At 71.1% G+C, this 55,468-nt stretch carries 57 protein-coding genes (1 of these 57 running past the window's edge); 37 read left to right on the forward strand and 20 right to left on the reverse strand.

From position 1 onward, the window contains the following. Positions 1-336, reverse strand: partial view of an enoyl-CoA hydratase-related protein gene (locus F0L68_RS08620; protein ID WP_149848951.1) — the 5' portion only. 471 nt of this gene lie to the left of the window's left edge; the window shows 336 of its 807 coding nt (coding positions 1-336); it begins with the start codon at positions 334-336; its stop codon lies off the left edge, out of view. An 84-nt stretch (positions 337-420) separates the two neighbouring features. Next, the gene (locus tag F0L68_RS08625) at positions 421-1,221 is read right to left on the reverse strand and encodes a PaaX family transcriptional regulator (RefSeq protein WP_149848952.1); all 801 of its coding nucleotides are present in this window, start codon (positions 1,219-1,221) and stop codon (positions 421-423) included. Between the two features lie 303 nt (positions 1,222-1,524). On the opposite strand from F0L68_RS08625, the gene F0L68_RS08630 reads away from it, so the two are divergent. Both F0L68_RS08630 and F0L68_RS08635 read left to right on the forward strand, forming a co-directional pair. Next, on the forward strand, positions 1,525-1,692 hold the full coding sequence (locus tag F0L68_RS08630; RefSeq protein ID WP_149848953.1) for a DUF3117 domain-containing protein: 168 nt from the start codon (positions 1,525-1,527) through the stop codon (positions 1,690-1,692). 189 nt (positions 1,693-1,881) lie between these two features. Then, a complete protein-coding gene (locus tag F0L68_RS08635) occupies positions 1,882-3,387 on the forward strand; it encodes a leucyl aminopeptidase family protein (RefSeq protein WP_149848954.1) in 1,506 nt (501 codons plus the stop codon). Between the two features lie 244 nt (positions 3,388-3,631). On the opposite strand, the gene F0L68_RS08640 is transcribed toward F0L68_RS08635, so the two are convergent. Beyond that, on the reverse strand, positions 3,632-4,540 hold the full coding sequence (locus F0L68_RS08640) for a LysR family transcriptional regulator (RefSeq protein ID WP_149848955.1): 909 nt from the start codon (positions 4,538-4,540) through the stop codon (positions 3,632-3,634). A gap of 63 nt (positions 4,541-4,603) precedes the next feature. Between F0L68_RS08640 and F0L68_RS08645 the strand changes: the two genes are divergently transcribed. Then, complete coding sequence (locus tag F0L68_RS08645) at positions 4,604-5,932, forward strand: MFS transporter (protein ID WP_223198608.1); 1,329 nt, start codon at positions 4,604-4,606, stop codon at positions 5,930-5,932. Positions 5,933-7,321: 1,389 nt separating this feature from the next. Here F0L68_RS08645 and glgA read toward each other — a convergent pair. Next, positions 7,322-8,470: a glycogen synthase gene (gene glgA / locus F0L68_RS08650; protein ID WP_149849013.1), complete on the reverse strand. Its 1,149-nt coding sequence runs from the start codon at positions 8,468-8,470 to the stop codon at positions 7,322-7,324. A 134-nt stretch (positions 8,471-8,604) separates the two neighbouring features. Here glgA and glgC point away from each other — a divergent pair, with 134 nt between their 5' ends. After that, complete coding sequence (glgC, locus tag F0L68_RS08655) at positions 8,605-9,819, forward strand: glucose-1-phosphate adenylyltransferase (RefSeq protein WP_149848956.1); 1,215 nt, start codon at positions 8,605-8,607, stop codon at positions 9,817-9,819. A gap of 166 nt (positions 9,820-9,985) precedes the next feature. Beyond that, positions 9,986-11,281 carry an alpha/beta hydrolase family protein gene (locus tag F0L68_RS08660; protein ID WP_223198609.1) on the forward strand — a complete coding sequence of 432 codons (1,296 nt, stop codon included), beginning with the start codon at positions 9,986-9,988 and terminating at the stop codon, positions 11,279-11,281. A gap of 74 nt (positions 11,282-11,355) precedes the next feature. On the opposite strand, the gene F0L68_RS08665 is transcribed toward F0L68_RS08660, so the two are convergent. Then, positions 11,356-12,006 carry an O-methyltransferase gene (locus F0L68_RS08665; protein WP_149848957.1) on the reverse strand — a complete coding sequence of 217 codons (651 nt, stop codon included), beginning with the start codon at positions 12,004-12,006 and terminating at the stop codon, positions 11,356-11,358. Between the two features lie 256 nt (positions 12,007-12,262). Here F0L68_RS08665 and sigE point away from each other — a divergent pair, with 256 nt between their 5' ends. The 3 genes from sigE (at position 12,263) to F0L68_RS08680 (ending at position 15,341) form a co-directional block, all read left to right on the forward strand. Further along, positions 12,263-12,886, forward strand: a complete 624-nt coding sequence (gene sigE, locus F0L68_RS08670) for an RNA polymerase sigma factor SigE (RefSeq protein ID WP_438672257.1) — start codon at positions 12,263-12,265, stop codon at positions 12,884-12,886. Beyond that, positions 12,883-13,608: a zf-HC2 domain-containing protein gene (locus tag F0L68_RS08675; RefSeq protein ID WP_149848959.1), complete on the forward strand. Its 726-nt coding sequence runs from the start codon at positions 12,883-12,885 to the stop codon at positions 13,606-13,608. The genes sigE and F0L68_RS08675 overlap by 4 nt, the downstream gene beginning before the upstream one ends. 89 nt (positions 13,609-13,697) lie before the next feature. Beyond that, positions 13,698-15,341, forward strand: coding sequence for a S1C family serine protease (locus F0L68_RS08680; protein ID WP_149848960.1), 1,644 nt, complete (start codon positions 13,698-13,700; stop codon positions 15,339-15,341). 108 nt (positions 15,342-15,449) lie between these two features. Here F0L68_RS08680 and F0L68_RS08685 read toward each other — a convergent pair whose 3' ends face one another. Then, entirely contained in the window at positions 15,450-16,595 is a 1,146-nt protein-coding gene (locus tag F0L68_RS08685; protein ID WP_149848961.1) for an Mrp/NBP35 family ATP-binding protein, read from the reverse strand. Between the two features lie 190 nt (positions 16,596-16,785). On the opposite strand from F0L68_RS08685, the gene F0L68_RS08690 reads away from it, so the two are divergent. Then, entirely contained in the window at positions 16,786-17,274 is a 489-nt protein-coding gene (locus tag F0L68_RS08690; RefSeq protein ID WP_149848962.1) for a MarR family winged helix-turn-helix transcriptional regulator, read from the forward strand. Continuing rightward, complete coding sequence (locus tag F0L68_RS08695) at positions 17,271-17,684, forward strand: NUDIX hydrolase (RefSeq protein ID WP_149848963.1); 414 nt, start codon at positions 17,271-17,273, stop codon at positions 17,682-17,684. Before F0L68_RS08690 ends, F0L68_RS08695 begins: the two co-directional genes overlap by 4 nt. Before the next feature lie 153 nt (positions 17,685-17,837). Here F0L68_RS08695 and F0L68_RS08700 read toward each other — a convergent pair whose 3' ends face one another. Together F0L68_RS08700 and F0L68_RS08705 are read right to left on the reverse strand one after the other, a co-directional pair. Beyond that, complete coding sequence (locus F0L68_RS08700) at positions 17,838-18,401, reverse strand: DUF1003 domain-containing protein (protein ID WP_149848964.1); 564 nt, start codon at positions 18,399-18,401, stop codon at positions 17,838-17,840. Then, positions 18,394-19,680, reverse strand: a complete 1,287-nt coding sequence (locus tag F0L68_RS08705) for a magnesium transporter MgtE N-terminal domain-containing protein (RefSeq protein WP_149848965.1) — start codon at positions 19,678-19,680, stop codon at positions 18,394-18,396. The genes F0L68_RS08700 and F0L68_RS08705 overlap by 8 nt, the downstream gene beginning before the upstream one ends. Positions 19,681-19,785: 105 nt before the next feature. On the opposite strand from F0L68_RS08705, the gene F0L68_RS08710 reads away from it, so the two are divergent. After that, complete coding sequence (locus F0L68_RS08710) at positions 19,786-20,679, forward strand: PhzF family phenazine biosynthesis protein (protein WP_149848966.1); 894 nt, start codon at positions 19,786-19,788, stop codon at positions 20,677-20,679. A gap of 27 nt (positions 20,680-20,706) precedes the next feature. On the opposite strand, the gene F0L68_RS08715 is transcribed toward F0L68_RS08710, so the two are convergent. Together F0L68_RS08715 and F0L68_RS43420 are read right to left on the reverse strand one after the other, a co-directional pair. Beyond that, entirely contained in the window at positions 20,707-21,039 is a 333-nt protein-coding gene (locus tag F0L68_RS08715; protein WP_223198610.1) for a hypothetical protein, read from the reverse strand. A 485-nt stretch (positions 21,040-21,524) separates the two neighbouring features. Then, positions 21,525-22,061 carry a DUF4190 domain-containing protein gene (locus F0L68_RS43420; protein WP_223198611.1) on the reverse strand — a complete coding sequence of 179 codons (537 nt, stop codon included), beginning with the start codon at positions 22,059-22,061 and terminating at the stop codon, positions 21,525-21,527. A gap of 192 nt (positions 22,062-22,253) precedes the next feature. Between F0L68_RS43420 and F0L68_RS08725 the strand changes: the two genes are divergently transcribed. The 9 genes from F0L68_RS08725 to F0L68_RS08765 all read left to right on the forward strand — a co-directional run bounded on the left by F0L68_RS08725 (position 22,254) and on the right by F0L68_RS08765 (position 31,548). Then, positions 22,254-23,456: an acyl-CoA dehydrogenase family protein gene (locus F0L68_RS08725; RefSeq protein ID WP_149848967.1), complete on the forward strand. Its 1,203-nt coding sequence runs from the start codon at positions 22,254-22,256 to the stop codon at positions 23,454-23,456. Between the two features lie 207 nt (positions 23,457-23,663). Continuing rightward, positions 23,664-24,191 (forward strand): YflT domain-containing protein, encoded by a 528-nt coding sequence (locus F0L68_RS08730; RefSeq protein WP_438672259.1) that lies wholly within the window; start codon positions 23,664-23,666, stop codon positions 24,189-24,191. Positions 24,192-24,428: 237 nt separating this feature from the next. Continuing rightward, positions 24,429-25,769: an ABC transporter substrate-binding protein gene (locus tag F0L68_RS08735; protein ID WP_149848968.1), complete on the forward strand. Its 1,341-nt coding sequence runs from the start codon at positions 24,429-24,431 to the stop codon at positions 25,767-25,769. A gap of 14 nt (positions 25,770-25,783) precedes the next feature. Beyond that, positions 25,784-26,731, forward strand: a complete 948-nt coding sequence (locus F0L68_RS08740) for a carbohydrate ABC transporter permease (protein WP_149849018.1) — start codon at positions 25,784-25,786, stop codon at positions 26,729-26,731. Continuing rightward, a complete protein-coding gene (locus F0L68_RS08745) occupies positions 26,731-27,576 on the forward strand; it encodes a carbohydrate ABC transporter permease (RefSeq protein WP_149848969.1) in 846 nt (281 codons plus the stop codon). The genes F0L68_RS08740 and F0L68_RS08745 overlap by 1 nt, the downstream gene beginning before the upstream one ends. A gap of 7 nt (positions 27,577-27,583) precedes the next feature. Beyond that, positions 27,584-28,768: an ABC transporter ATP-binding protein gene (locus F0L68_RS08750; protein ID WP_149848970.1), complete on the forward strand. Its 1,185-nt coding sequence runs from the start codon at positions 27,584-27,586 to the stop codon at positions 28,766-28,768. A gap of 272 nt (positions 28,769-29,040) precedes the next feature. Further along, positions 29,041-29,934: an SDR family NAD(P)-dependent oxidoreductase gene (locus F0L68_RS08755; protein WP_149848971.1), complete on the forward strand. Its 894-nt coding sequence runs from the start codon at positions 29,041-29,043 to the stop codon at positions 29,932-29,934. A gap of 227 nt (positions 29,935-30,161) precedes the next feature. Then, a complete protein-coding gene (locus F0L68_RS08760; protein WP_149848972.1) occupies positions 30,162-31,145 on the forward strand; it encodes a hypothetical protein in 984 nt (327 codons plus the stop codon). 10 nt (positions 31,146-31,155) lie between these two features. Continuing rightward, positions 31,156-31,548 (forward strand): NUDIX hydrolase, encoded by a 393-nt coding sequence (locus F0L68_RS08765; protein WP_149848973.1) that lies wholly within the window; start codon positions 31,156-31,158, stop codon positions 31,546-31,548. Positions 31,549-31,553: 5 nt separating this feature from the next. Here F0L68_RS08765 and F0L68_RS08770 read toward each other — a convergent pair whose 3' ends face one another. Together F0L68_RS08770 and F0L68_RS08775 are read right to left on the reverse strand one after the other, a co-directional pair. Then, on the reverse strand, positions 31,554-32,111 hold the full coding sequence (locus F0L68_RS08770) for a Uma2 family endonuclease (RefSeq protein ID WP_223198612.1): 558 nt from the start codon (positions 32,109-32,111) through the stop codon (positions 31,554-31,556). A 106-nt stretch (positions 32,112-32,217) separates the two neighbouring features. Further along, complete coding sequence (locus F0L68_RS08775; protein WP_149848974.1) at positions 32,218-33,129, reverse strand: LysR family transcriptional regulator; 912 nt, start codon at positions 33,127-33,129, stop codon at positions 32,218-32,220. Between the two features lie 93 nt (positions 33,130-33,222). On the opposite strand from F0L68_RS08775, the gene F0L68_RS08780 reads away from it, so the two are divergent. Continuing rightward, positions 33,223-34,590 (forward strand): MFS transporter, encoded by a 1,368-nt coding sequence (locus F0L68_RS08780; protein WP_149848975.1) that lies wholly within the window; start codon positions 33,223-33,225, stop codon positions 34,588-34,590. Here F0L68_RS08780 and F0L68_RS08785 read toward each other — a convergent pair. Beyond that, positions 34,565-35,404, reverse strand: a complete 840-nt coding sequence (locus F0L68_RS08785; RefSeq protein ID WP_149848976.1) for a ParB N-terminal domain-containing protein — start codon at positions 35,402-35,404, stop codon at positions 34,565-34,567. The genes F0L68_RS08780 and F0L68_RS08785 overlap by 26 nt on opposite strands. Further along, positions 35,394-36,071, reverse strand: coding sequence for a metallophosphoesterase family protein (locus tag F0L68_RS08790; protein ID WP_149848977.1), 678 nt, complete (start codon positions 36,069-36,071; stop codon positions 35,394-35,396). The genes F0L68_RS08785 and F0L68_RS08790 overlap by 11 nt, the downstream gene beginning before the upstream one ends. A 145-nt stretch (positions 36,072-36,216) precedes the next feature. Here F0L68_RS08790 and F0L68_RS08795 point away from each other — a divergent pair, with 145 nt between their 5' ends. From F0L68_RS08795 to F0L68_RS08810, 5 genes are all read left to right on the forward strand, one after another. Then, on the forward strand, positions 36,217-37,179 hold the full coding sequence (locus F0L68_RS08795; RefSeq protein ID WP_149848978.1) for a carbohydrate-binding protein: 963 nt from the start codon (positions 36,217-36,219) through the stop codon (positions 37,177-37,179). Between the two features lie 209 nt (positions 37,180-37,388). Then, positions 37,389-38,606 (forward strand): WXG100 family type VII secretion target, encoded by a 1,218-nt coding sequence (locus F0L68_RS08800; RefSeq protein WP_149848979.1) that lies wholly within the window; start codon positions 37,389-37,391, stop codon positions 38,604-38,606. Between the two features lie 8 nt (positions 38,607-38,614). Further along, positions 38,615-38,995, forward strand: a complete 381-nt coding sequence (locus tag F0L68_RS42240; protein ID WP_188316460.1) for a hypothetical protein — start codon at positions 38,615-38,617, stop codon at positions 38,993-38,995. Next, entirely contained in the window at positions 38,992-39,816 is an 825-nt protein-coding gene (locus F0L68_RS08805; protein WP_188316461.1) for an ESX secretion-associated protein EspG, read from the forward strand. Before F0L68_RS42240 ends, F0L68_RS08805 begins: the two co-directional genes overlap by 4 nt. A 169-nt stretch (positions 39,817-39,985) precedes the next feature. After that, a complete protein-coding gene (locus F0L68_RS08810; RefSeq protein ID WP_149848981.1) occupies positions 39,986-41,074 on the forward strand; it encodes a DUF2332 domain-containing protein in 1,089 nt (362 codons plus the stop codon). Positions 41,075-41,086: 12 nt separating this feature from the next. On the opposite strand, the gene F0L68_RS08815 is transcribed toward F0L68_RS08810, so the two are convergent. Next, entirely contained in the window at positions 41,087-41,308 is a 222-nt protein-coding gene (locus F0L68_RS08815) for a hypothetical protein (RefSeq protein ID WP_149848982.1), read from the reverse strand. Positions 41,309-41,421: 113 nt separating this feature from the next. On the opposite strand from F0L68_RS08815, the gene F0L68_RS08820 reads away from it, so the two are divergent. Together F0L68_RS08820 and F0L68_RS08825 are read left to right on the forward strand one after the other, a co-directional pair. Then, entirely contained in the window at positions 41,422-42,282 is an 861-nt protein-coding gene (locus F0L68_RS08820; RefSeq protein ID WP_149848983.1) for a helix-turn-helix domain-containing protein, read from the forward strand. A 2-nt stretch (positions 42,283-42,284) separates the two neighbouring features. Beyond that, positions 42,285-42,479 carry a DUF397 domain-containing protein gene (locus F0L68_RS08825; RefSeq protein WP_149848984.1) on the forward strand — a complete coding sequence of 65 codons (195 nt, stop codon included), beginning with the start codon at positions 42,285-42,287 and terminating at the stop codon, positions 42,477-42,479. Positions 42,480-42,590: 111 nt separating this feature from the next. Here the strand turns inward: F0L68_RS08825 and corA are convergent, their stop codons facing one another. Further along, a complete protein-coding gene (gene corA / locus F0L68_RS08830) occupies positions 42,591-43,670 on the reverse strand; it encodes a magnesium/cobalt transporter CorA (protein WP_149848985.1) in 1,080 nt (359 codons plus the stop codon). 308 nt (positions 43,671-43,978) lie between these two features. Here corA and F0L68_RS08835 point away from each other — a divergent pair, with 308 nt between their 5' ends. Together F0L68_RS08835 and F0L68_RS08840 are read left to right on the forward strand one after the other, a co-directional pair. Then, positions 43,979-44,482 (forward strand): MaoC family dehydratase, encoded by a 504-nt coding sequence (locus F0L68_RS08835; RefSeq protein ID WP_149848986.1) that lies wholly within the window; start codon positions 43,979-43,981, stop codon positions 44,480-44,482. A 2-nt stretch (positions 44,483-44,484) separates the two neighbouring features. Continuing rightward, positions 44,485-45,609 carry a DUF2332 domain-containing protein gene (locus F0L68_RS08840; protein ID WP_149848987.1) on the forward strand — a complete coding sequence of 375 codons (1,125 nt, stop codon included), beginning with the start codon at positions 44,485-44,487 and terminating at the stop codon, positions 45,607-45,609. Between the two features lie 128 nt (positions 45,610-45,737). On the opposite strand, the gene F0L68_RS08845 is transcribed toward F0L68_RS08840, so the two are convergent. Beyond that, complete coding sequence (locus F0L68_RS08845) at positions 45,738-46,163, reverse strand: NUDIX hydrolase (RefSeq protein ID WP_188316462.1); 426 nt, start codon at positions 46,161-46,163, stop codon at positions 45,738-45,740. Between the two features lie 142 nt (positions 46,164-46,305). Between F0L68_RS08845 and F0L68_RS42245 the strand changes: the two genes are divergently transcribed. The 6 genes from F0L68_RS42245 (at position 46,306) to F0L68_RS08870 (ending at position 49,976) form a co-directional block, all read left to right on the forward strand. After that, positions 46,306-46,464: a hypothetical protein gene (locus F0L68_RS42245; protein ID WP_188316463.1), complete on the forward strand. Its 159-nt coding sequence runs from the start codon at positions 46,306-46,308 to the stop codon at positions 46,462-46,464. Between the two features lie 23 nt (positions 46,465-46,487). Then, positions 46,488-47,048, forward strand: coding sequence for a PH domain-containing protein (locus F0L68_RS08850; protein WP_149848988.1), 561 nt, complete (start codon positions 46,488-46,490; stop codon positions 47,046-47,048). A 77-nt stretch (positions 47,049-47,125) separates the two neighbouring features. Further along, positions 47,126-47,986, forward strand: a complete 861-nt coding sequence (locus tag F0L68_RS08855) for a PHP domain-containing protein (protein ID WP_149848989.1) — start codon at positions 47,126-47,128, stop codon at positions 47,984-47,986. Positions 47,987-48,150: 164 nt separating this feature from the next. Beyond that, a complete protein-coding gene (locus F0L68_RS08860) occupies positions 48,151-48,771 on the forward strand; it encodes a MarC family protein (RefSeq protein ID WP_149848990.1) in 621 nt (206 codons plus the stop codon). Between the two features lie 61 nt (positions 48,772-48,832). Continuing rightward, on the forward strand, positions 48,833-49,639 hold the full coding sequence (locus tag F0L68_RS08865; protein WP_149849021.1) for a RecB family exonuclease: 807 nt from the start codon (positions 48,833-48,835) through the stop codon (positions 49,637-49,639). Between the two features lie 10 nt (positions 49,640-49,649). Beyond that, complete coding sequence (locus tag F0L68_RS08870; protein ID WP_223198613.1) at positions 49,650-49,976, forward strand: hypothetical protein; 327 nt, start codon at positions 49,650-49,652, stop codon at positions 49,974-49,976. 84 nt (positions 49,977-50,060) lie between these two features. Here the strand turns inward: F0L68_RS08870 and F0L68_RS08875 are convergent, their stop codons facing one another. From F0L68_RS08875 to F0L68_RS08885, 3 genes are all read right to left on the reverse strand, one after another. Further along, the gene (locus F0L68_RS08875; protein WP_149848991.1) at positions 50,061-50,975 is read right to left on the reverse strand and encodes an alpha/beta fold hydrolase; all 915 of its coding nucleotides are present in this window, start codon (positions 50,973-50,975) and stop codon (positions 50,061-50,063) included. A 144-nt stretch (positions 50,976-51,119) separates the two neighbouring features. After that, positions 51,120-52,472 (reverse strand): Rv3212 family protein, encoded by a 1,353-nt coding sequence (locus F0L68_RS08880; protein ID WP_149848992.1) that lies wholly within the window; start codon positions 52,470-52,472, stop codon positions 51,120-51,122. Positions 52,473-52,578: 106 nt separating this feature from the next. Continuing rightward, a complete protein-coding gene (locus F0L68_RS08885; protein WP_223198618.1) occupies positions 52,579-54,207 on the reverse strand; it encodes a DEAD/DEAH box helicase in 1,629 nt (542 codons plus the stop codon). A 538-nt stretch (positions 54,208-54,745) separates the two neighbouring features. Here F0L68_RS08885 and F0L68_RS08890 point away from each other — a divergent pair. Then, positions 54,746-55,423 carry a ferritin-like fold-containing protein gene (locus F0L68_RS08890; RefSeq protein WP_149848994.1) on the forward strand — a complete coding sequence of 226 codons (678 nt, stop codon included), beginning with the start codon at positions 54,746-54,748 and terminating at the stop codon, positions 55,421-55,423. The last annotated feature ends 45 nt before the right edge of the window (positions 55,424-55,468 follow it).

A 55,468-nucleotide genomic window follows, 5' to 3' on the forward strand; every position in this document is an offset into this window, starting at 1 on the left:
GACCGCGGCGATCACCGGCTTGGGCATCGTGGTGATCGCCCGCACCGTCGGGTTGTAGTGCTCGTCGACCGTCCTCAGCGGCGCGGGGTCGCCTGCCTGCAACAGCGCCACGTGCTCGCGCAGGTCCTGCCCGGCGCAGAACGCCTTGCCGGTCCCGGTCAGCACGACGGCCCGCACCGAGCTGTCCTCGGCCGCGTCCCGCAGCGCTGCGAGCAGGTCCTCCTTGAGCGCGACGGTCAGCGAGTTGTACGCGTCGGGACGGTTCAGCGTCAGCGTGCGGACGCCGTCGACGTCATCGATCAGCAACACGGCTTCGGACTCGTTCTCGGCGGACAAGGGATTCCCTCCGGTTCGTCGGTGCTGCTCACTCACTGCTGCCTACCCGATGTCGACCGCCCGATGCGGCGCATGAGATGCCGCTCACGCGGTCGACTCGGCGCGTCCGCCCCCGGTGAGGCAGGCGTCCACATACTCGTCGACGGCCGGCGCGAGGCGCGCCGTGTGCTCGTCGAAGAAGGCCGCGGCCGCGCGTCCCGGCCAGTCCTCAGGCAGCAGTTGGCGCGGCAGGCCGGGATCGCGGAACAGGAACTTCCGCCACGAGTGCAGCAGCCGCTGCGAGGCGCCGAACGCCTCGGCAGGCGCCGAACCGTCCACAGCGGACACCGCGGGCGCCCAGCTCGTCACGAACTCCGCGTAGTCGCCGCCGAGGGTCGCCAGGTCCCACGCCTTCGCCGCGAGCGCGGTGTCCGGGCCGTCGTGCTCGCCGTGGAACGTGCTCGCGGCCACCTCCTCGGCGGCCAGCAGGTCGGCCAGCTCCGGCGACGGCCTCGGCGCGACCCAGGTCACCGGGCCGAGCGAGCCGTAGCCGAGCAGTTGCAGCGAGGACGCCAGCCGCTCGCGCGAGTCGCGGCCGGGCAGCTCCTCGAGCACCACGACGTGCCAGCGGCCGTCCCAGGTGGACGGTCGGGTCCGGTAGATCCTGGCGGCGGCCTCGTCCAGCCGCCGCTCCGCGCGCGGGGTCAGCGCGTAGCCGGGGCCGTCCGGCAGGCGCACCGGCCGGAGCCAGCCCTGCCGGACCGTGCGGGACACCGCGGTGCGCACGGCGGGCGCGGCGAAGTCGAGTGGTTCGAGCAGCCGGACCAGGGCAGCGATCGTCGCGGCCCCACCTCGCGCACGGAGGTGCCCGCCGTAGACATCGAACAGCGCCGATCGAGCTCGCACGACGGTCGAGTCTGTCAGCACCGAGCCGAGTGGACCAGCGCGCGGGTCCTCCTTGACCCGGTCCGAGTGGATCAGGTGATCGGGTCACGACACGGTGACGGTGCGACGCGGTCGTGAAAGCCTTTGCCGGGCAGTGATCCTGGCTCTGATCAGCGGTGGAACAAGATCCAAATGGTGGTTCGGGAACGTCCGAAAGATCGGTTCGGTTTCGCGGCTGAGTCTGTATGGGGGAGAATGGCGTCGGAACCGGCGGCTCTGTGGGCGTGCCGGGCGGGGAAGATTTCTGACGGAGGGAGCACGCTCATGGCGGCCATGAAGCCCCGGACCGGCGACGGTCCCCTCGAGGTCACCAAGGAAGGGCGCGGCATTGTGATGCGCGTCCCGCTCGAGGGTGGTGGGCGCCTCGTCGTCGAGATGTCGGCGGAGGAGGCCAGCAACCTGGGCGATGCCCTGAAGGCTGCCGCCGGCTGAGCCTGCGCTGCGCGGGTCGACGTCCGTCAGCATGTCGAAGGCCCGGAACACCCGGCGAGGGACGGCCCCACGGGCTGCCCGAGCCACCCGCCCCGGTTTCCTGCGAAGCCGGGGCATCACTTCGTCGTTCGGCCCTTTCCCCGAGCGGCGATCACGTCAGCGCCCGCGTGGCGGTAGGAGGCCAGTCCAGTGCGCACCCCGGTGCCGACCGTACCCACCCCGACCATCGACGTGGAGGTGGTCGAGTCGGCGCGGCGTGGCGTGCCGAACGTTGTGTTGGCCACCCCGTCCAATGACGGCGGAGCGCCCGCGTTCGGCCCCGGCGGCGACCGGCTGTCCCAGGACTGGCTGCCCGTCGCCGGTGTGACCGGCAAGGCGGGCGAGGTCGCCGCGGTGCCCGGTGGGCGGACCTCCGACTGGGTGCTCGGCCTCGGTGACGGCGCGCCACGGGCCTGGCGGTCCGGCGGCGCGGCGCTCGTGCGAGCGGTCGACCAGCGCGCGAAGGCCGACCAGGCCGAGGGCCGCACCGTCCCGAAGGCGATCCAGCTGCTGCTGCCCGCCGATGCGGACGCGGAGCGCGTCGGTGCGCTGGTGCTCGGCGCCGCGCTCGGCGGCTACCGGTTCAAGGTGACCGGCGAGGAGCCCGCGCCGAGGGTTGGCACGCTGCGCCTGGTCGCGCCGGCCGGCGCCGACCTGGCCACGCTGACCGAGGCGGCGAAGCTCGCGCTGACGTCGGCCGCGGCCACCGCGCTGTCCCGCGACCTGGCGAACACGCCGTCCGACGTGAAGGATCCGGAGTGGCTGGCCGGCACGGCGGCCCGGCTCGCGGACCGGCTCGCCGGGCTCACCGCGACCGTGCGGGACGAGCGTTGGCTCGCGGAACAGGGCTTCGGCGGGGTGCTCGCCGTCGGCGGCGGTTCGGTGCGTCCCCCGCGCTTCCTCGAACTGAGCTGGAAGCCGCGCGGCGCGAGCGGCCAGCACCTGGTGTTCGTCGGCAAGGGCATCACCTTCGACACGGGCGGCATCTCGATCAAGCCCGCCGACGGCATGCACCTGATGCGCACCGACATGTCGGGCGGCGCGGCCGTGATCGCCGCGCTGCTGGCCGTCGCCGAGCGCAAGCTGCCGGTGCGGGTGACCGGGCTGGTGCCGTGCGCGGAGAACCACGTGTCCGGCACGGCCTACCGGCCTGGCGATGTGGTGCGGCACTACGGCGGGACGACCACCGAGGTCACCAACACCGACGCCGAGGGCAGGATGGTGCTCGCCGACGCGCTGGCGTACGCGGTGCGCAGGCTCAAGCCGAGCGTGCTGGTCGACGTCGCGACGCTGACCGGCGCGATGAAGGTGTCCCTCGGGCTGCGCACCGGCGGCCTGTTCGCGACCGAGGACGAGCTCGCCGAGCGGATCACCGCGGCGGGCGCGCGGGTCGGTGAGGCGTGGTGGCGGATGCCGCTGCTGGACGCCCACGCCGAGGACGTGCGCGGCGACCTGGCCGATGTCCGCCAGTGCCCGCCGGGCCCCGGCGGCATCACGGCCGCGCTGTTCCTGCGCGAGTTCACCGGCGACCTGCCGTGGGCGCACCTGGACATCGCGGGCCCGGCCCGGTCGGAGAAGGTCTACGACGAGGTTGTGCCGGGAGCCACCGGTTTCGCGGCGCGGACTCTGGTGGAGCTCGTCGCCTCGTACGCCTGAGCCGTCCACTTGTCGGCGACTCGGTTCGCCTACGACCTGGTTCGCCTACGACCTGGTTCGCCCGCGACCCGGTTTCTCCACAACCTGGTCGGTTGTCCACACGCCGCCGTGCTTCGGCCCCGTCGCCGGTGATCGCCGATAGACTGGCCAAGGGCACGGCCCCCGGTGGTGGGTGGGGTATGTCCTTGGGGCGTGGTGTTTCGCGGTTTGGCTGGGTTCGCGGCCTTGTGCGGCTGAGCCGGGTCTAGGTGCGAGTCGTGCGCGCGTAGTCGCGGAACGCGCGCACGGCCGGAGCCAGCGGGTGACCGGCCGCCCACACCAGGCCGATGGTGCGGGCGGCTCTTGGGGTGAGCGGCAGTTCGACCACGCCGGGCAGTGTCGAGGGCTCCGCCGCCGGGAGCATCGCGACGCCGAGCCCGGCGGCGACCAGCCCGCGCACGGTCTCCGTCTCCTGCCCCTCGAAGGTCATCCTCGGCGTGAACCCCGCCTTCGCGCACAGCTCGTCGGTGATCTGCCGCAGCCCGTAGCCCCGTTCGATACCGACGAACTCCTCCTCGGCCAGCTCGGCGATCCGCACCCGCCGCCGCCCGGCCAGCCGGTGCGCCGCCGGCACGACCAACAGCAGTTCCTGCTGCCGCAACGGAACGTGCCGCAGGCCTGGCTCGCCGACCGGCAGTGGCGCGACCAACGCCAGGTCGACACCGCCGGAATCCAGCTGCGCCAACACATCCCGGTTGGACGACTGCACCAGCCGGAACCGAACCGACGGGTGCAGCTCGCGGAATCCCCGCACCAACTCCGGCACCAGCGACCGGCCGAGCAGGTGCAGGAACCCCAGCACCACGTGCCCGTGCTCCGGGTCGCTCTCCTCCACCGCCCGCCGGCAGCCGGCCTCGAGCGGGCCAAGCGACCTGGCGGCCGCGTCGGCGAGCTGCTGCCCCGCCCTGGTCAGCCGCACGCCCCTGCCGGACCTGACGACCAGCGGCGTGCCGAGTTCGGCACCCAGCGCGGCCAGCCACCGGCTCACCGTCGGCTGCGGCATGCCGAGCAGCTCGGCGACCCTGGTGACGTGCTGCTCGGTGGCCAGCGCCCGCAGCATCGCGAGCTTCGGGGCGACGGCGGTGACCAGGCGCTGCGACCTTTCATCCAACATTGTATGAATGGTGCCACTTTCCCGTATTGGACGTATTGATCGGCCGCCCCTAGCTTCGGGTCCGTGGACTCGGACAGGGCACGGCTTCGGCGGATCACGTTGGCGGTCACGGCGGCCGGGCTGGCCGCGTTCGCGTTGCTGTACGCGCCGCAGGCCGTGCTTCCGCAGCTGGCCGCCGAGTTCGGGCTGCGACCGGGCGGCGCGTCGCTCGCGGTCAGCGCGGCCACCGGCGCGCTGGCGCTCACGGTGCTGCCGATCGCGGCCCTGTCCGAGGTGGTCGGCCGCCGGCCGGTGATGATCACTGCGGTGGTGGTCGCCGCCGTCCTCGGGCTGGCGCTGCCGTTCGCGCCGTCCTATCCGGTGCTGATCGCGCTGCGGGTGGCGCAGGGCGCCGCGGTGGCCGGGCTGCCCGCGGTGGCCATGGCCTATCTCGCCGAGGAGGTCGGCGTCGCCGGGATCGGCGCGGCGATCGGCGCGATGGTGGCCGGCAACAGCGTCGGCGGCATGTCCGGGCGGCTGCTGTCCGGCTTCTCGGTCGGGTGGCTCGGCTGGCGCGGCGCGGTCGCCGCCGTCGGCGTGTTCGGCGCGGCCTGTGCCGTGCTGCTCGTGATCTGTCTGCCGCGCCAGCGGAGCGGACGTCGGGCCGCCCGGCGGACGACCTCGGTGCTCGGCGGGCTGCGCGCCGCCGTCTCGGACCCGGTGCTGCTCGCCCAGTACGCGGTCGGCGCGCTGGCGATGGGCTCGTTCGTCGCGCTGTACAACGTGATCGGCTTCCGGCTGGCCGCTCCGCCGCTGTCGTTGTCGCCCTCGGTCGCGTCGCTGGTGTTCCTCGCCTACGCCGTCGGCGGGGTGTGCTCCGCGCTGGCCGGTCGCGTCGCCGACCGGCTCGGCCGGGTGCCGGTGCTGCTTGGTGCGCTCGCGGTGACCGTGGCAGGCGCGCTCGTCACGCTGCCCGACGCGGTGCCGGCGGTCGCGGTCGGCTTCGCGCTGTTCACCGGCGGCTTCTTCGCCGCGCACTCGGTGGCCAGCGGCTGGGTCGGGGCGCGGGCTCCCGCGCACGCGCGGGGTCAGGCGTCCGGGCTCTACCTCGGCGCCTACTACCTGGGCAGCAGCACGGGCGGCACGGCCGGCAGCGCCGCGTTCGAGGCCTGGGGCTGGGGCGGCCTCGTCGCGGTGTCGGGTGGCTGGCTGGCCGTCGCGGCCCTCGCGGTGCTCGGCGCGCGCACGGCTCAGAAGTCGAGCGGCACGTCGATCGGCTGCCCGGAGGGGGCGAGCGTGGTGTCGCCGATCGTCGGCAGCGTCACCTTGCCAGCGGTGAGCCCCAGCTTGACCGACCGCACGTCCACCGGCACCTCAACGACCACCGCGATCGGGAAGGTCCCGCCGTCGTAGCGGACTCCGACCTGCGGGGCCTGCGTGCCGTCCGGCAGCGTCACCGAGATCAGGCTCCTGGTCAGTTCGGCGCCCGGCGCGACGGGCAGGTCCTTGCCCCGCACGCTGAGCTGAATCTCCAGCAACGCCCTGTTCGGCGCCGAGGCCAGCGCCATGGTGTGGCCGTTGGGCGAGCGGACCGGTCGCTGCCGGCCGAACCGGAGCGCGGCGATGCCCAACTGCCCCTCGGTCGCGCCGGCCGCGGTGGTCGCGGTGATCTGCTGGGTCGCCTTCGGTGTGGTGGCCGTCGAACCCCTGCGCAGCAGCCCGGACGGCGGGGCCGGATCGTGGACGCCGGTCGCCAGCAGCATGCCCTGTTCGAGCGACTGCACGCCGAGCGTGTTGAGCATCAGCCTGTCCGCGGTGGTGCCGATGGGAACGGTGTAGACGACGACGATGTTTCCGTTGGCCGGCAGGCGATCCGCCGGCAGCCGCTGGCGTCGGCCTGGGATGTCGAGGGACAGCTCCGACAGCTGCGGCGCCCAGCCGTCCCAGGTGGGCTGCTGGAACGCGCCCTGGTCCCGGCCCGGCGTCTCGACGTGCAGCCGCAGCACCCGCAGGGCGAGGCCGTTCTCGGGGCGCAGCGTGCCGTCACCGGTCTGGAAGGACTCCGGGCTGCCCGTGCCGAGGACCTGCGCGGACACCAGGTCGTCGCGCAGCAGTTCGTCGGTCGCCGTCAGGCCGGTGTGGTCGATCTTGTCGTTGTCCGGCAGCACCGCGAGGAAGTCCGGTCCGGCCTTGCCGCTGCGCAGCTTGGCCGGCTCGTCGAGGTGGCCGTCGGTGCGCACGAGCGGCCCGACCGGCGTGCTGAAGTCGCCGCTGGCCGGCACCTGAGGGGGCTCCACCTCCAGGCGCACCGCGCCGCTGGTCTGCCCGATCTGCTTGAGCGGCACGGGAACCCAGTCCGCCGCGAGCGGGCTGCCCGGCACCTGGACCGGGCCGCACCACAGTCGACTGTCCACTTCGGACTCCGCGTCGACGCGGGCGAACCAGCAGCTCACCGGGTTGTCGCCGGTGCGCGCCACGAACCCGTAGTTCAGGGTGTAGCTGAAGTCCCGCTCGGCCTGCGTCTGTAGTGCCTGCGGGTCGACGATCTGTTTGCCGGACATGGTCAACGGCACGGCGGGGTCGCTGCGCGCCGGCGGGGTGGCGCAGCTCGCGACCAGCGCGAGCACCGGGAGCGCGGCCAGTAAGGCGACCGGCCTACGGTGTGACACGGTTGGCCCCCACGGAGTCGGCGACGAAGCAGTCCGCTCTGTAAGAGGCGTTGACCAGGGTCCCCGGTTGCCCGCTCGGGATGGTGACCCGGGTCACGTTTCGGAAAAGTGCTGGTAGAGTGGGAAAAACCGCTCAAACCGAGCGATACACGGCGACCGTCTGCTCGGCGACCGAGGCCCAGGAGAACTCCCGCTCGGCGCGCAGCCTGCCGGCCTCGCCCATCGCCTCAGCGCGGGCAGGGTCGGCGAGCAGCTCGTTCACCGCGTCGGCGAGCCCGGCCTCGTACGCCGGCAGGTCCCGCTCGTCCAGGTGCACCAGCAGACCGGTCTCGCCGTCCTCGACCACCTCGGGAATCCCGCCGACGTCGGAGGCGACCACGGCCGTGCCGCACGCCATCGCCTCGAGGTTCACGATGCCGAGCGGCTCGTACACCGAAGGGCAGACGAACACCGTCGCGCGGCTGAGCACCTGGCGCACCTCGGCAGGCTGGAGCATCCGCTGGACCCAGAACACCCCGGGCCGGGCCGCCGCGAGCGCCGACACCGCGGTCCTGGTCTCCTCGGCGATCTGCGGGGTGTCCGGCGCGCCAGCGCACAGCACGAGCTGGGCGTCGGGGTCGATCCGGTGCGCGGCCGCGATCAGGTGGCCGACGCCCTTCTGCCGGGTGATCCGGCCGACGAACGCCACGATCGGCCGGTCGGGGTCGATGCCGAGCCGCACCAGCGCGTCCGTCTCGGTCACCGGGTGGTAGGCGGCGGTGTCGATGCCGTTGCGGACCACGTGCACCCTGGCCGGGTCCAGCGCGGGGTAGCAGTCCAGCACGTCGGTCCGCATGCCCTCGCTCACCGCGATGATCGCGTCCGCGGCCTCGTACGCGGTGCGCTCCACCCACGAGGACACCCGGTAGCCGCCGCCGAGCTGCTCGGCCTTCCACGGCCTGCGCGGTTCGAGCGAGTGCGCGGTGAGCACGTGCGGCACGCCGTGCAGCAGCTTCGCCAGGTGCCCGGCCATGTTCGCGTACCAGGTGTGCGAGTGCACCAGGTCGACGCCGGCCACCGCGGCGGCCATCTCCAGGTCGACCGAGAGCGTGCGCAGGGCCGCGTTCGCGTGCTCGAGCCCCTGCGCCACGGCGTGCGAGTGCGCGTCGACGCGCGGCCCGCCGAAGCAGTGCACGTCCACCCCGACCAGCTCCCGCAGTCTCGGCACCAGGAAGCCGACGTGGACGCCCGCCCCGCCGTAGGTCTCCGGCGGATACTCGCGAGTCAGCAGCCCGATGCGCACAGCAGCCACGTTAGTGGCCTTCTGCGCCGAATCGCGTACTGCATGCGGCACTCGGGTGAACGCTCCGCCAACCGGAGGTGCGCCCGGCCCCTGTCGGTGGCCGAGGCTGACGTGCCCGGATAGGGTCACATCTCGTGAAGGGGCAGCCGAACGTCCTCGGGATCGTGCTTGCCGGCGGTGAAGGCAAGAGGCTGTGGCCACTGACGGCCGACCGGGCCAAGCCCGCGGTCCCGTTCGGTGGCAACTACCGGCTCGTCGACTTCGTGCTGTCCAACCTCGTCAACGCGGGCTTCGCGCGGCTGTGCGTGCTCACCCAGTACAAGTCCCACTCGCTGGACCGGCACATCTCCACGACCTGGCGGCTGTCCAGCGTGCTCGGGCAGTACATCACCCCGGTGCCGGCGCAGCAGCGGCTCGGCCCGCGCTGGTACACCGGCAGCGCCGACGCGATCTTCCAGTCGCTGAACCTGGTGCACGACGAGAAACCCGACCACATAGCGGTGTTCGGCGCCGACCACGTGTACCGGATGGACCCGGCGCAGATGGTCGCCCAGCACGTCGACAGCGGCGCGGGCGTGACCGTGGCCGGCATCCGGGTGCCGCGCGCGGAGGCCAAGGCGTTCGGCTGCATCGACTCCGACGACCAGGGCAGGATCACCCGCTTCCTGGAGAAGCCGGCCGACCCGCCGCACGTGCCCGGCGACCCCGAGGTCACCTTCGCGTCCATGGGCAACTACGTGTTCACCACCGAGGCGCTGCTCGAGGCGCTGCGCGCGGACGCGGCCAACCCGGACTCCGTGCACGACATGGGCGGCGACATCATTCCGATGCTGGTGGAGGAGAACCGCGCGAACGTCTACGACTTCGACGACAACGAGGTGCCGGGGGCGACCGAGCGGGACCGCGGCTACTGGCGCGACGTCGGGACCCTGGACGCCTACTACGAGGCGCACATGGACCTCGTGTCCGTGCACCCCGTCTTCAACCTCTACAACCAGGCGTGGCCGATCCGCACCGCGACGCCCCCGCTGCCGCCTGCCAAGTTCGTCGCGGGTGGCAGCGCGGAGGACTCGATGGTCGGCCCTGGCTCGATCATCACCGGGTCGGTGCGCAACTCGGTGGTCAGCTCCGACGTGGTGGTCGAGGCCGGCGCGGTCGTGCAGGGCTCGGTGCTGCTGCCCGGCGTGCGGGTCGGCCGCAACGCCGTGGTGCGGCGGGCGATCCTGGACAAGAACGTGGTCGTCGCCGAGGGCGCGCTGATCGGCGTCGACGCCGAACAGGACCGCGAGCGGCACACCGTCAGCGCGGGCGGCGTCGTGGTGCTCGGCAAGGGCGTCCGCGCGGAGTAGACCGGCCCTGCGCACGGAGTGGGCCGACCCTGCGCGTGGTGCGACGTAAGAAGACGTAAGAAAACGCAAGCGGCCGTCCGAACCTGTGCGGCGCGACGAAAGTAGACGGCGGAGTTCGAACCGACGAACGTTGTGGCCGCACCGAGCGCGACACCACGATGGCGCAGTGCGACTGGACAACCGTTCGAACCGGCGCGTGCTGCTCCGCGCCGGGTTGGCTCTCGCTGCCGCGCTCGCCGTGGCCGTGCCGGCGACCGCGGCCGCCAGCACCACCGCCCAGCCGATCCAGATCGCACTGCCGGCGCCGACCGGCGGCCACCAGGTCGGCACCGGCTCGCTGCACCTGGTCGACCAGACCCGCGCCGATCCCTGGCGCCAGGACCGCCGCCGCGAACTGATGGTCACCATCAGCTACCCGTCGCGCCACATGGACTCCGCCCCGCGCGCCGACTGGCTGACCCCGGGGATTGGCTCCGTCGTCCAGGCCCTCGCCGCAGCCGCCCCGCTGAACGTCCCCTCGGGAGCGGTGGACTGGACCGCGACGAAGCGTTGGGCGAGCCAGGACACCCCGGTCGATCGCCGGCACGGCCCGTGGCCCGTGGTGCTGTTCTCGCCGGGATTCGGCGTGCCGAGGGAGCTCGACACGCTGCTGACCGACGACCTGGCCAGCCGCGGCTACGTGGTGGTCTCGATGTCGCACACCTACGAGTCCAGCGGCGTCGAGTTCCCCGGCGGCCGCGTGGAGACCGCGCTGGTGGCCGACAACAAGCCGGAGACGATGAAGACCGCGATCGACGTCAGGGTCGCGGACGCGCGGTTCGTGCTCGACGAGCTGACCCGCCTCAACGCCGGCGCGAACCCCGACGCGGAACACCGGCAGCTGCCACCGGGCCTGCGCGGCGCGCTGGACCTGTCCAGGGTGGGCATGTTCGGCCACTCCTACGGTGGTTACACCTCCGGCGAGACCATGTACCAGGACGGCAGGATCGCCGCAGGCGTCAACCTCGACGGCTCCATGGCGTACGGCTTCGGCACGGACGGCAGCCCGTACCTGCCGGGCGAGGTGACCAAACACGGCCTCGACCGGCCGTTCATGCTGATGGGCTCGACCTACACGGACCCGACGACCGGGCAGAAGGTGCAGCACAGCCACCTGCCCGACGGCGGGGACCGGTCCTGGGCCGACTTCTGGGGCAACCAGCGAGGCTGGAAGCGGGACTTCACGCTGACGCAGGGCGCGCACCACAGCTACACCGACAACCAGGCCGTCCTGCCGCAGCTCGGCTCGCTGATCCCGCAGGCGGTGCGGGAGGTGTTCATCGGCACCGTCGATCCGGCCCGTTCCCTTGCCGCGCAACACGAGTACCTCGCGTCGTTCTTCGACCGCTTCCTGCGCGGCTGCGACAACCACCTGCTCGACGGCCCGTCCCCGAGCTACCCGGAGCTGACCTTCCAGGGTTGACCTTCTGGGGCAGACCCGGCGCCGCGCACACCCATCGCGTAGCCACGACTCGGGAGTCGCGTAGCCGCGCGACCTCAGGACAGCTTGGCCGCGACCAGCAGCCCGTCCCCGAGCGGCAGCAGCACCGGCACCAGCCGGTCGTCGTCCCGGACGCTGCGGGCGACCTCGCGCAGCGCCATCGTCTCGGGGTCCCGGATGCCGGGCTCGGCCACCCGGCCGCCCCACAGCATGTTGTCGAACGCGAGCACGCCGCCCGGCCGCAGCAGCCGGATGCCGTGTTCGAGGTACCTCGGGTACTCGGTCTTGATCGCATCGACGAACACCAGGTCGTAGCCCGCGTCGGTGAGCCTGGGCAGCACGTCCAGCGCCTGGCCCATGATCAGCCTGGTGCGGCCGACCGCGACGCCGGCCTCGGTGAACGCCTGCCGGGCGGCCCGCTGGTTCGCGGGCTCGACGTCGATCGAGGTGAGCACGCCATCCTGGGCCATCCCGCCGAGCAGGCACAGGCCGCTGACCCCGGCCCCCGTCCCGACCTCGACGACGGCCCTGGCCTGCAACGACGCGGCCAGGAACCGCAGCGCGGCACCGCCGCCGGACCCGATCGCCGTGCAGCCGAGGTCGGCGCTCCGCCGCCTCGCCCCCGTGAGCACCTCGTCCTCGGGGAGGTAGTGCTCGACGTAGTCCCGGACCACGTGGGCTCCGGTGCTGGACGGTTCGGGTGTCACAGCTGTGGAGATTAGCGCCGCAGCGGGTGATTCCGGGTGAACCCGCCCTGAAGGGCAGGCAAGCGGGAAACGGTGTGGCGCGCGCCTCAGCACCCGGCCCAATTTCTCAGGTTGCTCTCAGCCCACTCTGAGGGTCGCCATATGGGAGCAGGACACAGTTGCCCCAACGTCACGATTCGCGGTGTCGACAGTCTCAGGAGGGGGAACACCGGAGACCGGGCCCGCGTTGAAGCCGTAGACAGGGCGTTCCCGCCCGTTGGAGGTGCCTTACCGCCCGATGCGCACGCAGCCGACTTCGCCGGCGTCGACCGCCGAGCCCACCATGCCGACCGTCGCTCCCATCGAGACGGCCGACTGGACGCCGCCGTCCTGGGACGAGGTCGTACGCGAACACGCCGACCGGGTGTACCGGCTGGCCTACCGCCTCACCGGTAACCAGCACGACGCCGAGGACCTCACCCAGGAGACCTTCATCAGGGTCTTCCGCTCGCTTGCCTCCTACAAGCCGGGCACCTTCGAGGGCTGGCTGCACCGGATCACCACCAACCTCTTCCTCGACATGGCGCGCCGACGCACCCGGCTGCGCATGGAGGGGCTGCCCGAGGACACCGACCGGCTGGTCGGCGACGACCCGAGCCCGGAGCAGGTCTACTCGGACACCCACCTCGACCCCGACCTCCAGGCCGCGCTGGACGAGCTTCCGCCGGAGTTCCGCGCCGCAGTTGTCCTGTGTGACGTGGAAGGTCTCTCCTACGAGGAGATCGGTGCCACTCTCGACGTAAAACTGGGTACCGTGAGAAGCAGGATCCATCGGGGTCGCCAGGCCCTGAGGGCAGCCTTGGAACGCCGTCGAGAGCTTGCTCGGGAGGACTCTGCATGACCGATCCGCGTGGGTGGAGCCTTCCGGAGCAGCACCTCCTTCCGGACGTGGTGGTCGCCTTCGTCGACGGAGAGCTGTCGCGGGTGGCCCACGGCCGGGCGTCCGCGCATCTCGAACGGTGCCCGTTCTGCGCTGCTGAGGCCCAGTACCAGCAGCAGGCGCGGGCCGCCGTGCGCACGGCGGAGATGCCTTGCGCGCCGGCCAACCTGTTGGACAATCTGCGGGCCATCCCGCAGGAGGCCGAGCTGCCCGGCATGCCGGACGGCCTCGCGGTCACCGAGGACGGCCAGCTCGTCACGGTGCTGCGGCAGGAGGGCGGCGAGCGTCGGGGCAGGTTCGGCTCCGGCCGCGTGCTCGGCGACACGACACCGCTCGGTGACACCGCGCCGCTTGGCGACGGTCCCGCGGTGCTTGGCGGCCAGCGCCGGTTCGGCAGCCGCCGAACCAGGCACGGCGCCGGCGTCGTCGTGTCCGGGCTGATGCTGGGCGCGCTCGCGCTGGTCGCCCCGCACAGCGGCGGGTCGCTGACCGCCGACCAGGCGCCGACCCCGGATCGTTCGGCCGCCGTGCGCGGCGCGGACTCCGACGACCTTGGCAGGGCCAACCGCCGGCAGGACCAGCAGGTCGCCCGGCCAACATCCTCGGTACCGGTGGCCACCCCGGTCGACCTCGTGTCGAGCCCGGCCGCCGGCGGTCGCGCCTTCGCCGTCGCCGCGCGCTGAGCGCCACGCCAGCACGTACGGGGACTTCACCGTGTGGCAGGCAGGCTTAGGCTTCTCCAGGGAGTAGCCATCTTCAGCGACGGGGACCGATGAGCCAGCAGCCGAACCCGATCCAGGGCGAGCCGGGGGAGCCCGTGCCCGGCCAGCCCGTCAGGAGCCAGCAGGGCAACGGCCAGGTGCCCGTCGGCACGCCGGTGTCCGGGGTGGATGACGGAGCGGGCCGACGGTTGCAGCCGCGCCCCCTGGCCAGGCCGGCCGTCGACCCGACGCTGGCGGCGGCCTTCGCCCGTCCGCCTGGCGTCCCCGACGCGTTCGTGCCGAGGCAGCCGCCGCAGTCCGGCCCCAACGGTCTCAACGGCTCCAACGGGTCCGTGCGGTTGGCCCCGCCCCCGCCCGAGGCCCTGGCCACCGCCTTCGGCCGCCCCTACGGCGGCGACGACCTGCGGCTCCAGCGCCCGCCGGGCGAGCAGGACCCGACCATAGAACCCGACATCGAGCCGGTGTTCTGGTCGAGCGAGGCCGCTGGCGACCCGTGGCGCAACCCGGGAGCCGGGACCGTCATCGGCCCGCCCGCCGTCGGCGAGCACGCCGGGGACACCGAACAGGGCGAGGACGCGGCCGCCCGGCCGTCCGGGAAGCTGCTGAGCGTCCCCGAGCTGCTGTTCGGCCGCCGGGTGCGGCCAAGGGCGCTGGTCACGCTGTTCGTGGCCGCGCTGGTGATCGGCGCGGCAGGCGGCCTGGTCGGCTGGGGCATCGCGCGGGGCGGCAACCCGCTGACCGACTCCGGCGTGACGCTGGCGCAGGTCAACCCCGGCAAGGAGCGTCCGGCCGGCTCGGTCGCCGAGATCGCGAAGAAGGTCACGCCGAGCGTGGTGTCCATCGAGCTGAAGGGCAGCCAGCTCAGCGGCGTCGGCTCGGGCATCGTGATCGACGGCAAGGGCTACATCCTCACCAACGACCACGTGGTCGACGTGGCCGCGAAGGACACCAGCGTCAAGATGACGGTGCAGTTCACCGACGGCACCCGCGCCGAGGCGAAGACCGTCGGGCGCGACCCCAAGACGGACCTGGCCGTGGTCAAGGTCGAGGCGAACAACCTCACCGTGATCCAGTTCGGCAACTCCGACAACCTCCAGGCCGGCGACACGGTGATCGCGATCGGTTCCCCGCTCGGCTACGAGAACTCGGTGACCTCGGGCATCGTCAGCGCGCTGCACCGCCCGGTCACGGCGGGCGGCGACGGCGGCTCGCCAGCGGTCACCTACGACGCCATCCAGACCGACGCGGCCATCAACCACGGCAACTCCGGCGGCGCGCTGGTCGACTCGACCGGGGCGTTGGTGGGGATCAACTCGTCGATCATGTCCAGCTCGGCGGACGGCGGCAGCATCGGCCTCGGCTTCGCCATCCCGGTGAACGACGCCAAGCGCATCGCCGAGGTGCTGATCCACAGCGGCCAGGTCAAGCACCCGGACATGGGCGTGAACGCGAAGTCGGCGTCGGCGAACACGGCCGAGGGCGCGCAGGTCGTCAACGTGACCGAGGGCGGCGCCGCGGCGCTGGCGGGGATCAAGGAAGGCGACATCATCACCAAGGTCGGCGACCGGCAGATCCGCAAGGCCCCCGAGCTGACCGTGGCCCAGCGGCAGCACAACATCGGCGACACCGTGCCGGTGCAGCTGGCCCGCGACGGCCGCCAGCTGACCCTCCAGGTGACCCTCAAGTCCGACTGAGCGCTCCGAGCGCTCGGGTCCGAACCTCCCGCTCGGCCGAGTCTCCAGAAGACGACACCGGCCCGGCGCGTCCTGCGCCGGGCCGGTGTGCGTTGTGCCGGGGGAAGGTCAGCGGCCCGCGGGGCTCACCGACAGCAGGCGGCCGGCCAGGCCGCGGGAGCGCGTGGTCAGCTTGGCCGCGACCTGGTTGAGCACCTTCGACGCGGGGGCCTCCGGCTCGGCGAGCACCAGCGGGGTGCCGGCGTCGCCTGCCTCGCGCAGCCGCTGGTCGAGCGGCACCTGGCCGAGCAGCGGCACGTCCGAGCCGATCGCGCGGGTCAGCGAGTCGGCGACGGCCTGGCCGCCACCGGAGCCGAAGACCTCCATCCGCGAGCCGTCCGGCAGCTCCATCCAGGACATGTTCTCCACCACGCCGACGATCCGCTGCCTGGTTTGCAGCGCGATCGAGCCGGCGCGCTCGGCGACCTCGGCCGCGGCCTGCTGCGGCGTGGTGACCACCAGGATCTCGGCGTTGGGCACGAGCTGGGCGACGGAGATCGCCACGTCGCCGGTGCCCGGCGGCAGGTCGAGCAGCAGCACGTCGAGGTCGCCCCAGAACGTGTCGGCGAGGAACTGCTGCAACGCGCGGTGCAGCATCGGCCCGCGCCACACCACCGGGGTGTTGCCAGGGGTGAACATGCCGATCGAGATCAGCTTCACGCCGTGCGCCTGCGGCGGCATCATCATCTTCTCGACCTGGGTCGGTCGGGCGTCCGTGCCGAGCATGCGGGGGATCGAGTGGCCGTAGATGTCGGCGTCGACGACGCCGACCGACAGGCCGCGCTCGGCCATCGCGACGGCGAGGTTCACCGTCACGCTGGACTTGCCGACCCCGCCCTTGCCGGACGCGACGCAGTACACCCTGGTCAGCGAACCCGGCTCGGCAAAGGGAATGCGTGGTTCCTCGACGCCGCCGCGCAGCGACTTGCGCAGCTCGGTCCGCTGCTCGTCGCTCATCACGTCCAGCTCGACGCGCACCCCGCGCACGCCGGACACGGCCGCGACGGCCTCGGTGACGTCCTTGGTGATCCGGTCGCGCATCGGACAGCCCGCCACAGTCAGGTAGATCGCGACGTCCACCGTGCCGTCCTCGGCGATCGCGATGTCCTTCACCATGTTCAGCTCGGTGATGGGCTTGCGGATCTCCGGGTCCTGGACGCGCGACAGCGCCTCGCGGATCGCCTCGGTGGTGGGCTGTGTGCCTGTTGCGGTCACGGGATCGAGCACCGACCTTCGTGGACATGGAGCGACCGGCACGGCCTGGTGCTCCCGGCGCGATCGCTGTGGCGGAACGTCTCGAGACCCATGCTACGGCCGGTGCTCGGGGCGCTTTGCTACTGGCCGGTTCAAAAATCGATGGGGGCACTGCGCAGTCGGCCAAACGCAGTCCGTAACATTGTCCCTCGTGCCGGAAACGGGTAGAGCTCGGTTGCCCACCCGAACCGAGCTGGAAGTGTGGCGATCTTTTCTCCGCGCGCATGCTCGGATCACTCGGAGTCTGGAAACTGAGCTGATTGCGGAACAACGCTTGTCGCTCGCGGCCTACGACGTGCTGGTCCAGCTCGCCGAGACCGAGGAGCGTCGGATGCGGATGACGGAACTGGCGGATGCCGTCCTGTTGTCCAGATCGGGGGTGACCAGGCTGGTCGACCGCCTGGAACGGGCGGGGCTGGTCGGCAGGGAACGGGCCGATCGCGACGGACGGGGAGTCGTCGCGGTGTTGACCCAGCAGGGGATGGACCGGCTGCGAGCCGCAGCGGGCACCCACCTCAGCGGGGTGGCCAAGCACTTCGCCTCGACCTTCGACTCGGACGAACTGGACCTGTTCGGCCGGGCCTGCGAGCGGTTGATGCATGATGCACAGGTGCCGGAACAGAGCAGCGCGGACAGGTGAGCCCGGTCATCCGGGTGGTCGGCCTCGTGCATGTCGAGGACGGTCGCCTCCTGGTGGTGCGGGCGCGTCATCAGGGCGCGTTCTACCTGCCGGGCGGCAAGTTGGAGCCGGGGGAGACCGAGCAGGAGGCGCTGCACCGGGAGGTGCGCGAGGAGCTGCTGGTCGGGATCGTCGACGGTTCGGTGCGGCAGCTCGGTCGCTACCGCGCGCCCGCATACGGCGAGGGCCCGGACACCGTGGTCGACATGGCGTGCTACTTCGGGGTGTTGGACGGTTCGCCGGAGCCCGCCGCCGAGATCGCCGAGCTGACCATGGTCACCGAGGGCGAGTACGCGGCGCACCCCGAGACCGCCCCGGCCATCCGCCTGCTGCTGCGCGACCTGGCCGAGGCCGGCACGGTCCACGCCTGACTCGTCGGCCAAGGGCTGTGCCTGTCCATGCCGCCCGAGCTTGCGGGCCGCGTGGTGCCGCGTGCCGCCCGAGCCTGCTGCCTGTCGGGCCTGGACAACGGGGTTTCCGTCAGCGTGGTTCTGCTGCGCGCTCAGCGTGGTTCTGCGGGGTGCTCAGCGTGGTTCCGCTGGGCGCGAGGTCACGTCGTCCCAACGACGGTCCTCGCGGATGTTGTCGGCCGAGGGCGAGGGTGCGGATCCCTTGCGGCGCTTGATGTTCTGGTCCGCGCGCAGCCTGTCGAGCTCGCTGCGCAGGAAGTCCCTTGTGGCGACCTCGCCGACGGCCAGCCGGAGCGAAGCCAGCTCGCGGGCCAGGAACTCGGTGTCCGCCTTGGTCTGCGCGGCGCGCGTCCGGTCCTCTTCGAGCGAGACGCGGTCCCGGTCGTCCTGACGGTTCTGCGCCAACAGGATCAGCGGAGCCGCGTAGGCGGCCTGCGTGGAGAACGCCAGGTTGAGCAGGATGAACGGGTAGGGATCCCACTGGAGCGAGACGGCGAACAGGTTCAGCACGATCCACACGACGACCAGGAGCGTCTGCCAGAACAGGAACTTGCCGGTGCCGAGGAACCTGGCCAGCCGTTCGGAGAAGCGGCCGAACGCCTCGGGGTCGACGTCGAAGGTCAGCCGGCGTGGTGCGCGCGGCTGGTCCAACCGTCGACGCGGCAGCAGTTCAGGCATCTGCTGGGGTCCTTCCCATGGCAGCTTCGTCGGGATGAAGGCCGCTTTCCCGCCAGTTGTCCGGCAGCAGGTGGTCGAGCACGTCGTCGACGGTGACCGCGCCGAGCAGGTGGTCCTGGTCGTCGACGACCGGCGCGCAGACCAGGTTGTAGGCGGCGAAATACCGGGTGACCTCGCTGAGCGTCGCGTCCGGCGACAGCTTCGCCAGGTCGATGTCGAGCGCGCCGGCGACCAGGTCGGACGGGGGCTCGCGGAGCAGGCGCTGGATGTGCACGCAGCCCAGGTAGCGGCCGGTCGGGGTGGCGGACGGGGAGCGGCAGACGAACACCATGCTCGCCAGGGCGGGGGTGAGGTCGCCGTTGCGCACGCGGGCCAGCGCCTCGGCGATGGTGGCGTCCGGGGTGAGGACCACGGGCTCCGGGGTCATCAGACCGCCTGCGGTGTCGAAGGAGTACTCCAGCAGCCGGCGGACCGGCGCGGACTCCTCGGGCTCCATCAGTTCGAGCAGCCGGTCCTTGTCGATCTCGGGGAGCTCGGCGAGCAGGTCGGCCGCGTCGTCCGGGTCCATCGCCTCGAGGATGTCCGCGGCGCGTTCCTCGTCGAGGTGGGAGATCAGGTCCTTCTGGTCGTCCTCGGGGAGTTCCTCGATGACGTCGGCGAGACGCTCGTCGTCCAGGGCGTCGGCGACCTCGTAGCGGCGCTTGTTGGGCAGGTCGCGCAGGGCGGTGGCGACGTCGACCGCGCGCATCGACTCGAAGACCGCGAGGAGTTGTTGGGCGCCCTGGGGTTCGTCGGAGAGCTGGATCAGGCCGAGGCCGTCGATCTCCTCCCATGGCAGGACCTGGACGGGCCCCCGGCGCCCGAGCCGGCCGGTCCGCTCCCGCACGGCGACGCGGTACAGGCGCCAGTCGCGGGTCCTGGTCGGTTCCATCGCCGCGTCGACCACGACGGCGTTGGCGCCGGAGGCGAGCCGGACGCGGGCGTCCAGTACCTGCCCGACGACCAGGACCTCGTTGGGCCGCTGATGGAAGTGCCGAAGGTTGACCGACCCGGTGGCCAGCGTGACGGCGTTGGGTTCGATGGAGGTGACCCGCAGCATGGGGACGAAGATGCGTCGGCGGGTGGCCAGCTCGATGACCACGCCGAGGACTCTGGGAGCTTGGTGGTCGGCGCGGAGGCCCGCGACCACGTCTCGAAGTTTGCCGATAGACTCGCCGTCCGGCCCGAATACCGGAAGGCCGGCGAGTTGAGCTGCGAAAACCCGGTTCACGGCGGCCACGCGGCAAAGGCTAGTCGGCGGACGGCCATACCACCGAATGCGACCCTCCGGACATAAGGTCAATTTCGCCCGTAGCGGGCAGGTGGGGCGGGTTAGGGTTCGGCGGTGCGACTCGCTGACAGGACCCTCCGGTACGACGTGCTCGACGTGTTCACGGACCGAGCGTTCGAGGGAAATCCGCTCGCCGTGGTGCACGGAGCCGAGGACCTGGCGACAGCCGAGCTGCAAGCGATAGCCAGCGAGTTCAACCTCTCGGAGACGGCCTTTCCGATGTCCCCGACAGGCGGGGCGGAGGGCGCGGCGGACTATCGGCTGCGGATCTTCACGCCGATCGCCGAGCTGCCGTTCGCCGGCCTGCCCAGCATCGGCACGGCATGGCTGCTGGCCAGGGACGGCGTGGTGCCGTTCGGCGCGGTCGTGCAGCAGAGCGCGGGAGGTCTGCACTCGCTGCGGGTGGACGAGCGGAGCGCCGAGCTGACCGGCGGCGAGCCTGCGCTTGGCGAGGTGCTCGATGCCGGTGGCCTGGCGGAGGCGATCGGTTTGACGGAGTCGGACGTCGATCGCTCGGTGCAGCCGAGGGTTGCCGGCTGCGGCATCGACTTCGGCTTCCTCGCGGTCCAAGCCGAGGCGCTGACCCGGGCCGTGCCGGAGGCGTCCGAGATTCGCCGCCACCCGGTGGGGCGAGGGTTGGCCCCGGTTGCCTTCGACCGAGCCACGGGCGAGGCGCGCATGCGGATGTTCCGCGCGGCGGGCGGCGAGGACCCGGCGACCGGCGCGGCCGTGTTGGGGCTCGGCGTGTGGCTGGTCGATCAGGGGCTGTTGCCGGGCGACGGCGAGTCTCGTTGCCAGGTGCGGCAAGGAGTTGAGATGGGTCGACCATCCACATTGGACTGTGTGGTGTTGGCCGAGGATGGCCGGGCCGTGCGTGTTTCGGTGGGTGGGCAGGTTGTTCCGGTGGCCGAGGGGCGCATTCGGGTGCCTCGTGGAAATGTGAACTGAGGCCGCTGTCTCAGGCTTTCGCGGTGACTACGCGAACTCCAGGCGGTACACCGCATCCAGCACCGCGACACCGTTGAGGCGCGCGCCGCGCAGCGCCGTCGCGGTCTCCTCGTCCGGCTCCGTGAGTCGTGCCGTGACGGCAACGTCCAACAGGTGCGAGTGGGTCGTCGGCGAGCGCAGGGTCACCGTGCAGGACACGCCGTCGGTCAGGCCCGGCACGTCCTGGTCGGATCCGGCGGCCAGCCACAGCACGCCACCGCGCCACGCGGTCCACGCGAGTCTCGCCCGCTGCCCAGGCACCGCCACCCACACGGCCGCCGCCTTGCGCAACGCGGTGTCCATCGCCCGCAGGATCTCCACCGGTCCAGCCTGCCACGCGCCTCCGCGCCGACCTACCGGTGTGCTCGGTCAACCGACGAGCGCGAACAGCAGCGTCACGGCCGCGCACATCAGGAGCAGCAGGAGGCCGACGAGCGTCATCGTGACGTAGGTGTTGGGCGGGGACACGACTAGAAAGGTAGCTTTATCGCCGTTCGGGGTAAATGCCCAGCTTTGCTGATCGAACTACTCGTCAGCACTGATCCACTACATATAGTGTCCGATTTGGGTGAGGTCGGGCACATCATGTGGTTCAAAGTTGCATTGCGGGCACTCCGCGAGGTGCTCTGCTCGTCATGCCCATTCGCAACCACCGCGCCGGACGTCGGGGGACCCGGCTCTTTCGCCGCCGCCAGGACGACCTGTTGGAGCGCAGCTTCCGGGACTGTCCGCGGTGCCCTGAGCAGGTGCATGTCTTCGCCGACACGTGCCGCCACTGCGGCACGTCGGTCGACGTCAGCGGCTGACTAGCTGGTCATCGTTGGCGACGTCGGGACGTGCGTGCCGACGTCGTGGATGACGTTCACCGCGGTGGCGAAGAAGACCAGCCCGATGATCATGAACAGCACCCACAGCGCCGTGAACACCGCGCCGACGATGATCCCGGCGGTCGCCAGCCCGTCGCCGTCCTCGCCGGTCCGCTTGATCTGACTCTTGGCGATGAACCCGAACACGAGACCGAGCGGCGCGGCCAGGAACGCGAACACCAGCGCGAGGATCGCCATGGTGTTCGTGGCCCTCGGCGCCTGCGGATACCCGTACCCGGGCGGCGGCGCGTAGTAGCCGGCCTGCGGCTGCTGGTAGTAGCCACCCGAGGGCGGGATCTGCGGCGGCGGGGGCGCGGCGTACGCCGGCTGCTGTGGCGGCGCGGCCGGTTCGTAGGCCGGCGCGGGTTCGTAGGCCGCCGGCTCATAGGTCGGGGGCTCGTAGGCTGCCGGTTCGTACGCTGCGGCTGGTTCGTGCGGCGTTCCCGGGGACGGTTCCGGGGTGTGGTCCTGCGTCATGGCGCAAGCATGACCGCGCGACCCCCGCGCGTCAGTCCGATGTCCGAAAAGTGATCTCGTGTCGGGCCTGCGTCCGACCGCGTGAACGTGTGCACCTTCACACCGCGAACGGCCGTTAACCGGTGGATACTCGCCGGTAACCCACGTGCCGGCAGTGTCCTGCCCGGTATGACGCGACGAAAGGGAAGTGCGATGGCGCGCCTGGCCCAGACCGCCGGTCTCACCGACATTCAGCAGGAGATCCTCGCGACGGTACGGGACTTCGTCGACAAGGAGATCATCCCGCACGCCCAGGCGCTCGAGCACGGCGACACCTACCCGGCCGACATCGTCGACGGCATGAAGGAGATGGGGCTGTTCGGCCTCACCATCCCCGAGGAGTTCGGCGGTCTCGGCGAATCGCTGCTGACCTACGCGCTCGTGGTCGAGCAGATCGCGCGCGGCTGGATGAGCGTGTCCGGCGTGATCAACACGCACTTCATCGTGGCGCACATGCTCAAGCAGCACGGCACCGCCGAGCAGAAGCAGCACTACCTGCCGCGCATGGCCACCGGCGAGGTGCGCGGCTCCTTCTCCATGTCCGAACCGGAACTCGGCTCGGACGTCGCCGCGATCCGCACCAGGGCACGGCGTTCGACCGACGGCGACGAGTTCGTCATCGACGGCCAGAAGATGTGGCTGACCAACGGCGGCAGCTCCAACCTCACCGCCGTGCTCGTCCGCACCGACGAGGGCGCGGAGAAGCCGCACCAGAACCTGACCACGTTCCTGGTCGACAAGCCCGAGGGCTTCGGTGAGGTCGCCCCCGGCCTCACCATCCCCGGCAAGATCGACAAGATGGGCTACAAGGGCGTCGACACCACCGAAATGGTGTTCGACGGCTACCGGATCGCCGCAGGCCAGGTCCTCGGCGGCGAGACCGGCAAGGGCTTCCGGCACATGATGGACGGCGTCGAGGTCGGCAGGGTCAACGTCGCCGCGCGCGCCTGCGGCATCGCGATCCGCTCGTTCGAGCTGGCCATCGAGTACGCCCAGCAGCGCCGCGCCTTCGGCAAGCCCATCGCCGAGCACCAGGCCATCGCCTTCAAGCTCGCCGAGATGGCCACCAAGGTCGAGGCCGCGCACCTGATGATGGTCAACGCCGCCAGGCTCAAGGATTCCGGCGCCCGCAACGACGTCGAGGCCGGCATGGCCAAGCTGATCGCGTCCGAGTACTGCGCCGAGGTCACCCAGGAGGCCTTCCGGATCCACGGCGGCTACGGCTACTCGAAGGAGTACGAGATCGAGCGCCTGATGCGCGAGGCGCCGTTCCTGCTGATCGGCGAGGGCACCAGCGAGATCCAGAAGACGATCATCAGCCGGGGGCTGCTCAAGGAGTACAAGTCGCGGGGCTGACGGGGTGAGGGCGCACACCCCACCCGTGGGACGACCGCCGGCGGACCCGATCGGGTTGCGCCGGCGGGTTCGTTTTCGGGTGGCCTGGCCGCCGTTGGGGGCTTTGTGGCGTGCCGAACGGGCGAACCGTGGCCGATCCGTGAGCGTCCGGTTTCGCACGGTTCCCCAGGTGTTGGCAGGATGGGGGCCCCAGCCCGCGAAGAGGTGATAGCCGTGACGAGTTCCTTCTCCGGTGCCGGCAGGCCAGGGATGCCGCCCCGCCTTCCGACGCCTCCCACCGGGTGGCCGATCAGCTCCTACGGCACCTACGAGGAGGCCCAGCGCGCCGTCGACTACCTCGCGGACGGGGACTTCCCGGTCGAGGAGGTGACGATCGTCGGGGTCGACCTGATGCTGGTGGAGCGGGTGACCGGCCGGCTGTCCTGGGGCAGGGTCGTCGGCACCGGCGCGGCCTCCGGCGCCTGGTTCGGCCTGTTCGTCGGCGTCCTGCTGAGCCTGTTCAACTCGCAGAGCTCCGGCTACGGCCCCATCCTGGTCGGGCTGATCACCGGTGTCGTGTTCGGCGTCGTCTTCGCGGCCGTCGGCTACGGCTCGACGCGGGGCAAGCGCGACTTCCAGTCGGCCAGCCAACTCGTCGCTGGCCGCTACGACATCCTCTGCCAGCCCCGGTCCGCGGAGAAGGGGCGCGACCTGCTCGCGAAGCTCGCGATGCGGCCCGGCGAGCGCAAGGAGTGAACGCGAGGAGTAATCGTCCCGTCTCGCGCGGTTTCTGGTGACACTTTCACCGATTACCGGCCCCCCTGGTTGCGGCTGCTGATCACCGGGCCTAGGTTCGACGAACCTGACCGGCCGGTGTGTGCAGGCGCACACCAGTCGGCACGCACGACGAGGTGCTGGGCGCTGTGGTCGGTCGAGTGCAGGCACGGGCCGGGCCCGGCTCCTCCGTGAGGTTCGACGGAAGGAGGCAGGCCGATGAGGGGCGCCAACCAAGCGCGGCGCAGTCGTACCTCTCGCTACCGGTCCGTCGCCGCGCTCGCAGTGGCACTGGCGTTCACACCCGCGGTGGCGGCGTGCGGGTCCAGCGGCAACGGCGCGACGACGGTCAACGTGTACTACGCGCCCGAGGAACACTTCCAGCAGGTCGTCGACCAGTGCAACGCCAAGGCGGGCGGCCGCTACAACATCGTGCTCAACACGCTGCCGCGCGACGCGGACGGGCAGCGCGAGCAGATGGTCCGCCGGATGGCCGCTGGCGACACCGACATCGACATCCTGGGGCTCGACGTGACCTGGGTGGCCGAGTTCGCCGAGGCGGGCTGGATCACCGAGTGGACCGGTGACAACAAGACTGCGGCCGAGCGGGACACCATCGCGGGTCCGTTGCAGACGGCCAAGTGGAAGGACAAGCTCTACGCGGCCACCAAGAACACCAACGTCCAACTCCTGTGGTACCGCGACGATCTGACGCCGACGCCGCCGACCACCTGGGACGAGATGACGGCGGCGGCCAAGCAGCTCAAGGACCAGGGCAAGCCGAACCAGATCCTGATGACCGGGGCCCAGTACGAGGGCCTTGTGGTGCAGTACAACACGATCACGGCCTCGGCGGGCGGCAACATCCTGTCGCCGGACGGCACGAAGGCCGTGCTGGACGCTGGCGCGGTCAAGGGACTCCAGGTCCTGCACGACTTCGCGAACTCCGGCCTGGCCAGTCCCTCGCTGAGCAACTCCTTCGAGGGCCAGGTGCAGCTCGGGTTCCAGGCCGGCAACGCCGCGTTCGAGCTGAACTGGCCGTACGTCTACGCGGCGATGAACGACCCCAAGAAGGGCAATCCGGAGATTGCCAAGCACTTCAAGTGGACCAGGTACCCCGGGGTGAACCCCGGTGAGCCGAGCAAGGCCACCATCGGCGGCTACGACCTGGCGATCAGCTCCTACTCGACGCACAAGCCAGAGGCGTTCGACGCCGCGCTGTGTCTGCGCAGCCAGGAAAGCCAGAAGTACTCCGCGCTGTGCGACGGCGTTCCGCCCACCATCGACAGCATCTACCAGGACACCACCGACATCGCGCCGTGCGACCCGGCGAAGTCGCAGGACCGGCCGAACATGGCGGGCGCGTACCCGATGAAGGACACCATCCTGGACGCGCTGAAGACGGCGGCGGTGCGGCCGATCACCCCGGCGTACCAGAACGTGTCGACGGTGATGGCGACGATCCTCTCGCCGCCGGCGTCGATCGACCCGCAGGCGACGGCGGACCGGCTGCGCAAGGAGCTTCAGGACGCCATCGAGTCCAAGGGGGTGTTGCCGTGAGCATGCAGAGCGACATGTCCCAGTCGGTGATCGGCGCCGACGCGGTCAAGCGCAGCGGCGGCCGAGGCAAGGTCGTGCTGAGCGAGGGAAAGAAGGCGGAGCGCAAGCTCGGGCTGATGCTGATCGCGCCGGCGGCGATCGTGATGGTCGCGGTCACCGGCTGGCCGATCATCTACTCGGTCTGGCTGTCGCTCCAGCGGTTCGACCTGAGGTTCCCGGAGAAGCAGGCGTTCGTCGGCCTGGAGAACTACGGCACCGTGCTGAGCAACGGCTACTGGTGGACTGCGTTCGGCGTGACCTCGTTGATCACCGTCGTGTCCGTGGTGTTCGAACTGGTGCTCGGCATGGGCCTCGCGCTGATCATGCACCGGACGCTGGTTGGCCGCGGCCTGGTCCGCACGGTGGCGCTGATCCCGTACGGCATCGTCACGGTCGTCGCCGCGTTCAGTTGGCGCTACGCGTGGACCGACGGCACCGGCTACCTGGCCAGCCTGTTCGGCCAGGACCAGGCGCTGCTGACCCAGCGGGTGCCGGCGCTGGCGATCATCATCCTGGCCGAGGTCTGGAAGACCGTGCCGTTCATGGCACTGCTGCTGATGGCCGGGCTCGCCCTGGTGCCGGAGGACCTGCTCAAGGCCGCCGCGATGGACGGCGCGAACGGCTGGCAGCGCTTCACCAAGGTGATGATCCCGGTGATGAAGCCGGCGATCCTGGTCGCGCTGCTGTTCCGCACGCTGGACGCGTTCCGGATCTTCGACAACATCTTCATCCTCACCAGCGGCGCGCAGAACACGTCGTCGGTGTCCATGCAGACCTACAACAACCTCATCAAGGGGCTGAACCTCGGCATCGGCGCGACGATGGCGGTGCTGATCTTCATCACCGTCGCGATCATCGCGTTCGTCTTCGTCAAGCTGTTCGGCACGGCCGCACCGGGCAGCGATCAGGAGGGGAGGCGCTGATGGCCGGTCTCGGAGGCACCGAAACCCTGGGCCGCAAGTCGCGCTGGGCGATCCTCGACCTCGTCGTGGTCGTCTACGCCCTCGTCCCCGTGCTGTGGATCATGTCGTTGTCCTTCAAGACGACCAAGACCCTGACGGACGGGAACTTCATCCCGCGCGAGTGGACCCTGGACAACTACAAGGCGATCTTCCAGACCAGCGAGTTCGTGCGGGCCCTTGGCAACTCGATCGGCATCGCGATCATCTCGACGGTCATCGCGGTGGTGCTCGGCACGATGGCCGCGTACGCCGTGGCCAGGCTCGACTTCCCAGGTAAGAAGGCGCTGGTCGGGGTGTCGCTGCTGGTCGCGATGTTCCCGCAGGTTTCGCTGGTCTCGCCGCTGTTCGAGATCGAGCGGTCGGTTGGGCTGTTCAACACCTGGCCCGGCCTGATCCTGCCCTACATCACCTTCGCGCTGCCGCTGTCGATCTACACGCTGTCCGCGTTCTTCCGGGAGATCCCGTGGGAGCTGGAGAAGGCGGCGAAGATGGACGGGGCCACGCCGGCCCAGGCGTTCCGCAAGGTGATCGCGCCGCTGGCCGCGCCTGGCGTGTTCACCACCGCGATCCTGGTGTTCATCCTGTGCTGGAACGACTTCCTGTTCGCGATCTCGCTGACCTCGACGTCCGCGTCGAGGACGGTGCCGGCCGCGTTGTCGTTCTTCACCGGGGCCTCGCAGTTCGAGGACCCGACCGGGTCGATCTCCGCGGCCGCCGTGGTGATCACTGTCCCGATCATCGTGTTCGTGTTGCTCTTCCAGCGCCGCATCGTCGCGGGGCTGACCTCCGGTGCCGTCAAGGGGTAGGTGAGTTATGGCTGAGATCGTTCTGGACAAGGTGACCAAGCGGTACCCCGATGGCGCGTTGGCCGTGTCGGATGTGGACATCGAGATCGCCGACGGCGAGTTCATCATCCTGGTGGGCCCGTCGGGCTGTGGGAAGTCCACCACGCTCAACATGATCGCGGGGCTGGAGGACATCACCTCCGGCGAGCTGCGCATCGGCGGCAACCGTGTGAACGAGCGCGCGCCCAAGGACCGGGACATCGCGATGGTGTTCCAGTCCTACGCGCTGTACCCGCACATGACCGTGCGGGAGAACATGGCGTTTCCGTTGCGGCTGGCCAAGGTGGACAACGCGACGGTGGAGCGCAAGGTCAACGACGCCGCCGAGATCCTCGACCTGACCCAACATCTGGACCGCAGGCCGGCCAACCTCTCGGGTGGGCAGCGGCAGCGGGTCGCGATGGGACGCGCGATCGTCCGCAGCCCCAAGGCGTTCCTGATGGACGAGCCACTGTCCAACCTGGATGCCAAGCTGCGGGTGCAGATGCGGACGTCGGTGTCGCGGCTCCAGAAGCAGCTGGGCACCACGATGGTCTACGTGACGCACGACCAGGTCGAGGCGATGACGCTCGGCGACCGGGTGGTGGTGATGCGCGGCGGCGTCGTCCAGCAGATCGGCGCGCCGCAGTACCTCTACGACCACCCGTCGAACCTGTTCGTCGCCGGGTTCATCGGCTCGCCGTCGATGAACTTCCTGCCGGCGACGCTGGAGGACGGGACGCTGCGCAGCTCGCTCGCCGAGCTGCCGCTGACCGACCGGATCCGAAAGCTGCTCGAATCGGCGGACGCCCCGCGCGAGGTGATCATGGGCGTGCGGCCGGAGCACTTCGAGGACGCCGCCCTGCTCGACGACGCGAGCCGCGCGCGCGGCGCGACGTTCACCGGGCAGGTCGACGTGCTGGAGTCGATGGGATCGGACAAGTACGCCTATTTCACTCTCTCGGGTGAGCAGGCGACGTCGGCCGAGCTGGCCGAGCTGGCCGCCGACGTCGGGTCGGCGGACGTGCCGACCAGCGGCATCCAGCTGGTCACCAGGATCTCGGCGGCCTCACCGGCGAGGCTCGGCCAGTCGGCGGAGATCTGGTTCGACGCGGACAAAGTCCAACTGTTCGACCCGAGTAGCGGGCGGAACCTGACGTTCGCGGGAGAATAACAGTACATTCCGTGAGTGGTGTCTCCTTGTCGCCGAATGGCAGGGAGACACCACTTTCGTGTGTTTATCGCGCTCTACTAAGGGTGCGCGACTGATAGGCGTAGTGCATCACCTCGGGTGAACTGTCGAATCCATTCGGCGCACCCTGACGACGTCTCGTCGCTCCACCGCAGACGGTTCGCCTGGTTGTCTCCCACTCTGGTCGATGAGGAGGAGACCACAGGGAGGACGCCGGCGGCGAGAGTTGCGGCGGATGACACGGAGGGCGCGAGATGGGCATTCTGGATGGCAAGGTCGTCGTCATAACCGGCGCGGGCAGGGGACTCGGCGAGGCGTACGCCATGCATGCGGCGCAGGCTGGGGCCTCGGTGGTGGTCAACGACATCGACGCCGATCTCGCCGACCGGGTCGCTGAGCACATCCGTCATTTCGGTGGACGGGCGACATCGAGCGGACACACAGTCGCGGAACCGGAACAAGCCGAGGAAATCATTGCCCTCGCAATTAGCGAGTTCGGTCGGCTCGACGGCCTGGTCAACAACGCGGGCCTGAACTACGAGGCGCTGCCGTGGGAGGACGACCCCAAGCGGGTGCGCGAGGCCGTCGAGGTCAACGTGCTCGGCGTGATCTACACGGGCATGGCGGCCATGCGGGCGATGCGGTCGCAGGGGGAGGGCGGCTCGATCGTGAACATCTCCTCGGGGGCGTTCCTCGGCCAGCGCAAGCTCGGCGCGTACTCGGCGACCAAGGGCGCCGTCGCCTCGCTGAGCGCGTCCTGGGCGCTGGACCTGGAGTCCGAGGGCATCAGGGTGAACGCGGTGTGCCCGGTGGCGCACACCAGGATGGTGTGGTGGTCCGAGCGGGCCCTGCGGGCCGTGTCCGCCGACCGCACCCCCGCGAAGGTCGCGCCGCTGGTGCTGTTCCTGCTCAGTGAGGCCTCGCACGGCATCACCGGGCAGGTGATCCGCTGCAACGGCCCGCAGCTGCACCTCGTCGGCCAGCCCTACTTCAAGCAGCCGATCCTGGAACGGGAGACCTGGGACACCGCCAGCGTCGAGCGCGCCTTCACCGGCGTGCTCCAGGCGCACCTGGAACCGTTCGGCCTGGAGAAGCGCATGCCGCCGAGGCTGCGCGAGTTGATGGAACAGCCACCACAGACGGCCTGAGGGGGAGAGGGCTCCCAACACGAAGGCACGCACTTGGACGGCCTTGTGTGTTGGGGGCCCTGACGGCCGGGCGGCGCGCGGGAACCCTGCTGCGACTCTGGGGGGTCGGCAGGGTTCCCGCGCACGTTTCGTTACGGGTTTCGTTACGGCCGAACGGCATAACGCCCCTGATCGGCCGCAGATCTTTGTCGGTGCGCGGTGCGACCATCGGACCAGGGGTGATCCCGATGGTCACGCGCGAGGGCTCCATCAGGCCGAGGGTGACGGACTGGCGGCTCACCGTGGAGTCGAGGGCGGCCAGGGCGAGGACCGACCTCGGCGCGCTCGGGCCAGCCGACCCCGGCGACCCCGAGGGCGCGCAGTGGCGGCGCGCCGCGGCCGAGTCGCTCGACATCGTCGACGCGGTGCTGAACCGGTTCGACCGGTGGTGGCGGTCGGCCGCGTCCTGGTGGTCGGGCTGGCACATCGAACGCGCGTGGCGGGCCCTGCACGAGGCGGAGATCAGCATCATCGCGGCGGGCGGCGACCTGTCCGGGCGGCTGCCCGGCCTGCGCGCCAGGGTGGCCGCCTATCTCCCTGAGGACGACCTGCGGCGGCAGGCCCTCGAGGAGCTGAGCCCAGGGGAGTTCCCGCTGGCCACTGTGCGGGTCGTGGTGGTGGACGCGGTGCGCGCCGCGTTCGACAACTCCGACGGCGCGCACGCGGCGGCCCGCGCGCTGCGGAACAAGCTGGTCGTCGCGTCGATCGTGTTGCTGCTGTTCAATGTCGCGATCGGCGTCGTCGGCTCGCTGCGCGCCGGACTCGTGCCGCTGTGCGTGCACCCGCCGAGCATGCTCAGCACCTGCCCCGGCGGCCTTCGCCCGTCGCCCGGGGACGTCTGGCTGGTGCAGCTGCTCGGCGCGTTCGGCGCGATCATCGCGACCGTCATCTCGTTGCTGCGCAGGAGACCCAGCCTCGCGCCGTACGTGCTGATCGGCTACCAGGCGTTGATCAAGGCGCTGCTCGGGGCCGCGCTTTCGGTGGTCGGTGTGCTCGCGTTGGCGGCCGGGGTCACCGAGGGTCTGATCGGCATCTCCACGCAGCCCGCGCTGCAACTGTGGGCCGTGCTGCTCGGCTACTCGCAGCAGATCGGCACGCGGCTGCTGGACAACTACGCGGACCACGTGATGGAGCAGGCGCGCCCGATGCCGGAAACCGAGGCGCCGCGTTAGGGTGCTGGGCGTGATCGACAAGGTGGCCTGGATCCACGTGGTGGACGGCAGGATTCTCAGCACCCGCTCGCACGGCAAGGACGCCTACTACCTGCCTGGCGGGAAGCGCGAGCCGGGCGAGAGCGACGTCGAGACGCTGGTGCGCGAGGTGTCCGAGGAGCTGACGGTGGACATCGACCCGGCCAGCTCGGCGCTGTTCGGCGTCTTCGCGGCGCAGGCGCACGGGCGAGAGGCCGGCGTGCTGGTGCAGATGACCTGCTACACGGCCGAATACCGGGGTTCGCTCGCGCCGAGCAATGAGATCGCCGAGCTGGCGTGGCTGTCCTACGCGGACCGCGACCGGGTGTCGCCGGTGGATCAGATCATCTTCGACCACCTGCGGGACACCGGTCAGCTGGCCTGAGGATCTTACGAAGCCAAAGCCGTGACGTCGACGGTCAGTGGGGCGGGCGCCTGGACGACGAGAGTGTCAGTTGCTTCCGCGTCGAGTTCGTACCGCCCGTTGACGAGCCGGTACGTCGTGATGGTGATGATGTGCTGGAGATCGACGATCCAATAGTGCTCGATGCCGGCGTCCGCGTACTCGGCGAACTTCAGGATCCGATCAGTGCTCCGCGAGCCTGGTGAGATCACCTCGACAGCCAGACAGACAGCTTCGGCGTCGTAGCGAGCCGGGCTCGCCTTGGCTGCGATGGTGGGCACCACCACGAGATCCGGCGCGCGAACTGTGGCCGGCCACGGCCCGAACAACGTGACGTCGACCTCCAACAAGGCTCGAAGCTCGGTCGGCAGTTGCGAGTCCAGTTGGGACCAGAGCCTCAGCAGCGCCCACTGGTGATCCGATACCGGGCGAGGAGACACGTGCAGAATCCCTTCCACGACCTCGTAATGATGAGCCGTGTCTTCCGGAAGGGTGTCCCAGTCTGCAAGAGACAGCAGATGGTCTGGCCATGTCATGACGGTCATTCGCACCTCCTGCCTGTTCAGGCGAGCCTTCCGCCAGTGTCCCATGAGACGCACCTGAAGCGCACGGTCACTACAAGTTAGTAATCGTAGCGGAAAGTGTTCACCCTCAGGAAACCTGCGCGACCTCCGGCAGCGGGTCCGCGCGCCGCGCCAAGTCGAGCAGCGCGTGCAGGGGGCGCTCGGCGAGGCCGAGGCGGGGGTGCCACTGGGCGACGATGCTGACCGGCCGCAACGGCTCGGTGAGCCGGAGTTCGACCAGTTCGCCCTCCGTCAGCTCGCGCGCGACCGACAGGGCTGGCAGCAGCGAGACGCCGTGCCCGTGCCCGGTCAGCCGCAGCAACGCAGCCAGCGAGCCACGGACCGTCGCGACCTGCGCTCCCGCGAGCAGGTCGCGGCCGAACCGGTCCACCAGCATCGCCGCGGCGCAGTCCGGCTCGGGAACGAGGAAGTCGCACGCGAGGACCTGGTCCGGCGTCACGGACTCCCGCCCAGCAAGCGGATGGTTGGGCGCGGCCACCAGGACAGTGCGGTCGTGCCCGACGACCGCGTGCGGGCCGAGCGCGCGAATCCCGTTGTCGTACTGGAAGACCGCGTCCAGCTCGCCGGCCCCGAACAGCAGGTCCAGCCGCTCCCGGTTGGCGACCGTGAGCTCGACCTCGACGGCCGAACCCGGGCCGCCCGCGCCGTACTCCAGCGCGGCCAACACGTCCGGCATCCACACGTGCGCCAGCGACTCTTGCGCGCCGACGCGCAGCCTCGGCCGGTCGCCGAGCGCGGCCCGCCGCATCCGCTCGACCAACTCCAGCGCCTCCCGAGCGTGCGGCAACAGTCGTTGCCCCGCCTCGGTGAGCCTCGCGCCCGTCCCTGCGCGCACCAGCACGGTCACGCCGAGGTCCGCCTCCAGCCGCTTGAGCTGGGCGCTCACGCTCGACTGGGCATAGCCCAACCGCTGGGCGGCGGCGGAGATCCCGCCGTGGTCGGCGACGGCGACGAAGGCGCGCAGGTACCGGGTGTCCACCACCGCAGACTGCCACGGATTATCGGACTGTCCGATGGGGGCATCGGGCTTGCGTCGTCGCCGACCGAACGGTCGCGGGGCGAGGCTGCTCGCATGATCACCAACACAGCGACCCGCTCGCCGGCCGGGTCCCGGCTCGCCTTCGCCGGGATCGCGACCGGGAGCCTGCTGGTCCTGCTCGACACCTCCATCCTCAACGTCGCCGTGCCCGACCTCCAGCGCGACCTGCGGCCCGCCGCCGCGGCCCTGCCGTGGGTGGTGGACGCCTACACCGTGGTCTTCGCCGGGCTGCTGCTCGCCGGCGGCGTGTTCGCCGACCGGTTGGGCGCGCGCCGGGTCTACCGCGTCGCGCTCGCCGCCTTCGCCGCGCTGTCCGCGCTGTGCGCCGCCGCGCCCGACGCCGGCACGCTCATCGCCGGTCGCGCCCTGCTCGGCGTCGCGGGCGCCGGGCTGGTGCCCGCCTCGCTCGCCCTGCTCATCGCGCTCAATCCGGACCCGGTCCTGCGCACCCGCGCGATCGGCGCGTGGGCCGCGTTCGGCGGCCTCGGCGCGGCGATCGGGCCGGTGCTCGGCGGTGGCCTTGTCGAGCTCGGCGGCTGGCCGCTGGTGTTCCTGGTCAACCCGCCGATCGCGCTCGCCGCGCTGCTGCTGTCCCGGCGCCTGCCGGCCTCGGCCGGGAGGTCCACCCGCGCCCTTGACCGCCCCGGCCTGCTGCTGTCCACGGCCGCGCTCGGCGCGCTCACCTTCGGCCTGGTCGAGGCCGGCATCCGGGGCTGGACCTCGCCGTACGCGCTGGTCCCGATCGCCGTCGCCGCGACGGCCGTCGTCGTGTTGGTCGTGCTGGAACGCAGGGCCGCCGCTCCCGTGCTGCCGCCCGCGCTGCTTGCGCTGCCCCGCGTGCGGTCCGCGCTGGTGGCCGCCTCGGTGTCCTGCTTCGCGTTCTTCGGCGGCCTGTACCTGCTCGGCCTCTGGTTGCAGCACACCTACGCGCTGTCCCCGCTCGCCGCCGGCCTCGCCTCGATGCCGATGACGTTCCCGGTGTGCGTGATGCCGTTCTTCACCGGCCGCCTGGTGGCCAGGCACGGCGCGCGGCCGGTGCTGCTGACCGGCATGGCCGCGACGGTGCTCGGCGGCGCGCTCCTGGCCTGCTGCACCGGCCAGCACCCTCCGCTCGCCCTGATCGTCGCGGCCGAGTTGGCGCTCGCCGCCGCCGGCACGCTCGCCATCCCGGGGGCCGCCGCCGAGATGGCGGTGTCCGCGCCGCCCGAGCTGGCCGCCACCGGCCAGGGCGCGCTGAACGGCATCCGGCAGGCGGGTTCCGCGCTCGGCGTCGCGGTCCTCGGCACGCTTGGCGCCCTGTCGGCGGCCGGGCTGGTGCTCTCCGCCGTCGGGCTGGTCGCGGTCGTTCTCGTTGCTATGACTGGAAAACGGCCCGTCAGCGCCGGTCGCGCAGGGCGTTGAGCACGTCGTCGTCCCAGCGATGCGTGCGGATCAGCCGGTACCGCTCCCCGGCGACCCACAGGTACGCCTCGGTCTCCGTGCGCTTGCCGAGCAGGTCGGCCTGCCGGAGCATCCGCACCACCGGCACGTACTCCTCTGTGTACCAACGCCTTGCCACCGTGGCCCGGTCGATGAAGGCGCCGTCGTCCTGCATCAGCCGGAAGCCCCACGCCTCGACGTGCTCGCCGAGCTTGGCGTAGTCCCACGCGTCGCCGAGCAGCACCGCGGCGCGCGCCTCGCCGGGCAGCGGCACCCGCTCCAGGAACAGCCGCCGGTAGTCCTTCACGATCAGGTCGCCCCGGTACCGGATGCCGTGCGCGTCGAGCCTGGTGACGACCTCGGTGACGTACGCGTCGATCGTCTCAAGGCCGAGCGCGTGCGCCACGGACACCCTGTGGTGGCCGTCCTTGACGAAGTGCAGGTCGCCGACCCGGTACACGTCGATGGGCGGCACGCTCTCGCCCCTGCGCTGCGCCAGCGCGAGCCGCTGCCAGCGTTCCCGCACCCGCGCCGAGGTCGGCCGGAACCTGCGGTCGAAGTCCCTGGTGCGGTCGACGCTGCCGACGATCGAGTCGAGGCGGACCACCTGGAGCCCGAGTCGCCGCTCGCTCACCATGCCGAGCGACCCGACGACCTCGTCGAAGGGCAGCATGATGTTCACGTCGTCCGGCTCGCGGCGCAGCCACGCCGCCAGCCGGGACAGCACCTGGCCGCGGCGCGCCCGCAGGAAGTCGTTCTCCGCGTCGGCCTGCGGGAAGCCGGTGTCACGTGGCACTGCGGGCCTCCACACCGCCGGGGATGTCCAACACCTGGTACCCCACCACGTTCACCACGCGCGTGCCGGCCAGGACGCGGTCCGGCGTCGGCCGGCCGTGCGGGTGGATGTGGCCGTGCAAGAGCAGCGGCGGGCGCATCCGCCGCACCGCGTCGTGCAGGCAGGCGAACCCCCGGTGCGGCGGGTCCTGCTCGTCCCCGCAGTCCCTCGGCGGCGAGTGGGTCAGCAGCACGTCGACGCCCCGGCCGTCCCGCAGCGCCCGCCAGCGCGCGAGCCGGGCGACCCGCCGCGTCCGCCTGGCCTGCTGCCGTTCCGTCCACTGGTTGGGGCCCCGGTTGTAGCGGATCGAGCCGCCGAGGCCGGCGATCCGCAGCCCGGCGACGTCCAGCACCCGCCCGTCGGCGTTGACCCCGCCCGCCGGTCCCGGCCAGCGGGCCGGCAGCCCCGCCTTGGTCCACAGGCCGCGGACGTTGGTGTAGCCGGTGAGGTCGGGGTCGTGGTTGCCCGGCACGAACACGCACGGCCGGTCCAGCGCGCCCGCCAGGAACTCCAGGTAGTCGAACGGCAGGTCGCCGGCCGCGATCACCAGGTCCACCTCGCGTTGGCGGACCTGGTCGCTCCACAGCTGCTCAACGACCTCGTCGGCCACGGCGAGCACCCTCGGCATGCGCGCCAGCCTACGTCCGTAGCGGGCCGGTCGGCTCCTCGAAGGCCTGCGTTCGCCGCATTGACCTCGATCTTCCCGGTGCCACGCTGATCTACAGGGCCACACCCACGTCAACCCTGCAACCTGGGTGAGGAGTTGGTGCGTTGTGCGCACCGTTCGATCAGTCACTGTCCTCTGCGCCGCGCTGGCGCTCGCGTTCGCGAGCCAGGCCGGCGCGTCGAGTCAACCCGTCACGTCGAGTCAACCCGTCCGCACCGGTGTCGCGGACTTGCGCGCGCCGATCGGCGGCACTGTCCAGGACACCAGGTCCGGCGCCGACGCCCGACGGGCCGCCGGGCCCGCCGCGGCCGCGTTCCGCGACCTCCGGCAGCGCGGCGGCCCGCGCGACAGCGCAACCAGGCCGGCCGGCTCGCAGAAGAGCGTTGCCGCAGAACAGATTCACAACTTCTGGGGCATCCTGCCGCCGAACGAGGGCGCCGGCGACGGGATGTCCGCGACGCACGCGGTGTTCCCCGACCTGAAGATCAGCCAGGACGGCGACTTCCTGTACGCGCCGACCAGCAAGCCGGGCGCGGGCGGCTGCGTCGAGGTGGTCACGTCCTACTCCAGCTACTACGGGCCGCAGATCTGGGCCTGGGACTGGTGCGGCAGCGGGAACCTGGAGAAGCAGGTGAACGTCGACAGCACCTTCACCGCGACTTACACCACGACCGTCAACGGGCACCTGTCCTACAGCGTGCGAAACGTCCAGACGAACGCGGCCAGCAACGCCTGGACGGCCTATCTGTTCAACTACCGCACCAACACGTGGGACGCGTTCTTCTCGAGTTCCGGCCAGGACCAGAGCGCCAGCACCTATGGCTGGGACGTCTTCGAGATCTACTCGTCGGTGAACCCGAGCACCGGACAGGGCTACTACTGCACCGCGTCGGTCGGAAAGACCTTTGAGAGCAACGACATCAAGCTCCGCAAGAACGGCAGCTGGGTGCCGGCGAGCCCGGCGGACTCGCCGTTCGTGCCGGACCAGCCCAACGCGGCCGACTACCAGTGCCCCGCACTGAACTTCCAGGTCGCGAACGCCGACGATCACTGGCTCGTCAGCCACTGAATTCCCCAACCGGTCAATGGTTGTGCGGTGGGTCCGGATCCCATCCGGGCCCACCGGTCGGAACTTTGGGCATCCGGTTCGGTCCAATAGGGCAAAGCGCGGGTTGGTCCTGCTGGGAGGGGATACCGTTCTTTCGCAGAGATCCGGTCTCATGATCAGGGGGAAGTGACGTGGGTTCGTCCGACAGCACAGCCCATCATCACGGGGGGTTGTTCGGGGGCCTGTTCGACTTCGTGACGCAGGCGGCCAAGGAGTTCGCCGCCGGTGTCGCCGAGTCGCGGGGCCGTGAGCGGTCCGACGACCGCTATGTCCCCGGCGGCACGCACTGGGACGGTTACAGCCACTCGACGCTGTTCGAGATGGTGTGGAAGAACGCCGACCCCGCGCACGTCGAGTCCCTCGCGGAGACCTGGCGGCAGCAGGGCTCCCAGATCACGGAGAAGTCCTACGACCTCCAGCGATCCCTGGCGACCCTGATGCAGTACTGGTCGGGCAGCGCGGCCGACCAGGCCGCCAGCACGGTGCAGCGCAACGCGGGCTGGCTGTCCCAGCTCGGCGGCACGGCCACCAAGATGTCGATGCCGCTCGACCACGCGGCCGGCGCGCTGCGGTCCGCCCAGACGCAGATGCCGGCCCCGCCCGACGGCTTCAGCTGGAGCAGCCTGTTCGGCGGCGCGGCGGGTGGGTTCGCCGTCGGCGGCCCGATCGGCGCCGGCATCGGCGCGATGATCGGCGGCATCGGCAGCCTGTTCGGCGGCGCGAGCAAGCGCCGCAAGCTCAAGCGCAGGGCCGTGCAGACGATGGAGCGCTTCGAGAACGCCGGCCAGAGCGTGGACAGCAGCACCCCGCAGTTCGGCGGCCCGAGCAACGCGTCGGCCGGTGGCGCTGGCGGCCCCGGCTCCGGCCCGAGGGGCGGCGTCGGCACGCTGCCTGGCGGCGGCATCCACAACCAGCCCGGCTGGTCCGGTCCCGACCCGACCCACGACAGCGACTACACCGGTTCGAGGATGGCCACGGTGCCCAGCTTCGCCGGCGGCGGCGACGCGCGGTGGGGCGCCCTGACGGGCGGCTACGGCTCCGGCTTCGGCGACCCCCTCGGCAGCGACTTCGCCAGGCGCTTCGGCCTTGGCGGCGGCGGTGCCGGCGCGGGCGGGGCCGGCGGGTTCGGCGGCATGGCAGGCGCCCTGCCGATGGGCGGCATCCGGTCCGGGGTCGGCGGCCGGGGCGGCATGGGCGCGGGGATCGGCATGCGCGGCGCTGGCGCGGGCGGTCGGCTCGGCTCGGGGTCCGGCGCCGGTGGGCCGTGGGGCGCGGGCGGTCGACGCGGCGAGGACGAGGACGACCTCGAGCACAAGCGTCGCTTCCCGTTCGAGGATGACCCGTTCGAGGACGACCAGCTGGCCGCGCCGCCGGTCATCGGTGGGTAGGGGAGACCATGTACATCGACAACGGCAACACGAGCGTGCCAGCCGTGCCGGCCTCGCCGACCGGCCTGGCCGGCGGCTGGCAGGTCCAGCCGGAGCAGGTGCAGCAGTTCGCCGAGGCCGTCGCGCAGGTGCGGCTGGACTTCGAGTCGCTGCGCAAGGAGGCCCAGGACCTGCTGGACCCGGCCAACAGCCCCAAGCTCGGCACCAGCCCGGTCGGCAACGCGCTGTCGGACAAGTTCAACGAGCGGCTCGGCGGCACGCAGGGTCTGCTGGAGCAGCTCGGCACCGCGCTCGAACGGATGGACGAGTTCGTGGACAGCGCCCAGCGGAGCCTGGCCAGCTACCTCCACGAGGACAGCACCGCAGCGGGCTCGCTGCGCGCCCAGTGACCGCGCCTGCGGGGCAGCGGGAGGACCTGCACCCCTACGAGGTCGACCTGCTGCGCGAGTTCGCCGAGGTGGACGCGCCGTTCCCGCTGGAGCTGCCCTCCAGCGGGACGAGCGACGCCGAGCGGATGGTCGTGTTCAACGCGGCCAGGCAGACCCTGGCGGCGCGGGGGCTCGCCGACGAGCGCGGCCCGCTCGGGCTGGCCGAGGAGTTCGTGCACCTGCTGCGCGAGCGGACCGGCACGCTGGACCTGGTGGTGTTGCGGGAGAAGGCGTCGCTGAACGCGGTGGCCATGGTCGACCGCTCCCGCGCGCTGCTCGTGGTGCAGCGCACCGACGACCGGGAGGGCCTGGTCCGGCTGCGGCTGGTCGAGCTGGACGACCTGGTCGAGGCGTTGCTGCGGATGATCCCGCCGGCCGAGCCCGCCAACCTCACGCCGTTCACGCTGCCGCTGCGCGCGCTGCGGGCGGCGGAGGCGGCGAACGCGGAGCGGGCGCGGTCGGGGGCGGCTCCGCTGACGGATGCCGAGCTGACCGCGCTGCTCGCCCAGCAGGGCGTCGACGACCGGATGGTTCGTAGGATGACCGCCCAGCTCCAGCCGGTGATGCTCAGCGGGCAGCTGGGCGCGACCAAGGGGCAGGACGGCGAGGGCGACGACGTGCGGGTCGGCGACGAGCTGCGCTGGATCGACACCCCGAGGGGCCGGTACCGGCTCAGCGACGAGCAGGGCCCGGACGGCGCGAGCTGGGTGAGCGTCAACCCGCTGACGCTGGACTACACGCGGCAGGCGGCCAGGAAGCTGACGGTAGCGGTGCGCCGCTAGTCGGCGGGGCGGTAGCCGGCGGCGGGCGCGTCGGGTCGGCAAAAGTGGCAGCGTCGCTCCCCCGGGCGGCCTGACGGTGTCGTCCGGTCGATGGTTACCCGGCCACGGACCGAGTGAAACCTGGTTCCTGCCAGCGACTTCGCCGGGTTTTGGTATTACCGTGTTGGCCGTGCTCGCCGAGTTGTTCGTGGACGCTGCCAGAGGCTGCGACGGACGCAGCCCACTCACCCACGAGCTGTTGTCCTCCGCCGCGGCCGACCTGGACGCCGGCGGGGTCACGCGGGAGGTGATGGCCGACTGCGCCTGTGACCGCAAGGGCACGGCGCCTGGCCTGCGCTTCGCCGGGGCCGTGCACCGGCTCGTGCTGGAGGGCCGCGCGCCGTCGTTGGCGCGGCACTACCCGAGCATGGGTGGCCGTCCCGAGCTGGGCGCGCTGTGGTCGGACGCGGAGCCGGTGCTGCGGCAGCACTCGGCCGAGCTGCGCCAGCTCGTGCGGGGCAGCGTGCAGACCAACGAGCCGGGCCGCAACGCCCCGCTGTACGGCGGGTTGTTGGTGGCGGCGCGGCGCGCGGCCGAGGCGGCCGGCAGGCGGACGCCGTTCCCGGTGAGGCTGCTGGAGATCGGCGCGAGTGGCGGGCTGAACCTGCGCCCGCACCGGGTGGGCTACCGGCTGCCGGACGGCACGGTGCTCGGCGACGCGAGCAGCTCGTTCATCTTGGACACGGCCTGGCACGGCCGGCCGGATGTCGACCTGTCGGCAAAGCTCCGAATCGCCGGCCGGGCCGGTTGCGACGTACACCCTGTGGATGTGTCGACCGAGGACGGCCGGCTGCGCCTGTCGTCGTTCGTGTGGCCCGACCAGCTGGACCGGTGGCGGCGGCTGCACGACGCCATCGAGCTGGCCGTGGCCGACCCGGTGCCGGTGCAGCGCGCGGCGGGCCCGGAGTGGTTGGCGAAGCGGCTGGCCCAGCAGCACCGGGACGTGCTGACGGTGGTGTGGCATTCGGTGGTGTGGCAGTACGCGTCCCCGGCCGAGCGCGCCAACGGTCGTGCCGTGCTGGTCAACGCGGCGGCGCGAGCCACCCAGCAGGCCCCGCTGGCGCTGCTGGTGTTCGAGCCGCGTCGGACGACGGGCCACAGCGACCCGTTCGAGTTCCACCTGCTGTTGAAGCTCTGGCCGGCCGGGCTGTCGATCCATCTTGGCAGCGGGGCGGGACACGGCGTGCCGTTCACGTGGGAGTGCCGGCCCTGGGTCTGAGCCTGAGGCTGATCAGTCCTCGGCCCGGGTGAGCGCGGCCTCGTGCTTGGCCACGATGTTCGGCCACTGCGCCTTGAAGTGCTGGAAACCCCGCTGGCTGAAGGACAGCAGGAGTTCGGTGCCGCCGCTGAAGCGGAGTTCGACCTCGCCTTCGGCGGACGCGACGTAGTGCAGGTCGAAGTTCTCGGAGATGTTGGCCTGGGTCGTGATCTCGACCGGGCTGCTTCGGTACACGCGTGCCTCCATCGCTTACAGTGATTACTCGTTGCTGTCAGTGAGTTTCTAGCACTGGTCGCGCCGGTATTGGTTGTTAGTTCTTTATTCGCACCTGAATGAGTGAGGCGTGCATGGGAGAAGCGCGGCAGACCGTGGAGCGCCGCCAGCTCGGCCTGATGCTCCAGAAGCTGCGGATCCGCACGGACAAGTCCCAACAGGAGGCCGGTGCCGTCATCGGCCGAACCGCCGCTCGAATCAGCCAGGTGGAGACCGCCAAGGGCGCGCTCAGGACGGAAGACCTGTCGGCGCTGCTCGACTTCTACGAGGCGACCGACGAGGAGCGGGCGACCATTGCCGCGCTCGGCATCGAGGCCCGCCGCAGGCAGCCTCGGCGCATCTACTCCGACCAACTCCCGGACGCGTTTCGCCGCCTCGGCGACCTCCAGGCCGACGCCAGCTCGATCGGCTACTACGAGTTCGGGCGAATTCCCGGCCCGCTCCAGTCGCCCTACTACGTCCGCGCGCTGATCGGCATCGGCAGCGGGGTGTGGTGGGACCCGTCGACCGACGAGGCCGAGACCCGAATCGCGCTCCGCCTCGACCAGCAGCGCCGCGTTCTCGATGCGCGCACGCCCAAGCAGCTCAGCTTCGTCTTCACCGAGGACGCGTTGCGCCATGTGGTCGGCGACCGGGCCACCATGCGAGGGCAGGTGCTGCACCTCGTGCGGGTCATCGACCAACGGCCCGAGCTGACCGTGCGGATCCTGCCGGCCGACACCCGGGACAACCCGGCGCTCGGCGGCGGCATCGTCGTACTCGATTTCGTTGGTGCGCCTCGGATCTGCTTCACATCGGCGGTCTACGGGCCGTATACCTATTACGACCAGGAAGAGGACACCGTGCCTCTGACGCAGGCGTTCCAGCGGGTTCGTGAGTTGGCGCTCAACCCGGCCGACTCGCGGGCGCTACTGACGAGCTACTTGGAGAAATGACCATGGCGCGCGAGACGGGTTGGTTCAAGAGCAGCTACAGCGGGACGGCCGACAACGGGTGCGTGGAGGTGCGGATCCGCGAGGACATGGTGGCGTTGCGGGATTCCAAGAACCCCGCCGGCCCGAGCTTTGCCGTCCCACGTGCCTCGTGGGACGGCTTTCTCAACGGCCTCAAGGGTTTCACTGCTGCGAGATGAGGACCACCACGGTGGTCAGCCAGGCGAGGATGATCGCCAGGATCCAGAAGTGCGGGTTGGTCAGGATGCGGGTCACGACGGAACCTCACAGAACGAGCGGGGACGGGAACGTCAGAGCCACTGGTTCTTGCGAAATATTCGGTACAGCACAAGACAAATCCCGAGAATGACCCCGATCGCGAGCGGATACCCGTACTTCCAGTGCAGCTCCGGCATGTTCTCGAAGTTCATCCCGTAGATGCCGGCCACCATGGTCGGCACCGAGATGATCGCCGCCCACGCGGTGATCTTGCGCATGTCGGTGTTCTGCTGGAGCGTGATCTTCGCGAGCGTCGCGTCGACCAGCGTGGTGAGCAGCTCGTCGAAGCTGCCGACCCGCTCGGACACCGTCGTGAGGTGGTCGTCGACATCACGGAAGTACGAGCGCACCTCGGCCGGCACCAACGGGGTGTCGCCGTCGGCCAGCTTGCGCAGCGGCGTCGCCAGCGGCTGCACGGCCCGCCGCAGCTCCAGCACCTCGCGCTTGAGCAGGTAGATCTGTTCGGCGCTGACGGTGCTGCGCGGCGCGAACACCCGCGTCTCCGTCTCGTCGATGTCCTGCTCGATGTGCTCGGTCACGTCGAGGTAGTTGTCCACCACATGATCCGAGATCGCCCACAGCACGGCGGACGGCCCCATCCGCAGCCGCTCCTGGTCGCACTCCAGCTGCCGCCGCACCAGCGACAGCCCCGAGTGGTTCCCGTGCCGGACGGTCACCACGAAGTCCTGCCCCAGAAACACCATCAGCTCGCCGGTCTCGACGATCTCGTTCGCGGTGTCCGGCGACTCGTGCGCCACGTACCGCACGGTCTTGAGCACCATGAACAGCGTGTTGTCGTAGCGCTCCAGCTTGGGCCGCTGGTGCGCGTGCACCGCGTCCTCGACGGCCAGCTCGTGCAGCCCGAAGGTCTCCGCGACGCCCTCGATCTGCTCGGCGTCCGGCTCGTGCAGGCCGATCCACACGAACCCGGCCTCGCGCCTGCGAACCTCCTCGACGGCGGCGGTGTGCGTCCATCGACCCGGCAGCCGTTCGCCGTCCACGTACACCGCGCAGTCCACGACGTACGCGGACAGCGGCACGGGAATCGGCGCCGGCGTGGCACGGCGCGGCACTCGGCCGCGCAGTCCGCCGAGCGAGGGCAGGCTTGGCATGGGGACCTCCAGGCGTTCACGTCGTCGGTACGTGCGTACGACGCGCCGGAACGTGCTCCGCTCCGGCACCGGAGCGTCCCGACCGGAACCAGGGGTCTACCTGAAGAGGGTGACCCGTCCGGCGGGGACGCTGTTGGTACTCCGTGGCAGGGGATTGCCATCCATGCGGCGCCCTCACCTCCTCGGGTCGACGGCCACGAGCGGTGGATTCGCTCACAGACCAGTTGCCGAGGGTACTACCGACGGGTTCACACTGTCCCTCCGGCCAACGAGGGTTCGGGAAGGTTCCGGTCACACAGGAGGCGCTGGTGCAGTTCGGGCGGTACTTCGAGGAGTTCGAGGTCGGTGCGATCTACAAGCACTGGCCGGGCAAGACGGTCACCGAGTACGACGACCACCTGTTCTGCCTGCTCACCATGAACCACCACCCGCTGCACATGGACGCGCACTTCGCGGCGGAGACCACGGAGTTCGGCAAGAACGTCGTGGTCGGCAACTACGTGTACTCGCTGCTGCTTGGCATGTCCGTGCCGGACGTGTCCGGCAAGGCGATCGCGAACCTCGAGGTCGAGTCGCTCAGGCACATCAAGCCGACCTTCCACGGCGACACCATCTACGGCGAGACCGAGGTGCTGGACAAGACGCCGTCCAAGTCCAAGGACGACCGGGGCGTGGTCTACGTCGAGACCAGGGGCTACAAGCAGGACGGCACCGTGGTCTGCGTGTTCCGTCGCAAGGTGATGGTGCCCAAGGTGTCCTACGGCGAGGCGCGCGGCGGCGAGCAGCCCGGCCGCCCAGAGCCGAAGGCCTGACGATGGCCGACGCGGGTGTGACCGTCGAGGAGGTCAGGGCGCGGTTCCTGGCCTTCGCCGAGCGCGAGGCCGCCGGGTTCTCCCCGCTCTACGAGCACCTTGCCCTGCACATCGCCGAGGATCCCGAGGTCGCCGGCCTGCTGACCTCGGCGCAGCCGGGCTTCGCCATGCCGACGCTGCTGCTGGCGGTCGCGCACCGGCTGGTCCAGGCCGAGCCGGTGCACCCGCTTGCGGACTACTACCCGACGCTGAGCGGCAGCTTCGGCGTGGACGGCCGCACCTGGCCGTTGTTCCGGGAGTTCCTGCTGGAACGCGCGGACAAGGCCCGTGCGCTGGTCGCGGCGCGCACCACGCAGACCAACGAGGTGCGCCGCGCGGCGCTGCTGTACCCGGCGGTCGCGCTGGCCGCCAAGCAGGCGCGCGGCCCGGTCGCCCTGCTGGAGGTCGGGTGCAGCGCCGGTCTGCTGCTCGGCCTTGACCGCTACGGCTACCGCTACCAGACCGAGCAGGCGGGCCAGCTCGCGGCGGGACCGACCAAGACCGCGCTCGGCCTGCACTGCGCGCTGGAGCTGGCGCCGGGCGCCGAGCTGCCCGTGGTGCCGAAGAAGCTGACGGTCGCGGCCAGGATCGGCCTCGACCGCGCGCCGGTGGACGCCCAGGACGAGGACGAGCTGGCCTGGCTGGAGGCGTGCGTCTGGGCCGACCAGCCTGAGCGGGCGCGGCTGCTGCGGCTGGCCGCGACCGTCCAGCGCAAGGACCAGCCGAGGCTGGTCGCCGGGGACGCGGTGGACGACCTGGCCGGGGCCGCCGCGCTGGCCGAGGACGATCTGCCGCTCGTGGTGATCACCAGCCACGTGCTGTCCTACCTGTCGCGGGAGCGCAGGGCGGAGTTCCTGGTCGCCCTCGGCGAGCTGGCCGCGCGCCGGCCGCTGTGGTGGGTGAGCGTGGACGGCTACTCGGCGACGCTCGAGCCGCTGTTGCCGGGACGGGACGACCTGACGGAGGTCGCGGGCAGGCCGGCGTTCGGCGTGCTTGGGCTCACGCACTGGTCGAAGGGTGCGCCGGTGGCCCGCGCGCTGGCCAGGACGGGCCTGCACGGTCAGCGACTGGAGTGGCTGGCGGGCTGAGTGGTGTCGGTGGGGCTGTGGTGGCCGGCGGAGCGCGGCGATACGTCGCGAAAGGGCGCTTTGTCGGCCACCTGAATCAATTAAGAGTCTCGTTCAGACCAAGATCAACCCGTTCGGGGCGGCGGAGATCAGGAGCTGGGCAGGCAATTCCAGTCACTGAGCGCAGCCGCTAGGCCGTCCGTGAGCGCGCCGTCACGCTGAAGTGTGGCGAAGATCGCAGCGTCCACCCACGCGGCGTCTGCCGCGTCGTCGCCCGCGGTCAACTGACCGTGTATCACCTGGCAGCGGTAGTCGTAGATCTCGAAAAAGCCCGTCGGGGCCGGCCGGACGACCATCCCGGCGAGCGTGCCGACCGTGACGGAGAGTCCGGTCTCTTCGCGCAGTTCCCTTGTCACGGCGGCACTGTCGGTTTCGCCGGGCTCGACCCGCCCGCCAGGCACCGACCACAGGCCCTTACCTGGGGCGTTCGCCCTCCGCACGAGGAGCAGTCGCCCGGCGGGGTCGTGCACGATGCCGCCGACGCAGCGAATCACCGGCAGGTTGCTCGCGGTCACGATCACCAAGCGTAGTCACCCCGGTTCGGCGGTGCGGTGCACTGACCCATGTGCGGTACAAATCTCCCTTAGTACTGCGCGGTGCGGTACAACGTTTTCACTGGCGCCAGACGGGTGCGAGTAGCGGACGGGGTTGATCATCGTGAACCTGAAGAAGATCCTCACCTGGGCCGGGATCGCGTTGCTCCTGTTCTTTCTGATCACGCAGCCAACGCAGTCGGCTGGACTGGTGACCAACATCCTCAACACGCTCAAGGGAGCGGCCGAGGCGCTCATCACTTTCGTGCGACAGTTGTTCTAGCCGCCGACGAGAGGCCGTGAGCCATGTTCGCTCCGAGAGACCCTGACGAGTACCTGCTCGGCACGGAACGACGGGTCATTCGGGTGCGTCGCCACTGGGCCTGCCTGTTGTGGGACCTCTTCGAGGCCGCAGCACTGCTGGCCGGCGCCGTGATGATCTCCTACCTGCTGCCGGCAAGTGTGGGGATCATCCAGAACATCCTCTGGTACGCGGCCCTGTTCGTCCTGCTTCGCCTGGCCTACTTCGTCGTCGAGTGGTGGGTCGAGCGCCTGGTGGTGACCGACAAACGGTTCATGATCACCAGTGGTGTGTTCACCACGAAGGTGGCCATGATGCCGGTCACCAAGGTCACCGACCTCACCTACGAGCGGCACGTGGTCGGCCGCATGCTCGGCTACGGCACGCTCATCGTCGAGTCGGCCGGCCAGATCCAGGCGCTGAACCGCATCGACTACCTGCCCAACCCGGAAGAGGTCTACGACGCCATCTCCGAGTTGGTCTTCGGCGACAAGAAGGCGCAGGCAGAGCGGTTCTCGATGATCAAGGCGCAGCGCGCGGCCCGAGGCAAGAAGATGGTGCCGTAGTCGGTGCGACGGTGACCTGACCGACAGCCCTCGGTCGGGGATTCGTCGTAACGGGCCGGTTGATCCACACTGGTCCGGTGCTCATCGACCTGCACACGCATTCGACCGAGTCCGACGGCACCGACAAGCCGGCCGAACTCGTGGCGGCAGCCGCCGCCGCGGGTCTCGACGTGGTGGCGCTGACGGACCACGACACGGCCGCCGGCTGGGCCGAGGCCGCCGCCGCGCTGCCGACAGGCCTCCGACTGGTGCGCGGAGCCGAACTGTCCTGCGCCGCGCCGAGCGGCCGGGGCGGCACGGTGACCGTGCACCTGCTCGCCTACCTCTACGACCCGACCTCCTCGGTGCTGATCGACGAGCAGCTGCGGCTGCGCGCCGAACGCCGGGACCGGCTGCGGCTGATGGCCACGCAGATGGCCGAGGCGGGCTTCCCCGTCGACCCCGACGCGATCATGGACCGGCTGCCCCCCGACTCGCCCGGCGGCCGGCCGCACCTGGCCCAGGCGTTGGTCAGGGCCGGCGTGGTGGAGAGCGTCAACGAAGCGTTCGCGAAGTACCTCGGCACCGGCGGCCGATACCACCTGCCGCGCACCGACACCCCGGTGCGGCGGGCCGTCGAGATGATCCGCGACGCGGGCGGCGTGACCGTGCTGGCGCATCCGTTCGCGCGGTCGAGAGGGCCGGTCGTCACCGGTCAGGTGATCGCCGACCTCGCCGATCTCGGCCTTGCTGGGGTCGAGGCCGACCATCCCGACCACGACGAGGAGACCAGGGCCGAGCTGCGCGGCCTCGCCGGGGAGCTGGGGCTGGTCGTCACGGGCTCGAGCGACTACCACGGCACGAACAAGACCGTCCGGCTCGGACAGGAGACCACCGCGCCGGAGATGCTCGACGCGCTGGTCGACAAGGCGACCGGCGCCGAGGTGCTGACCGGCTGAGCCGTGCTCCGCCACCGCGCCGGTCGGGCCGTGGCGGGTGAGAATGACGCGCGGGCCGGCCGCCGGACGGCCCCGCCGGTTGGTCTGGTCGGCGCGAACGGCGCTGACGGCCTGGTCTGGGCGGTCGGCCTGGTCCGCGCGGTCGGGAGTCGGAAGAGGTGTCAGTGAACGAGTTCTTCGATGCGCGGCTGTTCACCTCGGCGACCATCACACTCGTGGTGATCATGGACCCGCCCGGCACCATCCCGGTGTTCCTGAGCCTCGTCGGCCGCAAGTCGCGCGAGGCGCGCACCAGGGCGGCCAGGCAGGGCGTGCTGGTGTCGCTCGGCGTGATCTCGCTGTTCGCCGTCGGCGGCGAGGCGATCCTGTCCTACCTCGGCATCGGCATCCCCGCGTTGCAGGGCGCCGGCGGGTTCCTGCTGCTGCTCATCGCGCTCGACCTGCTCACCGGCCGGGGCACCACCCAGCCGGAGGTGGTCGAGGACGTCAACGTGGCGCTGGTGCCGCTGGGCACCCCGCTGCTGGCCGGGCCGGGCGCGATCGCCGCGACCATCGTGTTCGTCCGGCAGGCCAACGGGCACGTCGGCTCGTACATCGCGCTGGCCGCCGCCATCGTCGCCGTGCACTTCCTGCTCTACGTCTGCCTGCGCTACTCGGGCGTGGTGATCAAGCTGATCAAGGAGAGCGGCATCACCCTGCTCGCGAAGATCGCCGGCCTGCTGCTCGCCGCGATCGCGGTCCAGCTCGTCGCCAACGCCGTCAGGGGTTTCATCAGCGCCGCCTGACGGATTGTCGGTGGCCCTGCGTAACGTGGAGGGTGTGCAGGGTCAACTCGGGTTCGACAGCATGCCGCAGAAACTCGTCAAGGTGACCCCCTCGAAGCTGGCGACCTGGGCCGACTGCCCGCGCCGGTACCGGATGGCCTACCTGGACCGACCGGCGCCGGCGAGGGGCGGCGCGTGGGCGCACAGCACGCTCGGCGCGGTGGTGCACAACGCCCTCCGCGCGCTGTTCGACCTGCCGGCCGAGCGGCGGACGCCGGACCGCGCCGCCGCGCTGGTGGTGAAGAACTGGAAGTCCGACGGCTTCCGCGACGGCGAACAGGCCGCCGCGCAGCGCGAGAAGGCGATCGGCTGGGTGACCGACTACGTCGCCGAGCTGGACACCTCGATCGACCCCGTCGGGGTGGAGCGCTGGGTGTCGACGCCGACCTCGCGGATCGTCGCCGAGGGTCGGGTGGACCGCATCGACCTGCGGGCGGGCGAGCTGGTCATCGTCGACTACAAGACCGGCCGGCACGCGCTGACCGTGGACGACGCGCGCGGCTCGCAGGCGCTCGCGCTCTACGCGCTGGCGGCGCGGCGGACGCTGCGGCGGCCGTGCAACAGGGTCGAGCTGCACCACCTGCCGACCCGTAGCGTGGCGGTGTGGGAACACACCAAGGAGTCCCTGGACCGGCACCTGGCGCGGGCCGAGGAGGCCGCCGACGAGCTGAACCTGGCCGCGGACACGCTGGCGGCCGGCGGCGACCCCGAGGTGCTGTTCCCGCCGAACCCCGGTCGGCAGTGCTCCTGGTGCGACTTCCGGCGGCACTGCGCGGAAGGCCAGGCCGCCGCTCCCGACCTCGACCCGTGGGCCGCTCTGACGCCGTGAGGAAGTTCTGATGGACGTGGACGTGTCGGACGCGGAGACGGCGCAGTTGCGGCGGCCCCGGCGGGGCCTCGGCGCGGTGTGGCGCGGCTTCGCCGGATCGCTGGCGGTCGGCCTGGTGCTGCTGGCGCTGGTGGTGATCGGCTTCCAGGTCTACGCGGGCAGCCACGGCGAGCCGGGGCCGGGCGCGTGGGTGGTCGCCGGGCACGTCGTGGCGGCCGTGGTCGCGGTGGTGGCGCAGCGGTTCGCGGATCGACGGGACGGTCCGGTCGGGGTGCTCGCCGGGCTCGGCGTGGTCGCGGTCAGCGCGGTCACGTTGTGGGTGTTCTGGTGGGCCTAGGGCCGGCCTCGGCGCGAGCTGAGATGCTTGGTGCCGAGGCGTTTGGTGCTGAGGTGCTTCACGCGGCGCGGTAGACGTCGTCGGTCAGCTGGTGAGCCACGCCCGCCAGGTCGGCAGCAGGGTGTTCAGCAGCGCCTCGGGGTTCTCGGTGTTGGGGGAGTGCTTCGCGTTCGGCAGCACGGCGAAGTCCGCGTCGAGGCGTTCGGCCATGTCGCGCTGGCTGGCTGGCGACCAGGCGTCGTCGGCCTCGCCGCACAGCACCAGGCACGGCACCCTCGTGGAGCGCAGCGTCCTGGACAGCTTGGTCACCAGGTCGGGCTCGTAGCGGAGGCCGTCGGCCATGCCGAGCAGGCCGGCCGGGACCGAGTGCAACACCCTGTCCCGCAGCAGTTTCTTCAGCTCCGGAGCCATTCCCGGCCACTTCGGGTTGATCGCGTCCCTCGCCTCGACCAGCCGCTGCGCGGCCGCCATGCCTCGTTCGCGCAGCGCGGCCTCGCCGAGGTCCAGCGCCGTCCTGCGGTCGCCGGTCGGCAGCTCGGCCGGACCGGTGTCGAGCAGGGTCAGGCCGGCCAGCGGCGCCCCGGCCAGGACTGTGGCCCTGGCCACCAGGCCGCCGTAGGAGTGGCCGAGCAGCAGCACCCTGCGGCCCTCGGCGGCCAGCTTCTCGATCAGCTCGGCCAGCGCCGCGCCGAGCGGGCCGGGACGGTACTCGGTCTCCGTGCCGGGTCCCGCCGACTCGTACTGGCCGGGCAGGTCGATGGCGACGACCTCGATGCCGGCGTCGCTGATCGGGTCGAGGAGCGGCGCGAAGTCCTCCTTCGACCCGGTGAAGCCCGGCACCAGGAGCGCGGTCGCGGCGAGCCGCGCGGCGTCCGCGTTGTCCGCGGCGGCCTCCCGCAACGCGGCGATCGGCCCGTAGCGCCCGGCCAGGTCGACGCGCTCGGCCCGGTGCGGGCTGAGCTGTGAGGGTTCCGGCGTGGATGCGGGTGTCGCGGTCACGCCCCCGAGTTTGCCGCACCCGACTCGTGCCGGTCTGCCCCCATGACCACGGTGTGACCAGAACAGCGCAGCAAGATCCACCCGGAAGGGTCAGTCGCCGACACCCGGCAGGGCGTGTGCCGATGGTCCGTTACGCCGGTTACCTCAGCGGAGCGCGACGAGGGTGTCGCCGCGCTGTTCGAACACCACCGGCCCGGCCTGGCCGAGGCGGACGACGCCCTGGTAGCCGGCCCGGTCGAGCTGGATGGTGCCGACGCGCGATCCGGTGATCTGGTCGAGCACGGCCATGCCGCCATGCACCGGCATCAGGAGGCGGCTCGCGAACAGCATCCCGGGGCCCTGCGCGTCCGTGACGGTCCACTGTGGAGTGAGGTCCGTCGCCGACAGCGCGATGGTGCGGGAACCGGTGTACCAGAGCACGTGGCTGTTGGTGGTCGCGGCCGTCACGGTCCAGCCAGCCGGGTCGCCCGCCAGGTCGGCGTCGGGCAGGTCGAGCGGGGTCTCGCTCTGCACGCTGCCGCTCTGGGCGTCCACCAGCACGAGCCTCGCCGGATTCGGCAGCGCGACGGCGACCCTCGTCGCGGTCACCGCCACGACCCGCGCGCCCTTGCCGCTGAGCACGGCCGTGCTGGTCACCTGCGGCTCGTCGGACTTGTCCGGCGCGCTCCGCAACACGCTCACCCTGTCCCCGAGCTCGCCGGGGCAGCGCTCGATCACGGCGATCTGACCGGTGCTGATCGCCTGCGACCCGTAGGTGCAGCCTGGCCTCGGCTGCTTGCCGGGATTCACCAGGCCGCGCAGGGTGCCGAACTCCTCGGTCTTGACCAGGTCGTCCCGCCGGTAGCTCTCGAAGTAGGTCGGGCCGGTGACGGTGACCTGGTTGCCGTCGGACAGCAGCCTGGTGCCCATCGCGGCGTCGCCGTTGCGCTGCGGGCCGCGCTTGCCGGAGTCCGCGTCGAGGGTGGTGACCTCGCTACAGTTGGTGGCCTTGTGGAAGAGGGCCAGCACCTTGCCCCACACGGTGCCGACCGTGCACAGCGGCAGGTTCCTGCTGTACTGCCAGCGCACCTGCCCGGACAGCGGGTCGCGGCCGAGCACCTCGCCGCCGTCGGCGCTGACGACGGTCGAGCCCGCGATGACGGGAATCGGGGTCGCCCCGCTCTTCGCGCGCCACACCTCGGCCAGCGAGGGCGGCATCTCGGTGGCGGGGGGCAGCGGCGCGACCGAGGCCGGGTCGGGCCGCGAGACGGTCGCCCGCGCGTCGCTCCGCTGCGCGATCACCAGGCCGACGACCAGCGCGACGATCGCGATCAGCGCGGCGGCCGTGTAGTCGGCAGCGGTCCGCCAGCGGCGCGGCTGGCGCTGCGGCGGGTGGACGTCGCCTGCCTCGGCCGGGACCGGCGGGGCGAGGACGTCCTCATGGCCTGGCCGTCCCTCGTCCTGGAGCCCCTGGTCCTGGAGCTGTTCCGAGTTCTCCGGCTGCTCCGGTCGTCCCACTGCCTCGCTCCTGCTCGCTCGCCGTCGGGATGCGGACCGCCCACTGACTGCGACTGCCCTGCCTCGCTCTGGGGGAGAGCATGGCAGGGCAGTCGCTAAGTCGCGGTCAGTCCGTCGAGGACGTGCCCTCGGCGGAGGCGCCGCTGTGCACGGACTGGTCGCCGTCGGAGCCGGCCACCTCGGCGCCGCTGCGCCGACGCCTGCGCCTGCGCGCGGGGCGCTCGCCGGTGGTCGACGCGGACTCCTCCGCCGGACCGGCCTCGGTGGTCGCCTCGGCGGACGGGGTGGCCTGGCCTGCCTCGGCCGCGCCGCCCCGACGCCTGCGCCGACGCCTCGGCCTGGTGCCGCCCTCCTCGTCGGACTCGGCGGCGGCCGCCGCGGCCTTGCTCGCGCCGGACTGCTCGCCGCCCTGCTGGGCGTTGCCCGGCCCGCTCTTGCGGGTGCGCTGACGGCGGGACTTGCTGCGCGCCCCGGCCATCTCCTCCTCGGGCTCGGCGCGCAGGCCGGCCCTGGTGCGCTTGCCAAGCGGCAGCCGACCGTCGGAGCCCTCGGGGATCTCCAGATCGGTGAACAGGCTCTCGGAGGTGGAGTAGGTCTCCAGCGGCTCCGGCATGCCGAGCCCGAGGGCGTCGTTGATGCCCTTCCAGCGCGCCATGTCGTCCCAGTCGACCAGCGTGATGGCGACACCCTCGCGGCCGGCGCGGCCGGTGCGGCCGATCCGGTGCACGTAGGTCTTCTCGTCCTCGGTGCACTGGTAGTTGATGACGTGCGTCACACCGGTCACGTCGATGCCGCGCGCGGCGACGTCGGTGGCGACCAGCACGTCGACCTTGCCGGCGCGGAACGCGCGCAGGGCCTGCTCGCGCGCGCCCTGGCCGAGGTCGCCGTGCACCGCCGCTGCGGCGAACCCGCGCTCGACCAGCTCGTCGGAGATCTTCTGCGCGGTCCGCTTGGTCCTGGTGAAGATCATCGTCAGGCCGCGGTCCTTGGCCTGGAGCGCGCGGGCGACTAGCTCGATCTTGTCCAGCGCGTGCGCGCGGTAGACGAACTGCTTGGTGCGCTCGTGGATCGCGCTGGCGTCGTTCTCCTCGGCCCTGATGTGCGTTGGCTGGTTGAGGAACGTGCGGGCCAGCGTGATGATCGGCCCCGGCATGGTGGCGGAGAACAACATCGTCTGCCGCTTGTCCGGCACCATCCGCAGGATGCGCTCGATGTCGGGCAGGAAGCCGAGGTCGAGCATCTCGTCGGCCTCGTCCAGCACCAGTCCGCTGACCTTGCCGAGCACCAGGTGGCGCTGCTCGGCGAGGTCGAGCAGGCGGCCGGGGGTGCCGACAACGACGTCGACGCCCTTGCGCAGGGCCTCGATCTGCGGCTCGTACGGGCGGCCGCCGTAGATGGCCAGCACCCGGATGCCGAGGTGCTTGCCGGCGTCGGCGATGTCGTGGGTGACCTGGAGGCACAGCTCGCGGGTCGGGACCACGATCAGCGACTGCGGCGTGCCGTCGCCAGGGGTGATGGTGCGGTGCAGCAGCGGGACGCCGAAGCCCAGCGTCTTGCCGGTGCCGGTGCGCGCCTGGCCGATCACGTCCTCGCCGGCCAGCGCCAGCGGCAGGGTGAGCTCCTGGATCGCGAAGGTCCGCTCGATGCCGGCCTCGGACAGGGCGCGCACGATCTGCTCGTTGACGCCCAGCTCGGCGAAGGTCGGCGACTCAGGGAGCACCGGCGCGTCCGCCATCAGGGGATGGGAGGTGTCCTCGGCGGGCAGCCCGGCCTCGCTGTGCTCCAGCGTGACCGGGTCGATGCCGGCGGGGACGTCGTTCTCGGTTGCGTGGCCCTCGGTCGGGGTCTCGCTCTTGCTGACGGTCAGGATGATCGCCTCTCTCGTACCAGCGCGCACGGCCCTGGATGGGCCACTCGACCGCGCAGCCGCGCCTGGCCGTGGTCGGCCGGGCGACGCGCGGGAGGGCCAGCGAGTTAGTGCGCGCACCCTCCACAGGGCGGTAGGACACCGCCGTCGTGAGACGCGGCGTTATCGCTGCCCGCGAGGCCAGTCGGCGGGTGCGCCGGAGGGCCGCGCAGCGGTAAACGCCGTGCGTCAACTGCCTAGTCTACCTGGCCAATGTCCGAACAGGAGCGTTCAAGCGCGCTGAGTCACCAACCGGGGGTGTCGCGGGGCACATCGGAGGGCTCGTGACGAGGTTTTCCGGACCCCGCCGAAGATCGTGCCGGCGACGTTCGTCGCGCCGGTGAGGTGGCCGACTAGGCTCGCCCGCATGAGCGAGGCGGACCAGCAGGCGGCGGTCGTCGGGGCACAGATCGAGGAGGGCGTCGTCGACCTGCTCGGGGCGCTGGCCTACGGGGAGTTGTCGGCATTCGACCGGTTGGCGGAGGACGCGCGCACCGCGGCGACGCTGTCCGGGCGCGCGGCGCTGGCCAGCATGGCTGCGGCCGAGATCGGGCATTTCGGGCTGCTGCGGCACTATCTCGCCGACCACGGCATCGCCATCGAGGACGCGATGGCCCCGTTCGTGCGGGGCTTCGACGCGTTCCACGAGTCGACCGCGCCGAGGTCCTGGCTGGAGTCGCTGGTCAAGGCGTACGTCGGCGACAGCCTGGCGGCGGACTTCTACCGCGAGATGGCCGAGTGGCTCGACCAGCCGACCAGACAGCTCGTGCTCGACGTGCTCGCCGACACCGGCCACTCGGCGTTCGCGGAGCGGGAGGTGCGCGCGGCCTGCGCGGCCGACCCGTCGCTGCGGGACCGGCTGACGCTGTGGGGTCGGCGGCTGCTCGGCGAGGCGCTCACCCAGGCCCAGTACGTGGTGGCCGAGCGGGACGGGCTGGCCGAGCTGATCGTGCGCGGCTCCGGCGACCTGGCCGGCATCGGCGCGCTGTTCCGGCGGTTGCAGCAGGCCCACGGCAAGCGCATGACGGCGCTGGGCCTGGGCTGATCCCGGATTTCGTGTTCTTGCACACCATCTGTTCGCCGACGGCGC

Origin of the sequence: Solihabitans fulvus, from assembly GCF_008386585.1 — a bacterium.
Lineage (GTDB): Bacteria > Actinomycetota > Actinomycetes > Mycobacteriales > Pseudonocardiaceae > Solihabitans > Solihabitans fulvus.

What these genes read in the sequence shown, in the direction of transcription:
- F0L68_RS42240 (WP_188316460.1), top strand. Translation starts at nt 38,615, where the DNA reads ATGTACATCGACAACGGCAACACGAGCGTGCCAGCCGTGCCGGCCTCG.
- F0L68_RS08675 (WP_149848959.1), top strand. Translation starts at nt 12,883, where the DNA reads ATGACCGATCCGCGTGGGTGGAGCCTTCCGGAGCAGCACCTCCTTCCG.
- F0L68_RS08870 (WP_223198613.1), top strand. Translation starts at nt 49,650, where the DNA reads ATGGACGTGGACGTGTCGGACGCGGAGACGGCGCAGTTGCGGCGGCCC.
- F0L68_RS08630 (WP_149848953.1), top strand. Translation starts at nt 1,525, where the DNA reads ATGGCGGCCATGAAGCCCCGGACCGGCGACGGTCCCCTCGAGGTCACC.
- corA (WP_149848985.1), bottom strand. Translation starts at nt 43,670, where the DNA reads ATGCCAAGCCTGCCCTCGCTCGGCGGACTGCGCGGCCGAGTGCCGCGC.
- F0L68_RS08840 (WP_149848987.1), top strand. Translation starts at nt 44,485, where the DNA reads ATGGCCGACGCGGGTGTGACCGTCGAGGAGGTCAGGGCGCGGTTCCTG.
- F0L68_RS08745 (WP_149848969.1), top strand. Translation starts at nt 26,731, where the DNA reads ATGGCCGGTCTCGGAGGCACCGAAACCCTGGGCCGCAAGTCGCGCTGG.
- F0L68_RS08740 (WP_149849018.1), top strand. Translation starts at nt 25,784, where the DNA reads ATGTCCCAGTCGGTGATCGGCGCCGACGCGGTCAAGCGCAGCGGCGGC.
- F0L68_RS08755 (WP_149848971.1), top strand. Translation starts at nt 29,041, where the DNA reads ATGGGCATTCTGGATGGCAAGGTCGTCGTCATAACCGGCGCGGGCAGG.
- F0L68_RS08865 (WP_149849021.1), top strand. Translation starts at nt 48,833, where the DNA reads ATGCCGCAGAAACTCGTCAAGGTGACCCCCTCGAAGCTGGCGACCTGG.
- F0L68_RS08820 (WP_149848983.1), top strand. Translation starts at nt 41,422, where the DNA reads ATGGGAGAAGCGCGGCAGACCGTGGAGCGCCGCCAGCTCGGCCTGATG.
- F0L68_RS08850 (WP_149848988.1), top strand. Translation starts at nt 46,488, where the DNA reads ATGTTCGCTCCGAGAGACCCTGACGAGTACCTGCTCGGCACGGAACGA.
- F0L68_RS08725 (WP_149848967.1), top strand. Translation starts at nt 22,254, where the DNA reads ATGGCGCGCCTGGCCCAGACCGCCGGTCTCACCGACATTCAGCAGGAG.
- F0L68_RS08790 (WP_149848977.1), bottom strand. Translation starts at nt 36,071, where the DNA reads ATGCCGAGGGTGCTCGCCGTGGCCGACGAGGTCGTTGAGCAGCTGTGG.
- F0L68_RS08680 (WP_149848960.1), top strand. Translation starts at nt 13,698, where the DNA reads ATGAGCCAGCAGCCGAACCCGATCCAGGGCGAGCCGGGGGAGCCCGTG.
- F0L68_RS08890 (WP_149848994.1), top strand. Translation starts at nt 54,746, where the DNA reads ATGAGCGAGGCGGACCAGCAGGCGGCGGTCGTCGGGGCACAGATCGAG.
- F0L68_RS08825 (WP_149848984.1), top strand. Translation starts at nt 42,285, where the DNA reads ATGGCGCGCGAGACGGGTTGGTTCAAGAGCAGCTACAGCGGGACGGCC.
- F0L68_RS08750 (WP_149848970.1), top strand. Translation starts at nt 27,584, where the DNA reads ATGGCTGAGATCGTTCTGGACAAGGTGACCAAGCGGTACCCCGATGGC.
- F0L68_RS08770 (WP_223198612.1), bottom strand. Translation starts at nt 32,111, where the DNA reads ATGACCGTCATGACATGGCCAGACCATCTGCTGTCTCTTGCAGACTGG.
- F0L68_RS43420 (WP_223198611.1), bottom strand. Translation starts at nt 22,061, where the DNA reads ATGACGCAGGACCACACCCCGGAACCGTCCCCGGGAACGCCGCACGAA.
- F0L68_RS08640 (WP_149848955.1), bottom strand. Translation starts at nt 4,540, where the DNA reads ATGTTGGATGAAAGGTCGCAGCGCCTGGTCACCGCCGTCGCCCCGAAG.
- F0L68_RS08885 (WP_223198618.1), bottom strand. Translation starts at nt 54,207, where the DNA reads ATGGCGGACGCGCCGGTGCTCCCTGAGTCGCCGACCTTCGCCGAGCTG.
- F0L68_RS08780 (WP_149848975.1), top strand. Translation starts at nt 33,223, where the DNA reads ATGATCACCAACACAGCGACCCGCTCGCCGGCCGGGTCCCGGCTCGCC.
- F0L68_RS08700 (WP_149848964.1), bottom strand. Translation starts at nt 18,401, where the DNA reads ATGCCTGAACTGCTGCCGCGTCGACGGTTGGACCAGCCGCGCGCACCA.
- F0L68_RS08760 (WP_149848972.1), top strand. Translation starts at nt 30,162, where the DNA reads ATGGTCACGCGCGAGGGCTCCATCAGGCCGAGGGTGACGGACTGGCGG.
- F0L68_RS08735 (WP_149848968.1), top strand. Translation starts at nt 24,429, where the DNA reads ATGAGGGGCGCCAACCAAGCGCGGCGCAGTCGTACCTCTCGCTACCGG.